This is a genomic window from Paenibacillus sp. FSL W8-1187 (genome assembly GCF_037965485.1).
Taxonomy (GTDB): Bacteria; Bacillota; Bacilli; order Paenibacillales; family Paenibacillaceae; genus Paenibacillus_O; species Paenibacillus_O pasadenensis.
The window spans coordinates 840,172-897,842 of the sequence record NZ_CP150181.1 but is presented as its reverse complement, the minus strand read 5'-3'; the positions used below and the strand labels follow the sequence as shown (position 1 = coordinate 897,842).

Genomic DNA, 57,671 nt, shown 5'->3' with positions numbered 1-57,671 from the left:
GCGGCTCGGGTGGTAGGCGGGGCGCGGAGCGGCAGGCGGAGCGGCAGGCGGAGCGGCAGGCGCAGGGGCAGGCGGAGCGGCAGGCGCAGGGGCAGGCGGAGCGGCAGGCGGAGCGGCAGGCGGAGCGGCAGGCGCAGGGGCAGGCGGAGCGGCAGGCGCAGGGGCAGGCGGAGCGGCAGGCGGAGCGGCAGGCGGAGCGGCAGGCGGAGCGGCAGGCGCAGGGTCTCCCGACGGCCGCCGAAGCGGCTGCTTGGCCGAGCCTATCCCCGGCCCCAGGACGCTCCAAGCGCCCGACTTTTTCGTGAAGGCGCTTCCGCTCATCCGGCTCGCCGTGCATTTCATCCCCCGACGGCCGCTTTTCATCGTGAAAACGCTCCCGAACCCGTTTGCATCCCTTATGCTGGACGAAACAACGGGTTTCTTAGGGAGGTCACAACATGAATGCGGTTTCAATCGTCATCGGGTCGATCTGTTTCCTTCTGATCGCCTACCGCCTATATGGAACGTTCATCGCCTACAAAGTGCTCAAGCTGGACGACTCCAAGCCGACGCCGGCGCATGAGCTGGAGGACGGCAAGGACTATGTCCCGACCAACAAATGGGTCGCCTTCGGCCACCACTTCGCGGCCATCGCGGCAGCCGGTCCGCTCGTCGGTCCGATCCTCGCGGCGCAGTTCGGCTATTTGCCCGGCCTGCTCTGGCTGCTGATCGGCGCCGTCGTCGGCGGCGCGGTGCATGACGCGGTCGTGCTGTTCGCCTCGATGCGGCGCGGCGGCAAGTCGCTGTCCGAGGTCGCCAAGGAGGAGCTCGGTCCAGTCGCCGGCTTCTGCACGGGCCTGGCCATGCTGTTCATCATCACGATCACGATGGCCGGCCTGTCGATGGTCGTGCTGCATGCGCTCGAGAACAACCCTTGGGGCACGTTCGCGGTCGCCATCACGATCCCGATCGCCATGGGCGTCGGCCTGTTCTACAAAAAGACCGGCAACCTCAAGCTCGCCTCGACCGTCGGCTTCATCCTGCTCCTAATCGGCGTGTTCGCCGGTCCGTACATCCAGGACACGATGCTCGGCGACTGGCTGACGATCGACGCCAAGACGCTGGCGATCATCCTGCCGATCTACGCCTTCTTCGCCGCCGCCCTGCCGGTATGGCTGCTGCTCGCCCCGCGCGACTACCTCAGCAGCTTCATGAAAATCGGCGTGTTCATCGCGCTCATCATCGGCGTCTTCGTCATCAACCCGGAGATCCAGTTCCCGGCGTTCACGCAGTTCATCGGCGGCGGCGGCCCGATCATCGCCGGACCGGTATGGCCGTTCATCTCGATCACGATCGCCTGCGGCGCGATCTCCGGCTTCCACGCGTTCATCGGCTCCGGCACGACGCCGAAGATGATCAACCGCTGGAGCGACATCAAGCCGGTCGCCTTCGGCGCGATGCTCGTCGAGTGCCTCGTCGCCATCATGGCGCTCATCGCAGCCACGGCCCTGATGCCGGGCGACTACTTCGCCATCAACTCCAAGCCGGAAGTGTTCGAGGCGCTCGGCATGAGCACCGTGCATCTGTCCGAGCTGAACCGCGAGATCGGCCTCGAGCTCGAAGGCCGCACCGGCGGCGCGGTCACGCTGGCCGTCGGCATGACGTACATTTTCACCAAGATTCCGTGGTTCGAAAACATGGCGCCGTACTTCTTCCAATTCGTCATCATGTTCGAAGCCGTGTTCATCCTGACCGCGATCGACGCCGGCACGCGCGTCTCCCGCTACCTGATCCAGGACTTCTTCGGCGAGATCTACAAGCCGCTGAAGCGCGTCGACTGGGTGCCGGGCACGATCTTCGCCAGCGTGCTCGCCTGCTTCATGTGGGGCTACCTGCTATATTCCGGCGACATCAGCTCCGTCTGGGCGCTGTTCGGCGTCTCCAACCAGCTGATGGCCTCGATCGGCCTCATCATCGGCGCGACGGTCATCCTGCGCGTCGCCGACAAGCGGCGCTACATGCTGACCTGCCTCATCCCGCTCGCCTACCTGTTCGTCACCGTCAACTATGCAGGCTACTGGATGGTGACCAACGTGTACCTGAACTCTGCGGCCGCCGGCTACAACGTGCTTAACGGCGTGCTGTCGATCATCATGCTCGTGCTCGGCATCATCATCATCGTCGCGGCCATCCGCAACTGGATCCAGACGTTCAACCATCCCCGGGCGAAGCTCAATTCGCTGAAGGCGTAGGATGGCACGGGTTGAAAAGCAGAGCAAAAAACTGGAATGCCTTCGGGCATTCCGGTTTTTTATCGTTGCCATTCCCCAAAGAAATACGCTCAGACCGCCTTTTGATGACGCTGCCGACCGCGCTCAGCCGCTGGCCGGAGCTGCCCTTTGGCCGAAGCCTCCCTCCCCTCGGCCTCCGGGCTAACGATACTGACAAGCCTTATTCCGTAAAATATTCGCCTCGCTGAATTTTAACGAACCTACATGACCTTATTGCCGCCGAATTCGCTCCAAACACGGCTTTTTCAACCAAATAGCGTCTCTCAGTTTCGTTAGCCTCAAAAAAGCACGCAAAAACGCCGAATAGCGCTCGTCCGTATCGTTAGAAATCCAAGGGGTCCAGTCGTCGGCTTCATTCCTGGTTGGCTCGCGACGTCCGTGCCGCCATATAGGCCGCCAGCGTCAGCAAAGCCGCAGCGAAGGAGAACAGCGCCGCATTCTCCGCTCCGGAGGAGTCCGTTCGAAACAGAACCAGGTAGCTGTCGCTTTCCGTCGAGCCCTTCAGCGCCATCATTTTGTACACCGAGTAGACGCTGTTCAGCAGCAGCAGCTGCAGAAGCGCGAACAGAGCGGCCTCCCCTTTGCGAGGATGGCTCAAAATCGCATAAGCCAGGATGAGCATGGAAAAGATGAACATCAGTCCGTAAAGAAATGCCATGGCTGGCACGCCGGCCCTGCGAAGAATTATCCTCCCTCCGATCACGCAGATGATGAAGCACAGCGAAGACGCCGAACTTAAAGCAGCTTATTCCAAACGGTAGTCAGCAAGGGGGTGGAGCGTGACCTAAATTGCCAGCGTCCTTATCCTACTCGCCCTGCACACCAGCCTGCTGCGGTTAATAATTTAGCTTAAGAGAAACATCTCTATACTTAAATTCGATATCTTCATCCAACCTACCTACTCCGATTATCCCTCCATTCCCGTAGGCAACGTCATAAATGAATTTATTTTTAGGAATATTTTTTATACTCCAATTAACACCGTCCGAAGAATTGATTATTACATTGTTTCCAACAAAGTAAAAATTATTATTAAAAAAATGCCCATTTTGGAAGGTATCTTTTACTCGTAAAACAGGATCCCACTTTATAGCATCTAATGAACTCCATATAACAGCTCCATTATCATCTAATCCACCTATAGCAATAAACTTTCCATTCCCATATGCAATTGAAGTTAGATACCCTCCTCCATCCATATAAGGAAATTGCGTGGTCTCCCATGAAACGCCGTCTTTGGAAGTAGATGCTTCATAAGGGCCAACGGCAACAAATTTCCCATCTGCAAAACATAAATCACTTCTTGGACTCCAATATAGGGAGGATTCATCGTAATCCCATGATATTCCGTCTTTGGATCTCATCACACCTCCATGTCCCAAAGAAACAAAAACACCATTTCCATATGCAACATTATGACGTTGATTTTTAAAGTCTTCCAATACTTTAACCCATTCGATTCCATCTAACGATCTATAAATCACATTATTACCAACTGCAATGAATTGATTTTCAACAAATCTAATATCATTTAATACTTCATTATAATTAAATTCGGAATCATTGACGATACTTCTCCAATCAACTCCATTGGTGGAAGTAACGATTATCCCATTTCCTACTCCCACGAACATGGAGTTTCCAAAAGCAATAGAGGTGACTATTCCATCAAGAGGTTTCTTATTCCATTCAGCTATTATTCCATCGTCAGATTCTAAGACGGTCAGATTATCTTTCGAAAAATAATTTACGATGATTGCTGTTATAGAAATAATAAACATGAGTGAAAGTACAAGTCCCGCTCTTCTCAACAACACTCCTCCAACTATAAAGAGTTATTTAATCCGTAAAATCCTATATCTATTTTATCGAGGGTCCTAAGAGAGTACATTAGAGTGGTTCCCAAAAAGAATGTCTTTACCCGACGCTTTGGCACAGATGGTCCAAAAGAGAAGAGGCCTGAGGCGGTCGGAGAAACAGAGCCCATGGGCCGAGTCGTCTCCCCTTTCCGCAACGACCAACAGCCGTCCCGGCAACCCGGGACGGCTGTTTCTCTATTGGCCTCGTCACTTGAAAGAGCTGCGCTTCGGACCGGAGCCGGCGGCTTGCACGTCCGCCTCTGCCGCCTCCGACACCCTCGACCCCGCCGACTCGCTGGCGCTGTCGACCGACTCGCCGCGCTGCGTGCTGCGGTACAGCTCGGCGTAAAAGCCGTCCTGCGCCAGCAGCTCCTCATGCGAGCCGTGCTCCAGCAGGCGGCCGTCCTTGAGCACGAGGATGCGGTCCGCCTCGCGGATCGTGCCGAGCCGGTGCGCGATGACGAAGCTCGTGCGGCCCTGCATGAGCCGCTGCAGCCCTTCCTGGATCTTGATCTCCGTCACCGTGTCGATGCTACTCGTCGCCTCGTCGAGCACGAGCATGGACGGATCGGCCAGAATCGCCCGCGCGATCGCGAGCAGCTGGCGCTGGCCGCTGCTGATGCCGCTGCCGTCCGCGCTCAACCGCTTGTCGTAGCCGCCCTTGAGGCGCACGATGAAGCTGTGGGCGTTGGCCAGCTTGGCGGCCTCCTCGACCTCCGCGTCGGTGGCGTCCAGCCGGCCGTAGCGGATGTTCTCGCGGATCGTGCCCTCGAACAGGAACGAGTCCTGCAGCACGAACGCCATCTGCGAGCGCAGGCTGTCCCGCCGGATCGACGCCAGGTCGCGGCCGTCGAGCGTGATCCGTCCCTCCGTCGGCTCATAGAACCGCGACAGCAGGTTGATGAGCGTCGTCTTGCCCGCGCCGGTCGGACCGACGAGCGCGATCATCTCGCCCGGCCGAGCCGTGAAGCTGACGCCGGAAAGGATCGGCTTGCCCTCGTCGTACGCGAAGCCGACGTGCTCGAACCGCACTTCCCCCAAGACGCGCTCGATCGGCTGCGCCGCGCCGTCTTCCTTTTCCTCCGTGTCCTCGTCCATGATCTCGAACACCCGCTCCGCCCCCGCGATCGCCGACAGCAGCGTGTTCCACTGGTTGGCCAGGTCGTTGAGCGGCCTCGTGAACTGGCGGGAATACTCGGCAAACACGATGATCGTGCCGACCGTGATGACGTCCCGCGTGGCGAGGATGCCGCCGATGCCGGCGACGATGGCGAAGCTGAGGTTGTTGAGGCTGTTCATCACCTTGGGGATGAAGCCGGAGATCGTCTGCGCCCAGAAGCCGGCGGCGCGGATGCCTTCGTTGCGCGCGCGGAACTCGCCCTGGACGCGCTCCTCCTGGGAGAACGCCTTGATGATGCGCTGGCCGGACAGCGTCTCCTCGATGTAGCCGTTGAGCTCGCCGAGGCTGCGCTGGCGTACCTTGAACAGCGGGCCGGTGCGGCGGGTGATCCAGCGGATGCCGATGAACATAAGCGGCACGACCGTGAACGTCAGCAGCGTCAGCAGCGGGCTCAGCCACAGCATGACCGAGACGGTGCCGACGAGCGTCAGCACGCTGGAGAAGATCTGGATCGCCGAGCTGTTTAGCGTGCCGCTGACGTTCTCGATGTCGTTGGTCAGGCGGCTCATGATCTCGCCCTGCTGGCGCCGCCCGTAGAACGGGATCGGCAGCCGGTGCAGATGCGTGAACAGGTCGGTCCGCAGCCGGTACACCGTCTCCTGCGCGATCGAGATCATCCAGACGTTGTGCGTCCAGGAGACGGCCGAGGTCAGCACGTACACCCCACCAAGCAGCAGCAGGAACCATCCCCATGGAAAATCGGGCGCGTTCGCCGCGCCTTCATCGAGATAAAGGTCGACCGCCTGGCCGACGAGGTACGGCCCGAGCAGCGCGAGGCCGGAGCTGAGCGCGACGAGCGCCAGCACGGCCGTCAGCTTGAGCTTGCGCTCCGCCAGGTAGCCCCATAGCCGCCGCAGCGTGCCGGACATGTTTTTCGCGCGGGCCTTGGGACGCGTGCCGCCGCGATGGCCGCCGCCTTGCGCCGCCTCCGGCATGGAGGCGGCAGAGTCTGTCTCCGGCTGGGGGACGCGGAACGGGTCCAGCCATCGTTCACGCATGGCGCGCCTCCTTTCCCGCTTGCGACTCCACGATGCGGCGGTACAGGCCGGAGCCGCGCAGCAGCTCCGCATGCGCGCCGGACGCGATCAGGCGCCCTTCGTCGAGCAGCAGGATGAGATCCGCCGAAGCGGTCGATGCGATCTTCTGGGTGATGAGGAATGTCGTGCAGCGCAGCGCCTCGAGCTCGCCGAGCAGCGCGGCCTCGGTCTTGACGTCGAGCGCGCTCGTGCTGTCGTCGAGGACGAGCAGCTGCGGCTCGCGCACGAGCGCGCGGGCGATCGACAGCCGCTGCTTCTGGCCGCCGGACAGGTTGACGCCGCGCTGGCCGAGCCGCGTCTCGTAGCCCTGCGGCAGGTTCAGGATCGTCTCGTGCAGCTGGGCGGCGCGGGCGGCCTCGGCGATCTGCGCGTCGGTCGCCTCCGGGCGGCCCCAGGCGATGTTTTCGCGCACCGTGCCGGAAAACAGCACCGCTTCCTGCGGCACGTACCCGATGCTCCCGCGCAGCGAGCGCACGTCGAGCCGGCGGACGTCGGTCCCGCCGACGCGCACCTCGCCCGCGTCCGCGTCGTACAGCCGCAGCAGCAGCTGGGCGAGCGCCGACTTGCCGGAGCCGGTCGCGCCGAGGATGGCGATCCGCGAGCCGGCCGGCGCGCGGAACGAGATGTCCTCCAGCGTCGCCCGGTCGCTGTCCGGATAGGTGAAGGAGACGTTTTTGAATTCGACATCCGCGCCGGCGAGTCGCTCGACGCCTGCGCGCTCGGCGCTGGAGGCGGCGTCTCCCGAGCGCAGCACCTCGCGGATGCGGCCCGCCGAGGCACCCGCGCGCGAGAACATCGCGGCGATCCACGCGAGCATGCTCATCGCGCCGATCGTGCGCAGCGCGTAGTTGACGACGGCGACGGTCTCACCCTCGGTCGCCGTGCCGGAGGCGATGTCGAGCCGGCCGAACCAGAGGATCGCGAGGATCGCCGCGTTGACGAGCAGCATGATGAACGGCAGCGTCGTCTCGGTCAGCCGCAGCGCGCCGACGGTGCCGCGCATGAGCTCGCCGCTCGCCTCGCGGAAGCGGCGGTTCTCCTGGTCCATGCGGACGAAGACGCGGATGAGGCGGATGCCGGTCAGATTTTCCTGAATGACGCCGTTGACCCGGTCAAGCCGCTGCTGCACCAGCTGGAACAAGCGGCCCGCGCGCCGGATCATCCACCAGACGAACAGCAGCAGCGGCGGCACGCTCGCCGCCAGCATGAGGCCGAGCTTGAGGTTGACGACCATCGCCATGATGACGCTTCCAGCAACGACGAGCGGGATGCGCGTCATGAAGCGCAGCGCCATGAAGATCGTCTCCTGCACCTGGCTCACGTCGCCGGTCAGGCGGGTGATGAGCGAGGAGGAGGCGAAGCGGCTGAACGTCTCGAAGGCGAAGCCTTGCACCTTGGCATAGAGCCGCTCGCGCAGGTCGTAGCCGAAGCCTTGGGCGGCGTAGGCCGCATAGTAGGAACCGATGATGCCTGCCGCGAACGCCAGCAGCGCGCCTCCGGCCAGCACGCCGCCCCACATCCAGACGACGCCGGTGTCGCCGGCGCGGATGCCCGCGTCGATGATGCGCGAGATGATGAACGGCTGCGAGAGCTCGACGGCCAGCTCCAGCAGCATCATGAAGAGGGCGACGCCGGCCGACAGCCGGTACTTGCCCAGCGATGACAGAACCTTGTCCATGAGTCGAGTGGTGCACCTCCCAGATGATGGTCTCTATGCTACCAGTATACCCCAACTCTATCTTAGAAATAAAAGATTGGCGGCGGGCTTGGCGGCAGGCTTGGCCTTAGGGATGGCGCTTGGCTTGATCGGTTCTTCGCCTATTGGCAAGAAGGAGCGAGCGGTTACCGGCGCGGCGCGCTGCCTTGCCCGTCCAGTCCGGATGCGAGGACGGGCTGCGCGGTTCGGCGGACAGGTTTTGGAGGCATGGAAAAAATCCAAGGCAGATTTGTGCCTTGGATTGGGCCGTTCGGCGGGATTCCGGCGGATCCAGGGCAGGTTTGTGCCTTGGATCGGGCTGTTCGGCGGGATTCCCGGGGATCCAAGGCAGATTTGTGCCTTGGATCGGGCTGTTCGGCGGAATTCCGGCGGATCCAGGGCAGGTTTGTGCCTTGGATCGGGCTGTTCGGCGGGATTCCCAGGGATCCAGGGCAGGTTTGTGCCTTGGATCGGGCCGTTCGGCGGGATTCCCAGGGATCCAGGGCAGGTTTGTGCCTTGGATTGGGCTGTTCGGCGGGATTCCGGCGGATCCAGGGCAGATTTGTGCCTTGGATCGGGCGTTCGGCGGGACGTAGGAGGGCACGGTGCTCCTAGACGAAGGGCATATTCTTTCGCCCGAAGACTAATTCGCCCCCCTACCCAAAATTTCCGCGAAAAACGCCGCCTTGGCCTCGCGGTACTCGTCCATGCTCTCGCCGTCGAACCGGAGCTTGAGCGCGTCGTACCGCTCGCGCAGCTGCGGATCGGCTGCCAGCGCGTCCCGGAGCCGCGCGAAAAAATCCATGTCCGACCCGATCGCCGTCAGCTGCACGCCGAGCGGCGGATCGGCGTCGTCGCGCTTGAACGAGCGGAAGCTCTCCGTCCGGCCGCTGCCCTCGTTTTCGTCGTAAAGCCGCTCCAGCGCGGCCTCCGCCTCCGCCATCCGCTCCAGCGGCACGCGCACCTGCAGGTCGAGGTCGCCCTTGGTCCGGCTGCCCGGCACCGCCGTGCTGCCGATATGCTGGACGTCCGCGTCCGGCAGCAGCTCGCGGATGCGGGCGGCTTCCCGGCGGAAGGCCGCCTCCGCCCGCTCGAACAGAGCCGGATCGCGGCTCAGCGACATCCGCTCCATGTCAGTCCCTCCGTTCCGATGCCGCCTTGGCCGCCGGAGCCGGCTGTCCCGCCGCTTCGGCCGCCAGCGCGCGGAAGTCAAGCTTGGAGATCGGCTCGCCGGCGACGATGCGGGCGCGGATCTCGGCGATCCAGTCGGCCATGCGGCCGACCTTTTCCGACTCGTCGAGCTTCTTGGCCAGCACGGTGTAGAGGACGAGGTCCCGCATGCGCATGAACAGCCCGATCCGGTCCAGCCAGTCCAGGTCCAGCTCATGCTCGGAGGCGTAGCCTTCGTAAAAAGGCTGGAAAAACGCAGCCGCGTACGCCTCCCGCTCGACCTCCGGCAGCTGCTGCACCGCCGCTCCGCCGAGCGCGTAGTAGAGCGGGATCGCCAGATCGTGCACGAACCAGTTGTACTCCGCGTCGTCGAAGTCGAACACCGTCAGCTTGCCTTCATGCGCGTGGAAGTTGCCTTGGTGGATATCGCCGTGGATGAGGCCGTAGCTGTCGTCCGCAAGCGGCAGCCGCCGCAGCTCCTCCAGCACCTCTTCGAACCGGTCCAGCAGCTCCGGCTCGCCGGCCAGATACTGGCCGCGGCTCACGGTCAGCTCCTCCTCATGCCAATGATGGCGCGGATGATGAGCTTCATACGAGGCGCTGGCCCGATGCAGGCGACCGGTGACGGCGCCCCACTCGCGCACGAGCGCCGGATCCCAGCCGTCCGGCCCGGCCGCGGCGCGGGCGCCGGGCGCCTTGCGGAAGCGGCTGGCGTAGAACCGGCTGCCGTCCGCAGCCTCCAGCGGCACGACCCACTCGCCGGAGAGCGCGGGCTCGCAGGCGGCGACGTCCGCTTCCAGCCCTGAGGCGGCCAGATGGCGCAGCCAGCGGAGCTCTTCCTCCACCTGCTCCGCGCTGCGGTGGCTGCTGTGGGTGAGGCGCAGAATCGCCGGATCGCCCTCGCGATCCTCCAGCTCGAAGAGGTAGTTTTCGAAGTCGCCCAGCTTGCGAGGCTCTCCCTGCAGGCCGAACGCCTCGGCGGCGCGGGCGAGGATGTCGGGGGTGAAAAGGATGGATACGCTCGCTTCCATGAACAGGTCTCCTGTCGTTTTGGGATGGGAAAAGCGGCTGCCGGGGGCGGCGAGGCCGCATCGAACCGGACCGTAGCGCGGCTTTCCTTCCATCGTAAACGAACTCCCCTTCCAGCGGAAGAGGAGCTTCAGGGCAAGAACGGTTATAGCGGAAAGAGCGGAGCGAGAGCAGCCGAGCGACAGGCTGAGCGAGAGTGGACAGAGCGGGCGAGCGGCGGGAGAAAGGTCCAGATCCGCATACGGAGAAACAAGAGCCGGCGGAGCATCCCTTTCAAAGGAGGAGGGCCTTGGGACGGCAGGCGCCCGGCCGGCAGACCCGCTCCAGGCCGGATCAAGCCGGCGGCTGCGCCCCGTCCGCTACTCGCGCCCCTCGGTCCTCCGCGGCAGGACGTCCGCCGGCGGCGGCTCCTGGCCGACCTCCAGCAGCTCGCCGGCAAAGCTGCCGTCGTAGCGGAACACGTCGCCGAGCAGCGGATTGCGCACGCGCACCTCGATGCGGAAGCGGCAGGCGCGGTCGTCGTACCACTCATGCACATCGGCCGCGCCGGTCAGCAGCTCCGGGAAGCGGAAGCCGAGCCAGCCCTCGTAAAAGCGCTGCGCGCCCGAACGGATGCGGATGCCGCCCCACTCCGACGGCTCCGCCTCGATGTCCACCGCCAGATGCTGGCGGTTGCCGAGATAATCGACGATGCAGCCGCGCTCGCGGCTGTAGATCATCGTCGCGTCGAAGCGGCGCTCCTGCCGGCCGAAGCGGAATGAGCGGATCCAGGTGACCGTCTCGCGGCCGAAGCGGTCGCGGTAAGCGTAGTTGCGGATCGTGAACGGCACGTCGCAGCCGCTTTGCGGAAACATGATATGGCGCGTCGTTCCGATGCAGAGCGGAAGCGCGGCCAGCCGATTATGCCACACCTCGTGCATGACTCCCGTGCCGAGCGCGGCGAGGCCGGAGCGGCTGTGCAGCGAGAAGCGCTCGCGGATGCGAGGATGCAGCTCCGCGAAGCGGGCTCCGAGCGCCTGCTCATAGATGGAGCGTGGGGCTTCGTCCAGGCCAAGCGGCATGCGGTCCGCCGCGGAGGCGGCGGGCGGCGCGGGCGGCAGCTGCAGAGCGGAAGCGCCGGCAGGGCTTGAACGGCGGAGAACGCTCGCGGATGCGGAAGAAGCGAAGCCGCGAGGCGTGATCGAGGCTGCGGAAGAAGCGAAGCCGCAGGGCGTGATCGAGGCGCTGGAATCAGCGGGAGGACGGATCATCGAAAAGGCTCCTTTCGAAGTCGAGTGGGATGTCAGCGGCACCGTGCGATCCGTCCGCGCCCGAACGCGAGCGGAGCGGCGAATCGGCATCCGCTCGGCGCCGAGCCGCTTCCGATGCGGACGGCGGCTGGCGGCGGCAGCGGCCGGCGCGCGGGACGAAGGGCTGCGCCAGCAGCGCGGCCGCGCTCAGGCCGAGCATCGGCAGCGTCAGCGTGAGCGCGCTGAACGGCTCGGCCAGCTGCTCCGGGCGGGATATCAGCGCGCCGGCGGCAAGCGCGGCGAGCAGCACGCCCTGCCAGCGCAGCAGCCGGGCGGAGCGGCCGAGCAGCAGCGCCGCTCCAAGCGCCGCTTCGCCGAGCCCAAGCGCGGCCAGCGACATCCGGGCCGCCTCCGGCGAAAAGCCGAGGCCATGCAGCAGACGCAGCTCCTCCGACGACGGCAGCAGCAGCTTGGGCACGAGGCCTTCGTACAGCCACAGCCCGGAGAGCAGCGCCAGCGATACGGCGTACACGAGCGCGAGGCGCAGCGTCAGCTCGGGCGCCCAGCCTTTTTCGAGCCAGAGGCGGAGCCGGTCGAAGCTCCAGGCGGTCGCCCAGCCCATGAGCGGGCGGAAGACGAAGCGGTCCAGCAGCCGGCCGGACGCGCCGAAGCGGGTCGAGTACGTGTAGCGCGTCAGGAAGCGCAGCTCGCCGGGCCGCTCGCCCGGCTCGTACCGCCAGAAGCCGGCGCCGCTGCGGATGAGCGACAGCCTTTGCGGTGATTGGAACTGCAGCGCGGATACCCGTACGCCATCCGGACCGGTGCGCTCGCGCGTCGCGCCGCTGCCCCGGATCGCCAGCCCGAAGCCGATGCGCGTCGTGTAGAGGAAGCGCTGCGCTTCGCCTTCCTCGCGCGGGAGATAACGGATCGAGCTGAAGCGCAGGTCCCAGCGCTCATGCTGCTCCGGCTGCTGCGTATGCCGCCAGAGCTCCTCCATCGTGCAGCGCATGGCCAGCTCGACGTATACGGGCTTGCCAACGGGTCTGCGAGCATCGGCGGACGGCTCCGGCCGACCGGACTGCTTGCGAGACTCCGCCGACGGTTCCACCTGCTCCGGCTGGCGGCCGGCTTCCGCTGGCGGCTCCGGCCGACCGGACTGCCTGCGAGCCTCCGCCGACGACTCCACCTGCTCCGGCTGGCGGCGGGCTTCCGCCGCAGCCTCTATCTTCCGCTCACGCATCTTTTCCGCCTCCCGTCTCCGATGCCGCCGCAGCATCCTCTCTCACCGCCAGCCGCTCCTGCCCGAGCCGAAACGTCCGCGCCTGCTCCATGCCTTGCAGCAGCCGGCCGCTCAGCTCGCGTCCTTGCTCCACGGAGCAAGCTGCTCCGTGCACGCCGATCGGCGCGCCGACTCCAGTCAGCCGGCCGAGCCGATGCCGCACGGCGGCGATGCCGGCGTAAGCGGCGTCGCGCAGCGGCCGCGGCACGAGGCGAAGGGCGCTCAGCAGCGGCCACCCCCCGTCCAGCAGCCGGAACAGCTCGAGCGAGGCGGACGAGCGCGCGTAGGCGCGCCCGTCCTTCAGCAGCACGAAGCTGTCCGTCCGCGCTCCGTCGAGCCCGTGGCCGCGCAGCAGATACTGCCCCTCCTCCGACTGGAGAGCGGCGAAGCGAAGTCCGCCCGCGCGCTCTCTTTTGGCCGCGAAACGAGCCAGCCCGCCGCATAGCGCGCACTCCCCGTCCACCAGCGCCACCGCCTCGATCGGCCTCATGCGGCTCCCTCCCTTCGCGGGACGGCTGTCCGTGGTCGTCCCTGATCTGCCATCATCGTACCGCTGCGGCTGCTTTCGCGGCAGGCCCCAGTTTCATAGGCCCTCTGCCGCTGCGCCTCCACTCCGCGTCCCGGCGGATGCGGCTCCCGCTTCAAGGCTGCGGCATGACGGACTCCGGGACAGCCCGCCAGAGACCCTCCACGCCAAAAAAACCGCTGCCGCTTCCTTCTTCCACACGAACTCCGTCTCGCTTCTGGCTTCTGCAGAGAGCGTTTGGCGGGACACGGACTCCTTTCCTTTACTGTCCATGCCCGCTCCCCCCTCCGTCCCGTCTACATGCCCGTATGCTCGATTTTTCCGAGTCGTTCCGCCAGTTCGCCTGCATGCCGAGCTGATCGCGCAATTTGTCCGCTACCTTATCCACTCTTCATTCGTGGGTCGTATTGGAATTCCGGCCTCATGAACGTTCCTCATCGCTGGCGCAGGCCATGGTCCCCCAAATCATGCAAACGAGGGGAGCGGAACGAGCCGATGCCTTTCGTAGAAGCGACAGAGAGGTCCTCTTGGAAGTCGGATGGCCTTCGCCTGGGACGTCGGAAAATCCGGGCATCCGGCTTCCAGTGGAACCGGAGAAAGGCTCGGCTTGCGCAGCGGGCTAACCTTTCGGATCATTGAACATGGTGCTGAGGACGCTGCGCTGCCGACGAACCGCGCTCCTTAAAGGCAAAAATGACGTTAGCACGCGCTCATGCCGACAAACCGCGCTCCCTAAAGGCAAAAATGACGTTAGGATGCGCTGATGCCGACGAACCTCGCTCCCTAAAGGCAAAAATGACGTTAGCACGCGCGGTTCTCGTCAAAAATACCCGCTTCAAGGCTGCGGCATGACGGACTCCGGGACAGCCCGCCAGAGTCCCTCCACGCCAAAAAAAGCTTGCCAGGCGCAAGCCTTTCGATTCATGCGCTCCTCGCGCCTCTGATCCTCCGCCGAAACGAATCTCCTACCGCTGCTCGCCGCCGTCCGGCTCGCGGTCGTCGCCCCGGCGCAGCCGGCGCACGGCCTCGCGGCTCGAGCTCGCGCCGAGCTTCTTGAGGATGCGGTTCACCTGGTTCTTGAGCGTGCTCTCGCTCTTGAACAGCTTCCGCCCGATCTCGGCCTGCGTGCGGCCATCCTCGATCAGCTCGAACACCTCGCGCTCGGCCGGCGTCAGCGGCTGCAGCCGTTCCTCCCGCTTCAGGCGGCGAAATTCCTTGAGCAGCGCCTGCATCGGCGCCGGACGGCGCACCGCGTCGCGGATCGCGGCCGGCAGGTCCGCGTAGCGGCTTTTTTCCACATAGCTCGCCGCCCCCGCTCCGAACGAGCGCGTCATCATCGCTTCGTCCCCGACCGAGGTCAGCATGACGATCGGCACCTCGCGCAGCTCCAGCAGGTCGGCCGCGACCGCGATGCCGTCCCGCATGCCGTCACCGAGCTGGATGTCCATCAGCACCGCGTCGAAGTCGAGCGAGCGGGCCGCCTCAAGCGCCTGCTCCGGCCCCGCCGCCCAGCCCGCCACTACCAGGTCAGGCTCCGCCTCCAGGTACAGCGTCATGGAGCGCACCCACTCCGGGTCGTCCTCGACGATCAGCAGCCGGATCGACGCCGCATTATGCCGCTTCCCGTCCGGCTCCCGCACGGCGCGGCCGTACTCGCCCCGGCACTCGCCCCGGTCCGCGCCTCCGTTCCCGGATTCCCGCTCCCGCGCTTCCTCCGCCGCTTCTCCGCCTGTGCTCGGGGGCCTCGCCTCCGAATCTCTCATCGCCGCTCCTCCTCTCCGCCCTGCCTGCCGAGCTGCGGCAGCCGCAGCTCCGCCCTCGTGCCGCCGCCCTCCCGGCGCTCCAGCCGCACGCTGCCGCCCGCCATCCGCATCGCCTGATGCGCGTAGGACAGCCCGATGCCGTAGTTCATGCGCCCGCTCTTCGTGCTGTAGAACGGCTCGAACGCCTGCGCCAGCCGCTCCGCCGCGATGCCCTCGCCCGTATCGTCCACCCGGATGAGCAGGCGCCGGCGCTGCCGCTGCGCGTTCACGACCGCCTCGCCGCCAGCCGGCGTCGCTTCGATCGCATTCGCGAGCAGATTAACGAGCGATTCCTCCAGGTGAAAAGGATCCGCCAACGCCACCTCCGGCACGCCCCCGGACCGGACGCTCACTTGAACGCCCCGGGACGCGGCGAGCGGAGCGCTCCGCTCCGCCGCGCGCGCCAGCAGCTCGGGCAGCCGCACCGGCTCCGCCTGCCAGCGGATCGCTTTCAGCTGCGTCTGCAGCCGCTCCACCGTCTCCAGCATGCGGCCGGCGGAGCGCTGGATCTGCTGCAGCTGCTCGGCTCCGCGGACCGCCGGCTTCGATGGCGGAGGCGCCGACGCCGGGGGAGGCTCCGCTGCAGGAGCCGCGACTGCAGGTGCAGGGTCTGTGCCGACGGCTGCAGGAGCAGCCGGCTCCTTGGCGGCATCCCCGCGCTCCAGCTCCCGCCGCAGCAGCTCGGAGGCGAGGCTGATCTTGCCCAGCTCGTTTTTGAGCGAGTGGTTGAGCATCGACGCTCCGAGGCCGGCGGCGCGCATCGCGCTCTCCAGCGGATCTCGCTCCAGCCGCAGCCGGATGCCGAGCACGCCGTACAGGAACAGCCCCGCCGCCGCGGCGCCCATCGAGAAGACGATGAACAGCGATACATACCGGAAAAAATCGAAGTCCGGCGAGATCGCCCGCCCGACATTGATCAGCCCGAGCACCGCGAGCAGCGTCGGCACCATGATGACGGCCATGATCGCCCGCGAGCGCCGCTTCAGCGGATGCGCCTCGCGGCGCACGGCCAGGATCATCGCGGCGCATGCGGCAAGATAGTACGGAGCGGTCCAGACGAGCAGCAGCCCGTAATGGGGACCGCCTCCCCGCAGCAGCGCCTCGCCCAGCGACACTAGCGGCGGCAGCAGCAGGATCAGGGCGACGAGCGGGCTGGCGCCGCCATTCGCGACGCGCCATCCGCTTCCGCCGCTCGTCCCGCCCGTCGCGACGCGCCATCCGCTTCCGCCGCTCGTCCGGCCCGTCGCGACGCTCCGTCCGCTTCCGCCGCTCGCCCCGCCCGTCCCGGCGAGCAGTCCGCTCCAGACGAGCGCGAACACGAGCACCGCCCACGGCGTCAGGCAGGCGTTGAGCAGCTCCAGCGCTCTTGCTCCTGCGGGCTGGCCCGCCCGCTCCAGCCAGGAAGCGGCGCCGCCCAGCGAGGCCAGCGCCAGAAACGCCGCCGCCCAGCGGCTCTCCGCCTCGCGCGGCCGCGCCAGCAGCGCCGCCGCTCCGGCGGCCAGCAAGGCGAAGAAATAGATGAGCATCGCGGCGCCTCCTCTCCCCGGCGAAGTCTGTCCCGGCTCGCAGCCTTCTTCCCGCTGCGGAATGCCATAGATTTACTTTACCGAGCCGGCGGCGGATAGACAAGCGAGCATCATCGTTTGTACGATAAATCGCACAAAACGATCCCTGCGTTCGCCAGACGATCAAAATCGGGATGATCCATCATACAGATCAAGCAAAAACAGACCGCCAGCACCTCGAAGGTGGGCGGTCTGCTTTTGCTGCCGGCTTTATGAGATCAAAGCGAACGCTGTCCTCCACGCGCCAGCATCCCCGCCCGGCTCAGCTCCGCTCCAGCGGATGCGCCATGACGCTCATGAGCGCGAGCTCCGGCTGCGTCGAGTCGAGCCGGCTGTACTGCACGACGACCGGCACCGAGCTCGCCACGGTGACGGCGTAGGGCACGCCCGCGGGAATGCGCTCGCCGCCGCTGGCGAGGCCGGCGGTGCGGATATGGCGGGTGCGGCGGCCCGGCACCGTCTCGACGATGCCTGCGAGCGGCTCGCGGTCCTCGAAGTAGACGGTCAGCTCCAGCTCGGCCGGCTCGTCGCCGGCATTGAGCACGCAGATGCTCTCGTGGCTCTCCAGCGACCCGCTGCTGAGCGGCGGGATGTAGCCGTCCGGGATGATCCAGCTGCGGCTGCCTAAAGCTTGGGACATGATGGCTCCTCCTGTCGGTTGTCGGTTGTCGGATGTCGGATGTCGGATGTCGGATGTCAGCGTCGGCGACGACGCGCCTGCCGCTTTCTTTTCGACGCGGGCTGGAACGGATCCTCCACGGTCCACGGCCGGCCGGCAGCGGACTGCACGCCCGCGTCAAATGGAGCCCGGGCCCTCCGCGCTCTCGCGCAGGTACATGGCCAGCGGCTGCAGCCGGAGCCGGCGGATCTCCGCCGCCACGAGGCCGGCGAGGCGGACGGCACCGCGCTCCTGGAAATGCGTGTTGTCGCGCGTGCCGGATGGGTGGTTCAGCGACTCGCCGGGCAGCAGCCACATGAAGTCGTCCTTGGTGCCTTCGGGACCGGCCGCCTCGAACAGCTCCCGACTGAGCTCCGCCAGGTCGATCAGCGGCACGCCTTCCTCGGCGGCCAGCTCGCGCATCGCGGCCGGATAGTCGCCATGCGTATCCCGCAGCCGTCCCTCGGCATCGAAATCGCGCCGCTGCATCGACGTGACGAGAACCGCATGCGCCTGCCGCTCGCGAGCGCCGCTCACATAACGGCGCAGCGTGTCCTTGTAGCTGCCGAACGGCTCGGTGAACCGCTCGGCGTCGTTCTTCTGGTCGTTGTGCCCGAACTGCACGAACAGCCAGTCCCCCGGCTTCAGCCGCTCCAGAATCGCCTCCAGCCGCCCCTCGCGAATGAAGCTGAGCGAGCTGCGCCCTGAGACGGCGTGGTTGTCGACCGCGACGTCATGCTTGAACCGCGCCGGCAGCGCCTGTCCCCAGCCGAAATACGGATAGCCGGACGCCGGCTGGTCGCAGACGGTGGAATCTCCGGCGAGAAAAAGCCCGACCGCCTGAGGAGCCGGCGTCACGGTCAGCTCGCACAGCCGCGGCGCCTTGCCGGACAGCCGCAGCCGCAGCCGGCCGCCCCGCACGGCCGCAGCGAACAGCTCCTCGGCGTAGACGCCCGCCGGACGCTCCAGCAGCGGCAGCACGAGGCTGCCCTCGCCGAGCCTCACGCTCGTCGACGTCGCATGCCGCTCGTCGCCGCAGCGCACTCGGACGTGATAGATGCCGTCCGGCACTGCCACGGCGAATACGGCCTGCGCCGGAATCAGGATGCCTTCGCCGCCGGGCCGCAGCCGCTCGTGCACAGTCGAGCCCGGCTCGAAGCCCCAGCCGCGCTCGTCGCTGTAAGCATCGTCTGCCCGCACCTGCGCCGCGCCCGGCGGCGGCTCGCCCGGCCCGAAGGCGAAGCGCAGCTCCGCCGCGCCCCGGCCCGTTGCCGGCGGCTCGGCGGCGCTTGCTTCGGGCGCTTCGCCCGCTTGCCGCCTGGCGCCCTCGACAGGCGCAGCTCCGTCCTGGCGCGCCCCGGCGTCTCCATCCGGCAGATCCGCGTTCATCCTTGCCGCTTCCTTTTCCATGCCGCTCATCCCTTCGTTCCGGCTTCTCCATCCGGCAGCTCCGCGTTCGTCCTTGCCGCTTCCTCTTCCATGCCGCTCATCCCTTCAGCCCGCTCGTCGCCATGCCCTGCACGATATGCTTCTGGAACGCGAAGAACAGGGCGATGACCGGCACGAGGCTGACGATCGACATCGCGAACATCGCGCCCCAGTTGGACGTCGACTCGCTGTCGAGGAACATCTTGAGCGCCATCGAGACGGTGTACTTGTCCGGAGAGTTGAGGTAGAGCACCGGACCGAGCAGGTCCTCCCACCGCCAGTAGAAGGAGAAGATCGCCGCCGTCGCCAGCGAGGAGCGCAGCAGCGGCAGGATAATCCGGGCGTACAGCCGCAGCTTGCCGCAGCCGTCGATCGTCGCCGCCTCGTCAAGCTCGCGCGGAATCGTGCGGATGAACTGCACCATCAGGAAGATGAAGAACGGGATGCCGAAAAACTGCGGCACGACGATCGGCGCGATCGAGTTGAGCCAGCCGAGCTTGGTGAAGATGACGTACTGCGGCACGAGCACGACGTCATGCGGCAGCATGAGCGTCACCATCATGAGCGCAAACCACAGGTTGCGCCCGCGGAAGCTCAGCCGCGCGAAGCCGAAGGCGATGAGCGAGCTCGACAGCACCGCTCCGATCGTCGACAGCACGACGATGACGAGCGAGTTCCAGATGTACGTCATGAACGGGTAGCCCGCGGTTCCCTTCCAGCCGTCGGCGTAGTTGCTCCACACCCACTTGTCCGGCAGCAGCGACTCGGCCGTGACGAAGATGAGCCGGCTCTCCTTGAAGCTGCTCATGAGCATCCACAGCACCGGATAGAGCATGAGCACGGCCAGCGCGATGGCGAACAGATGATAGACGGGCCATTTGATCGTTTTCCAGGCCATCGGTCAGCGCCCCCCTTCCGACTCGTAGAACACCCAGTACTTGGAGACGAAAAACAGCACGGCGGTCATGATGCCGACGATGATCAGCATGACCCACGCCATCGCCGAGGCGTAGCCCATGTTGTTGAACATGAACGCCTGGCGGAACAGGTACAGCGAGTAGAGCATCGTGCCGTCCATCGGGCCGCCCTCGCCCTTGGAGATGATGTAGGCGGGCACGAACGTCATGAAGGCGCTGATCGTCTGCATGATCAGGTTGAACAGGATGATCGGGCTAAGCAGCGGCAGCGTGATCCGGAAGAAGCGCCGGGCCGGGCCCGCGCCGTCGACGCCTGCGGCTTCGTACATTTCCGGCGAGATGTTCTTGAGGCCCGCCAGGAAGATGAGCATGGACGAGCCGAACTGCCAGACGGAGAGCGTGACGAGCATGCCGAGCGCCGCGTTCGGATCGCCGAACCAGCTGACCGGGCCGAGCCCGATCGCGATCAGCGCGCTGTTGACGATACCCTCGCTGCCGAAGATGTTGCGCCACATGATCGATACGGCCACGCTGCCGCCGATGATCGACGGGAGGTAGAACAGCGTGCGGTACGTCCCGATCAGGCGCGAGCCGTTGTTGAGCAGCATCGCGATGAACAGCGCGAACATGAGCCGCAGCGGCACGCCGACGAAGACGTACAGGAACGTCACGCGCAGGGAGTTCATGTACTTGGGATCGCCAGTGAACATCTTGACGAAGTTGTCGAGCCCGATCCAGCGCGGAGCGCTGAACAGGTTGTAGCTCGTGAAGCTGAGGTAGAGCGAGATGAACATCGGGATCAGCGTGAAGGCCAGGAAGCCGATGACGAACGGGCTGATGAAGGCATAGCCGGTCAGATCGTTGCGGAGCGCGGTGTTTCGCTTGAGCATGGTCTCTCTCCTTTCTCATCCGGCGGCGGAAGCCCGGCGGGCCGGCAGCGGGCGCGGGGCGCGCAGGCGCCCAGCGTCCCCGCAGAGGAGAAAAGCCGCCCGGACGGCGGCTTCTCCCCTCAAGCCCTTGCTCCCCCGTCCCGCAGCGCGCCGCTCCGGTTCGGGGAAAGCCCCGCTGCTCGCAGCGCCGCGGCCGGACGTTTCTCTATTTGTTGGCGGCGAGCACTTCGCTGGCCGTCTTGCGGAACGAGGCCGCGGCCTGCTCCGGCGTGATGCGGCCGAAGTTCAGCTCCTCGATGAGGTCGGCAAGCGCGGCGATCACTTCCGGCGAGCCGGTCGGCGGCGGCGGGCTCATCGGCGAGGCTTTCGGCTCCATCTCGGAGACGAAATCGAACACCTGCTTGACCGGCTCGTCGAGCTCGCCGGCGATCGCTTCCTTGATCGCGGAGCTGATCGGCACGCCGCGCTCGCCCTTGATGATCTTGTTCGCCTCGACGTCGTTCACCCAGAAGTCGATGAACTTCGCCGCCTCCTCCTTGGCCTTGGAGTTGTTCGTGATCGCCCAGTACATGCTCGGCTGCATGTAGATGCCCTTCTCCATGTCCGGCCCCATCATCGGAGCCAGGGCGAGCGGGCGGGCGGCGGCCTTCTGCAGGCCGACGAACTGGTTGGACCACTGGAAGACGCCGATGCCGGTGCCCTTCACGAGGTCGGACTCCTCGAGGACGCCCTTGATCTGGTTCAGGTAATCCGGCGAGCGCAGCGCTTTTTCCTTGACGAGATCCGCCTGGATGCGGAAGAAGTCCGTGAACAGCTTGTCGTCGTCGTAGCCGAGCGCGTTGCCCTCCTCGTTGTAGAGCGTCTCGCCCTTCGTGCGCAGGTAGTAGTTGAAGAAGATGTCCGGCGCGAACCCGGAGTCAAAGTACAGCCCCTTGGAGCCGGTCTGCCGGGCCATCTCCTCGTACTTCTCCCACGTCCAGTCGGCCGGGATGCTGTCGATGCCGCCCTTTTTCAGCAGCTCCGGATCGTAGTGGAAGCCAAGCACGTTGACGCCGATCGGGATGCCGTACTGCTTGCCGCCCAGCAGGCCCGTGCCGAGCACGCTCTCGCTGACGTCGCCGACCTGGATCTGGTTGTTCAGGTACGGCTCGAGCTCGGCGAGCTGGCCGTTCTTGGCGTATTGGCTGATGTAGGAAATGTCCATCTGCACGATGTCCGGCAGCTGCTTCGCCGCCGCTTGCGGAGCGAGCTTTTTCCAGTAGTCGTCGAAGGACGCGTACTCCACGTCGATCTTGACGTTCGGATGCTTGCTCGTATACAGGTCGATGACCTGCTGGGTATAGGCGTGGCGGGAATCCGAGCCCCACCAGGCGATGCGCAGCGATACGGGATCGTCTGCGGAGCCGCCGGCCGGCGCGTCGTTGCCGGAGCTGCAGGCGGATAGGGCTGTAGAGGCGAGCGTAACGGCGGCCAGCAGGCCGAGCATTCTTCTTTTCATCGCATGATCTCCCCTTGGTTGGCAAGTCGGAAGCCGAAGGCGCTGCCGGCTCGGTCGCTTGCCCGCCGGCTGTCAGCGCTTTCTTTCTTCCCTTGGCTCTATTGTCTCAAGTCCGGCTTGCTCCCGGAATCCAAAAAGCAGAGCCATCCCGTTAAAAATCAGAGGGGCATTTTTTGAACTCGCTCGGCGTCCGTCCCGTCCATTTTTTGAACACCTGGCTGAAATAAGGCGCGTTGTCGCCGAAGCCGAACCGCTCCGCCAGCTCGGCGACGCGCGCGTCTCCGCCGCTGCGGATATGCCGGCACGCCTCGCGGATGCGATGCCGGTTCAGGTAGGCGGAGAAGCTCTCCCCGGTCGCCTTCTTGAACATCTTGCCGACATAGTCGGCGTTCATGAACAGCTGGCCGGCCGCGACCGCCCCGAGCGTCAGGCCGGAATCGGCGTAGTCCTGCTCGATAATCGCGATCAGCCGCTCGACGGCCGACGACTGGCGGCTCAGCGTCAGGCGGTGGTAATGGTCGGCGAGCCGCATCGCGCTGTCCGTGACGAACTCGCCGAGCCCGGCGAGCGTGTCGATGCCGGACAGCTCCGCCGCCCGCAGCGTGAACGCCTCGGCCTCCGCCTCGGGGCAGACGCGGATCATCGCCGCATACAGCTGCAGCACGCAGGAGCGGGCCGCCGGCAGCGCCGCCCGCCGCTCCGCCAGCTCGCCGAGAAAGCGCTCGATCTCCAGGCGCGCCTCGTCCGCCAGGCCGGAGCGCAGCAGCAGGCAGAGCCGCTCCTCGTCCGGCTCCGGCAGCGCCTCGGCGCCTTGCGCCGCCGGCAGGTCGCTGCGGACGATGAGGCTGTCGTCGCCGACGTAGAACCGGTGCGCGAGGCACTCCCGCGCCTCGCGATACAGCCGGCGCGCCTCGACCATCCGGCCCGCGCTGCTGAGCGCGGCCGTCGCCTCCAGCTTGTAGAAGCGCCGGAACGTTTCCTGCACGCGGCCGATGCGCGCCTCCAGCTCCGGCGCGAGCCGCTGCGGCGAGCCGGCTTTGGCCTCCTTAACCCGCATCGTCCCGACCGCCTCGACCGCCCCGTCCGTCCCGCGCGCAGCCTCGTCGTCCGGCTCGCCGCCGTCGTCCAGCACGACCAGCAGCGTGCCGTCGATCGTCGTGCTGAGCAGGATGCCGGGGATGAGCTCCGCCGCGATGTTGGACAGCGCGAACAGCTGCGCGTAATCCGGCTCGCCCGCCGGGCTGAGCAGCATGAGCCGCACGGGCCGGCCGTCCAGCTCCATGCCGAACAGGCTCTGGTACAGCGCCAGATCGCGGCTGCCGTAGGTGCGGTTCGTGATGAACTCCTTGAGGAACTGCTCCTTCACATGCGGCAGCATGCGGCGGTAGCGCTGCTCCATCTCCGAGAGGAAGCCGTCCCGCTCGTCCTCCTCCTCCAGCTCCCGCGCCAGCTCCGTCAGCGCCTCGCCGATCTGCTGCTCGCTGCATGGCTTGAGCAGGTAGTGGCGGACGCCGTGCTGCATCGCGCGGCGGGCGTAGTCGAAGTCCTTGTACCCGGTCAGCATCGCGAAACGGATGCGCGGATGCCGCTCCGCCGTCCGCTCCACGAGGCCGAGCCCGTCGAGGCCCGGCATCCGGATGTCGGTCAGCACAAGGTCGGGACGCTCCCGCTCGATCGCCTCCAGCGCCTCGAGCCCGTTGCGCGCCGTTCCGGCGAGCCGCAGGCCGAGCCCGCTCCAGTCCAGCACTTTGGCGATGCCCTCCACGATCAGCCTTTCGTCATCGACCAGCAGCACGCTTCGCATGGCTTGTCTCCTCCCTTTCCTCCGTATAAGGCATGTCCAGCCTGACCGTCGTTCCCTTGCCCTCGGCGCTTTCGATCTCGAGGCTCGCGTCGCCTCCATACGTCAGCCGCAGCCGTTCGGCGATGTTCGCCAGGCCGATGCCTTGACCGCGCGTGCGCACCTCGCCCCGGCGCAGCCGCTCCACGAACTCCGGCGGCATGCCCGGCCCCGTATCGGATACGGCCAGCCGCAGCCGGCCTCCGGACGTGGACGCGCTCACCGTGATGACGCATGGCTCGATCATCGGCTCCAGCGCGTAGTGGACGGCGTTCTCCACGAGCGGCTGCAGCGTCAGCTTGGGCAGCAGCGCCGGCAGCGCCTCCTCCTCCGCCTCCAGCCGGAAGTCCAGCCGCTCCTCGTAGCGGATCGCCTGGATCGTGACGTAGCTGCGCACGAGCTCCAGCTCCTGCTCCAGCGGGAGCAGGTCCTCGGTGCCGCTGATCGAGCTGCGCATCAGATGGCCGAGCGCCTCGACCATCTCGGAGATGCTTCTCTGCCCGTTCATCTTGGCCTGCCAGTTGATCGACTCGAGCGTGTTGTACAGGAAATGCGGATTGATCTGCGCCTGCAGCGCCTTCAGCTCCGCCTCGCGGATCGTCAGCTGCTTGGCGTAGTTCTCGTCGATCAGCTCGCGGATGCGCTGCAGCATCATCGTGAACGTCCGATGCAGGATGCCCGCCTCGTGATGGGACAGCTCCGGCACCGCGCCGAGCGACTGCTCCTCGAGCCGGTCGAGCTGGCCCTTCTCGATCTGCCGCATCTTGCGCAGCAGCAGCAGCATCGGCCGGTTGATGCTGCTTGAAAGCATCGCGCCGAGCAGCAGCGCGGCGAGGAAGATGGCGACGAAGCTGGCCAGCACGATCCGCTTGACCGCGGTCAGCTGGCGGAACATCTCGTCGAATGGCGTGACGTACAAATACGTCCAGCCCATGTTCTTGGACGCCATGAGCGCCGTGAAATACTCGCCTCCGGCATAGGACTCCACGCCGTACGGCTTGCCCTGCGCGGCGGTGCGGGCCGCCTCCGCGGCCGTCAGCGGCATGTCGTCCGCGAGCGGATAGATGATGTCCTTGCCGTCCGTCAGGATGAGGCGCGCCTGGCCCGGGCCCGTATCCATCTGATCCTCGATGATGCGGTCGATGCGCGTCCGGATGATCAGCGTGCCCAGGTTGTCGAACGTCAGGTTCTGCGTCGTGAACGAGCGGATCTTGCGCACCGAGAGCAGCGCCGCCCGCTTGTCCGCGGTCACCTTCCACGCATGCGCCCCGTCCGTCCGCTCGGCGAGCGCGACCAGATCGAGCTGCATGCCGGCGGTGATGCCTTCGCGGTTGCCCGCGGAGATCGGGATGCCGCGCGTGTCGATGAGCAGGATCGAATAGACATCCTTCTCCGATCCGGCATAGCTGATCAGCTGGTCGGCGACCCGCTTGCGCAGCACGTTCTGCTCGTACGACGTCGGCGAGCCGCTCAGCTTGCCGAGCGCCTGCTGGATGACCGGGTCGGCCAGCACGCGGAAGCTGAGTCCCTCCACCTCCCGCAGCCGGTTCTCGATGGCGATCGACGACGTGCCGAGCACCTGCGACGATTTCTCGTAGATCTGGCGGTCGTAGATTCGGAACACATAGCCGAGCACGAGCTGGTAGAACACGAAGCAGCCGATCATCAGCACCGACAGCAGCAGCAGCATCTTGTGATGGATCGACAGATTGTTGTAAGCGCTTCTAATTCGGTTCAGGCGCGGCATGCCGGACCTCCTTCGGATGCGGATGGCGGTCTCGGCCCTAGGCCGAGTTTTTATTAGAAAGTATAGCACGCAAGCCGCCGCCGAGGGCGCGCAGCCGGCATGTTTCCGGATTTTTGCCGGCTTTCGCCGGAAAAGTGAAGCCTCTGCCGAACGCGAAAAGCCCTGCCGCCGGATCGGATCCGGGGAGCAGGGCCTGGGGCGCGGCCGTTCGGGCGCGGACTCGCGCGGCGCGCCGTCAGATGCCGCGGTTTTTGAACAAGGTGGCGATGGAGCCGCCGTAGATGTTGGAGCGGATCGCCTCGGTGAACAGGCCCGCCGTCGGGATGACGGTGAGCTTGTCCGACGGGCTGGCCTGCTGCAGGATCGAGTCGGTGACGACGATCTCGCGGATATGCGGATGGTTGAGCTTCTCCAGCGCGTCGCCGGAGAACAGGCCGTGCGTAGCGGCGATGACGACGTCGCGGCCGCCTTTCTCCACGAGCTTCTCGACGACGTTGAACAGCGTGCGGCCGGTGTCGATGATGTCCTCGATGATGACCGGCGTCTTGTCCTTGACGTCGCCGATGACATGCATCTTCTCCTCGCCGGTATGCGGATCGTGGTTCGTCACGACCATCGCGAACGGCGCATGCAGATAGTTGGCCAGCTTCTCGGCGGTGGAGGCCCGGCCGGCGTCCGGCGAGACGATGACCGGGTTCTCGATGTTCTTGGCGCGGATGTGCTCGGTCAGCTCGTCCAGCGCGGTCAGATGGTCGACCGGGAAGGTGAAGAAGCCCTGGATCGCCGCCGTGTGGAGGTCCAGCGTGATGATCCGCGACGCTCCGGCCGTATGCAGCAGGTCGGCGACCAGCTTGGCCGAGATCGCCTCGCGCGGATGGCGCTTGCGCTCCTGGCGGGCGTAGCCGTAGTACGGCATGATGATGTTGATCGTCTTGGCCGAGGCGCGCTTGGCCGCGTCGATCATGATCAGCAGCTCCATGAAGTTCTCGTTGACCGGATCGGACAGCGACTGCACGATGAAGATATGGCAGGTCCGGATCGGCTCGCCGTAGGAGACGTACAGCTCGCCGTTGTCGAACTGGCTCAGCGTCACCTCGCCGAGCGGCAGCCCGAGCTGCTCGCTGATGCTTTTGGCCAGCGGAACATTGGAGGATCCGCTGAAAATTTTCACTTTATCCGTCATTAGGTATTCTTTCCCTCCCGCGCATTGGATGAGCCTTTGCCCTCATTATAGCCCATCTTCGGGCAAAACTGCAGTCCGCTCGCGGGAAAACGTCCTACGGCTACTTATTTGTTCTCTGAAAAATCGCTATACTGGACGAAACAGACGCTGCTTCCCGCATCAAAGAAAGGAAGGTCGGCTTCATGAACCCAATCCCGGACGAGCCGGGACGCATCGTCCGAGGCTCGGACGACTACCGGCGCGCCGGCCGTTCGCTGTTCGTGGCCGGCGCGGCCACGTTCGGCATGCTGTACAGCGTGCAGCCGCTGCTGCCCGAGTTCGCCCGCGAGTTCGGGCAGACGCCGGCCGGAGCCAGCCTCACGCTGTCGGTCAGCACGGTGCTGCTCGCCGCCGCGCTGCCGATCGCCGGACTGCTGTCCGACCGCATCGGCCGCAAGCGCGTCATGGAAGCATCGCTGCTGCTGGCGAGCCTGATCTGCCTCGCTGCGGCGCTGGCGCCGGGGTTCGCCTCGCTGCTGGCGCTGCGCGCGCTGCTGGGCATCCTGCTGGCCGGACTGCCGGCCGTAGCGATGACCTACCTCGCGGAGGAGATGGATCCCGCCAGCCTCGGCGCCGCGATGGGGCTGTACATCAGCGGCAACTCCATCGGCGGCCTTGCCGGCCGCGGCGCGGTCAGCACGATCAGCGACCTCGCCGGCTGGCGCTGGGGCGTCGGAGCGGTCGCGCTGTGCGGCCTGCTCGCCGCCTGGCAGCTCATGCGCCGACTGCCGGAGCCGCGCCGGAGCGCGGCGAATCGGACGACGCCGCAGGAGATGCTGGCGCATTCGCGCCGCCATCTGCGGCGGCCCGTCCTGCTCGCGCTGTTCGGCATCGGCGCGGTGCTGATGGGCGGCTTCGTCACGCTGTACAGCTATCTCGCCTTCCGGCTGCTGGCCCCGCCGTTCGAGCTGCCGCAAGCGTGGGTCGGCTGGATCTTCATCCTGTTCCTGACCGGCTCGGTCAGCTCCCCGCTCATGGGCAGGCTGCGCGACCGACGCGCCGCGCTCGGCCTGGCGCTCGGCCTGCTGGCCGCCGGGCTGGCGCTGACGCTGCCGGAGCAGCTCGGCCTCACGCTGCTCGGCACGGCGCTGTTCACGGCGGGATTTTTCGGCGGACATGCCGTCGCCAGCGCCTGGGTCGGAGCGGCCGCGCCCGCAGGACGCGCGCAGGCGTCCTCGCTGTACCTGCTGTTCTACTATGCCGGCTCGAGCCTGGGCGGGACGGCCGGCGGCCTCGCCTGGAGCGCGGCCGGCTGGCCGGGCGTCGTCCGCCTGATCGGCGGCATGCTGGCCGCCGGACTGCTGCTGTGGCTGGCCCTTTGCCTGCTGCCGTCGGCTCGCCTCTCGGCCCGTCCCTATGATCTCGACAAAGGAGAACGATGAACGCATGCGAATCGGACAAACAAGCGAAATCTGGCGCTATCCCGTCAAGTCGATGGGAGGCGAGCGGCTGCAAGGCGTCTCCGTCGAGCGGTACGGCCTGGAAGGCGACCGCTTCTGCAGCCTGTACGACGAAGCCAAGGAAGGCTGGAGCAGCTACCATACCGCCCGCAAGTTCCCCGCCCTGCTGATGTACCGCGCCGCCTACGGGGAAGAAGGCGTGCGCGTCGATTCCCCGCTCGGCCCCTCCTACCGCTGGGAGCCCGCCCTCGGGGACGAGCTGGAGCAGGTGACGGGCACGCGCATGTCGATGAGCGCGGAAGGAGCTCCCGGCCGCGAAGGCAACGGCTTGATGGCGGTCGACGCCGCCAGCGTGCTGATCGTCACCGACGCTTCCCTGCGGCGGCTGAAGGCCGCTTGGGGCAAGGAGGCCGAAGCCCTTCGCTTTCGACCGAACCTGCTGCTGCGGACGGACGAACCCGAGCTCGACGACGAGTCGCTGCTCGGCGCGCGGCTGCGCATCGGCGGCGCGCTGCTGCAGGTCGATTCGTTCTGCCAGCGCTGCTCGATGGTCAATTACGATCCGGACAGCCTGGAGCGCGATCCGTCGCTGCTGCGCGTCGTGAACGACCGCTTCGGGCTGAGCTTCGGGCTGTACGCCTCGGTTCTCGAGCCGGGCCGGATCGCCGAGGGCGATGCCGCTCTGCGCGAGGGCTGAGCGCTAGGCGGGGCGCGCGGGCTGAGCGCTAGGCGGGGCGCCTGTGGGCCGGGCGAGGGCCGAATCGCCGAGGGCGATGCCGCGCTGCTCGAGGGCTGAGCGCTAGGCGAGGCGCCTGCGGGCCGGGCGGAGCTCGGTCTTGCGAGCGGCTAATCCAGTCGAAGCGCGGAGGACCGCTTGCGACGAATCAGAGCGTTAGCAGCCCCAAAAAGGGCGGCTCCCAACTCTAACGACGCGTCACGCGCTTAGCCCTGCAAAAGGCCGGAAAAACATGCAGAATCATGCGAGCGGCCTATTGGAAGCGTCTGACGCGTCGTTACGTTTTTGGAAGCGCGAAAAAAAGGGCTCTAAGCGTCTGAGGCGTCGTTGGCAACGGATGGGAACGACTCAATTCCAGCGGAACCGTCGGAAACCACCTTTCGCAAAAGCCGCGAGCCGAACCAATCGGCAGCACGCGGCGGTCCGACCGGAGGCATGCTGCCGCAGGCTGGCCCTGGGTAAGGAAGTAGTCGTTCATGCTCCCCCGGCAGGCGCCCCGAACCTTTCGCAGCTTCTATCATATTCTGCTAGGGAAGCCAATCCGAAAGGAAGATTCCCTCCGATGAAACCTGTGCAAGCCAGCCAGACCTATCCCCGCCTCACCGTTTACTCCGAAGAGCGCTACGGCGGCGTCAGCCGCATCTACCGGGGCAACCTCGGCATCCGCGATACGGACCGTATCCTCGACGGCTTTGAGAGCCTTCGCTTCTTCTCCACCAGCCCGAACGCCACGCTCGTCGTCTTCTCGGAGACGCGCTTCCGCGGCAACTTCCGCGTCTACCGCGGCTCGGTCCGCAACCTGCCCGATCTGGACGATCTGATCGGCGGCGAGGATGTCGAGTCGCTGATCTCGACGAACCAATCGCTGACCGACGCGCAGATCCGCGAGATCCGCCGCACGGGCTCGCTGCCCGCCGGCTACCGTCTGCTCTAGCGGTTCTCCGCCAGCGCTCAGACGCCTCCCGCTGCCGCCGACTGCTTCTGCATCGCGTTCATGCCGAGAATGACCGCCGCCCACTCCAGCGGCGGCACTTGGCATTCGCCGCACTCGAGGCGGAAAGCTCCGGCCGACATCCAGCCGCTCACCCGCTCGAAGCGGCCCACGATCCGCCCGTCCTCGTCGGCGATCTCGTACTCTTTGGACATCGCGGGCGACGTCAGCTGGTAGACGCCTCGACCGTAGCTGTCATATTCGAAGCGCTTGGAGAAAAAGGCCATCCGCCAGCGCAGCTGTCCGATCTCCTCGCCGCCGGCCTGCAGCACCCTCCACTTGCTCGAAAAGGCCAGGAACCTGCCTTCGTACAAGCTTTCGCCCGCTGCGCCGAAAATCTCCAGCGAGGAGCCGAACGCGCTCCTCAGGTCGACCTTGCCGATCGGCCGGCCGGACGCGTCCATGATCTCGGTTTCGCCGGAGCTGAAGAAGTTGTCCCGGAAATAAAGCTCCATCTCACTCATCCTCTCCAAATCTAGTCATCTGGATAAATTCCCTTGCTTCACTAGATTATACCATCTCCATCGCGATCGCCCCACCCTCGCTGCCGGCATCCCGGCAAAAAACGCGCAGGGATTCGGAAGCGCTTCCGCGAATAAGATGGCAGTGAGTCATCGCAGATCCTTCCCCGCCTACCTAGACGAAAAAGGAGCTGACTGAAGCATGAGCTGGAACCTGGTCGAAGCGCTCGAGAACAGCGCGGCAAGCTTCCCGGAACGGGAAGCGTACGTCTACCGAGGAGCAAGCGCCACCTATGCGGAGCTGATCGAGCAGGTGCGCCGCTGCGCCGCCGGCCTGGCCGCCGAAGGCATCGCCAAAGGCGACAAGGTCGTGCTGCTGCTCGGCAACGCCCCGGAGTTCATCGCCTCCCTCTACGGCGCGCTCGCCCTCGGAGCGATCGTCGTGCCCGTCAATCCGACCTATACGGCGGATGAGCTCGCGTACATCCTCGCCGACAGCGGAGCCCGCGCCGCGATCGCCGCCGCGCCGCTGCGGCCGCTGCTCGCCGCCCTGCAAGCCCGGCTGCCCCGCCCGATCCAGCCTTTCTACGTCGGCGAAGAAGAAGGCGAGGATTCCTTTGCCCGTCTGCTGCAGCTCGGCGCCGGACATCTTGAATCCGCTTACATCGACGAAGAGGACACCGCCGTCATCCTCTACACCTCGGGCACGACCGGCAAGCCGAAGGGCGCGATGCTGTCCCATCGCAATCTGGCGACAAACGCCGAATCGGTCTATACGATGTTCGAGCTGACCGAAAACGAGCGCGCCGTGGCCGTGCTGCCGATGTTCCACATCTACTCCCTGACCGTCTGCCTGAACGCTCCGCTCGCGGTCGGCGCCTGCATCGTCATCCTCCCGCGCTTCCATCCGGTGGAGACGATCGCGGCGATCCGCGAGCAGCGGGCGACGATGTTCTCCGGCGTGCCGACGATGTACGCCTACCTGCTGCAGGTGCCGGACGCGACGGCCGCCGACTTCGCCACGCTCCGGCTCTGCTCCTCCGGCGGCGCCTCGCTGCCCGTGGAGATGCTGCGCAAGGTCGAGGAGCGGTTCGGCGTCGTCATCTACGAGGGCTACGGCCTGTCGGAAGCGGCGCCGGTGACGGCGTTCAATCCGCTCGGCGGCAAGCGCAAGCCGGGCTCGGTCGGCGTCGACATCCCGCGCGTCACGAACCGCATCGTCGATCACCAGGGCAACGAGGTGCCGCGCGGCGAGATCGGCGAGCTGATCGTGCAGGGGCCGAACGTCATGCAAGGCTACTACAAGCTGCCGGACGCCACGGCCGAGGCGCTGCGGGGCGGCTGGCTCCATACCGGCGACATCGCCCGCATGGACGAGGAAGGCTACATCTATATCGTCGACCGCATGAAGGACATGATCAACGTCGGCGGCTTCAACGTCTATCCGCGCGAGGTCGAGGAGGTGCTCTACCGCCATCCCGGCGTCTTCGAGGCGGCCGTCGTCGGCGTGCCTGACGAGACGCTCGGAGAGGCGGTCAAGGCGTACGTCGTCCGCAGCGACGAGGCGCTGACGGCCGAGGAACTGGCCGCCTTCTGCAGCGGCAGCCTCGTCAAGTACAAGCGGCCGACGGCGATCGAGTTCCTCGCCGAGCTGCCCAAGAACAGCTCCGGCAAGACGCTGCGGCGGGCGCTCAAGGAGAAGGCCCAGCAGCCTCCTTCGGCGCAGGCGTAGGCCGCAACGGATCGGATCGGCAGTCAAGCCGATGCTGCTGTCGATGCCTATGCGGCGGTTCGGACGCCGGCGGGAGCGGTCGATGCGGAAGATACGAAGAGCCGGTAGAAGGGCAGACGGACAGCCGCCTGCTGCCGGCTCTTATTCTTTATTTAGAATATTCCTTGACAGGAATATTCAAATGAAGCTATAGTGGATTCATGGCTAACGCATCCATGGAACTTGCACCGACTACTTTTCGAGGAGGAATGGGATCATGACCACGAGCATGCGGATCCGGGTCGAGGGCAATCAGTTCATAATGGAGAGGACCTTCGGCGCTCCGAAGGATCTCGTATTCCGCGCTTTTACCGAAGCCGAGCATCTGAAGAAATGGTGGGGACCGCGCGGCTGGACGCTGACAAGATGCGACATCGACTTCCGCCCCGGCGGCGTCTGGCATTACTGCATGAAGTGCGAGGATCCGGCGCAGGGCGACTTCTACGGCATGGAATCCTGGGGCAAGACGATCTATAAGGAAACGAATCCGCAAGACTTCTATTCCTGTACGGACTACTTCTCGGACGAGGAAGGCACGATCAACGAGGAGCTGCCTCCGTGCTTCACGGAGCTGGAGTTCGTGGAGCGGGACGGCTCTACGACCGTCATCAACCGCAGCCGCTACGAGACGGCGGCGCAGCTGCAGTCGGTCATTGACATGGGCATGGAGCATGGCGTCCGCGAAACATGGGACCGGCTCGAGGAGCATCTGGCCGCCGTTCAATCCGCCTGAACCGGACGGGCCGAGGCGAACCGGCTGCCGCCGCCCGCCGGCGGCGATGCGGCTTCGTCCCGGTCCGGACCCCACATCGGATTCGGGCCGGCATGCCGGGGGAATCCGCTCTTCTTCGGGAAGAGAATGTTATCCGTTGACGCGCGGAGGCGGCATTGGTACGGTGGACTTGTACTCCCCGAACCTATCCCCCATGCAAAGGCGGAGATCCCCCATGCCCCAGCCCGCAGTCTCGATCCTGCTTCTCCTGCTCGCGCTCCTGCTCGTCCTGGCGGCCGTCCTGCTCGTGCGGGCAGCGCGGTTCCGGCCCGATGCGGCCGACCTCGCGCCCCATGCCGGCGGCGGCGAGCCGATCCCTGTCGACGCGGATGCCGCCGCCGGCAGGCTGTCCCAGCTGATCCGCAAGCGCACCGTCTCGAGCCGCGAGCCGTCATCGGCCGACCGCGCCGAGTTCCGCTCGCTGCTGGATCTGCTGCCGGATCTCTATCCCGCCGCCCATCGGGCGCTGGAGCGGGAGATCGTGAACGGCCGCACGCTGCTCTACCGGTGGCAAGGGGCTGAGCCGGAGGCGCCGACCGTGCTCATGTCCCATTTTGACGTCGTGCCTGCGGAAGAAGAGGGCTGGCTCCATCCGCCGTTCTCCGGCGAGATCGCGGACGGACGCGTCTGGGGGCGGGGAGCAATTGATACGAAAGGCACGCTCGTCTGCATTCTCGAGGCGGTCGAGCAGCTCGTCGCCAGCGGCTTCAAGCCGAAGCGCGACATCTACCTCTCGTTCTGCGACGACGAAGAGATCGCGGGCGACGGCGCGCCGACCCATGTGCGCCTGCTGCAGGAGCGCGGCATCCGGCCCGGCCTCGTCGTCGACGAGGGCGGCGCCGTGGTGGAGAACATCTTCCCCGGGGTGCGCGGACCGATCGCCGTCGTCGGCGTCGCCGAGAAGGGCGTCAGCGACTTCGAGCTGGTCGTGCGCGGCGCGGGCGGACATGCCTCCGCCCCGCCCCGCCTCGGTCCGGCGTTCCGGCTGGCGCGGGCGATCCAGCGGCTGGAGCGGCGGCCGCCGAAGCCGTTTTTCCCGCCGCCGACGCTGGACATGCTCGATACGCTCGGACGGCGCTCCTCGTTCGGCTACCGGATCCTGTTCGCCAATCTATGGCTGCTGCGTCCGCTGCTGGCGCGCTTGTTCCACCGGCTCTCGCCGGAAACGAGGGCGCTCAGCTCGACGACGATCGCCGTGACGACGCTGCAGGGCAGTCCGGCCGCCAACGTCCTGCCCGCCGAGGCGAAGGCTGGCGCCAATGTGCGCGTCGCCGTCGGAGAAACGGCCGCAGGCGTCGCCGCGCGCATGCGGCGGGCGATCGCCGACGATGCCGTCGAGCTCCGCATCGTGCGGGCGGGCGATCCTTCGCCCGTCTCGACGACGCGGGAGGAGCCGTACCGGATCGTGGCCGCGGCGATCCGCGGCACGTATCCCGAGGCGGCCGTGACGCCGTACGTCATGCTCGGAGGCAGCGACTCGCGGCATTTCGCCGCGGTGTGGCCGTATGTATACCGTTTCACCCCGTACGAGCTGAGCCGCGAGGAGCGCGAGACGATCCACGCCGCGAACGAGTCGCTGCCCATCCGCAAGCTCGGCAAAGGCATCGAGTTCTATATCCGCCTCATCCGCAGCGTGTAGCGGACAGCAAAGAAGCGAAGCCCGACCTTCCGGGCTTCGCTTCTTTTTCGTCATCGGCCGAGGCATGGAGGCGCGCCTGACGACGGGTTCGGCGCGAGCGCTAGGGCGTGTTTGCATACTCCGAAGGGAGCCGATAGGGCCGAATTTTTGGTCCTTGCGAGGAACGTAGGCGAAGGCGTACCGGGGGTACGTCGAGTCTGCGTGACAAAGCAGGGGGCAAAAAGGCGGTGATAGATGCCCCTGAACGGGTTTGCAAACACGCCCTAGAACAGCAGGCTGAACAGCACGAGCAGCACAACCGCATACGACGCGATCGAAGCGGCGATGAACGCGAAGCGCCGCTCCTGGCGCACCTCGAACAGCTCCGCCGTGCCCGTCACCGTCGTCGCCAGCGTCACGAGCAGCGTGACGACGAGCAGCAGCAGCGACAGCCGGATGCTCGCCAGCGCCGCGATGCCGGCCGCGGCGAAGCCTGCGCCCGACAAGAGCTGCATCGCGCCGAGCGGCACGGCAGCCTGGAGGAGGCTGCGCTTGCGGCTGCCGAAGCGGCTCCCGAACAGGTACAGGCTGCCCAGCAGCGCCGCCAGCGACAGCGCTCCCCCGAGCAGCATCCTCAGCGCGAGGCCGAAGTCAAAGCCCGGCTCGTAGGCGAACAGGCCGCCGAAGCCGAACAGGCTGTAGAACAGCCCCTGCAGCGCCTTTTGCATGAACAGCGTCCAGACCAGGAAGCCGAGCACGGATGCGCCGAGGCCGATCCAGCCGTAAGCCGAGTCCCGCTCCGGCTCCTCCCGCAGCCCCTGCAGCGGATCGCGCAGCAGCGCGGCCAGACGGCGGCCGTCCACCTGCTTGAGGCGCGCCGCAGCCGCGCCGCCCATGCCCTTGGCCGAAGCGCCTTGGGCCGCCAAGGAGGCAGCCGCTTCATGCTCGGCCGCGAACGGCGGCGCGGATCGGCCGTAAGACGGCGGACGCTCCTCTTCCTCACGGAGATCGGCTGGAATCGGACGGTTTTGCGGATCAGTAGACATGACTTGAAATCCTCCCTTTTTATGGTCGATTAAGGGGAATATCGGCAATTCCGCCTCTGTCCGACACCTCGATCTGCTTGCGGGCGATAGCGCCTTTCCGATTCGTCGCGGCTCCGAGGCCCTCCGGACCGGTTTTCCTGTGTTCCCGCTTCTTTCCCGTGCTATAATGCGGGATGAAAACATGGAAGAAAGGCGGATTGACATGAAAGCATGGCTCATCGCGGCTGCGGCCGCGCTCGCCTTCGCGGCGCTCGCGCTCTGGGCGCCGATGGACGGCACGGCACCGATCGACGATTCCATCCGCGGCTCCTGGTCGCTGACGGCGGAGGAGCAGCCCGCCGCCGCCATGGAGGCGCTCAACAAGCTCGGCTCGACAGCCGTCTTCGCCGGAGCGACGCTGCTGGCCGCGGCGCTGTCGTGGGCATTCGGACGGCGGCGCCAGGCCGTCGTCGTCATTGGCACGGTGCTGGCCGCCCTGCTGCTGAACAGCGGGCTCAAGGAGTGGCTTCAGCGCCCCCGCCCGGAGCACGCCGGCTGGATCGAAGCGAGCGGCTACAGCTTCCCGAGCGGCAACGCGATGGTCGGCATGGCGCTGTACGGCCTGCTCGCCGTCATCGCCTGGCGCGGAGCGCGCAGCGGCTGGCTGAGGCTGGCAGCCGCCGCGGCCGCCGTCCTCGTCATCGGCGCCGTCGGCTACTGCCGCCTTTATTTCGGCGTCCACTACGCGACGGACATCGCCGCCGGCTACGCGGCCGGACTGTTCTGCGCGGCGGCCGGCGCCGCTCTGCTCGGGCCGGGCGGCTCCCGCAGCTCCGCGCTGCGCCGCCGCGGATCGCATCCGACGTTCCCGGGCTAGGACGGCGGCCGCCGCCCCTCGCCGCTTGAAGCCGCGCCAAAAGCCGCATGCGCTTGAACCGCATGCGGCTTTTTGGCGCGGCTGGCCAAGCCTTGCCCGGCAGCGCCTCCCCGCCGCCCGCCCTCGGCTGCTGTTCGAATCCGCGTTCCCGCTATATAATCTGTGTAAACGGTTGCAGATGCAGCCGCAACATTCGCCGCCATGGAGGAACGCTCATGCCAACGCCCAAGCTCGACCCCAAGTCTCCAGCCGAGCCCAAGTCCGCTTCCCGGCTCGTCCTGCCCCTGCTCATCGCCCTGATGGGGCTGATCTACATCTTCGCCGTTCCGTTCGAGCCGGAAGCGCTCAAGCTGACGTTCAAGCTCGTCCCGATGGCGCTCATCTTCGCCTACGCCTGGACCCGTCTGCCAAAGCCAGCCGACCGCCGGCCATGGCAGACGCTGGGGCTGATCGGCCTCGTCTTCTGCGCGGTCGGCGACGGCACGCTGCGCTGGTTCGTGATCGGGCTGAGCGCCTTTCTGATCGGCCATCTGTTCTATCTGTCGTCGTTCCTCCTGCGCATGCGCTTCTCGCCGCTGCGGATCGCCGCGCTCCTGCCGCTGGCCGCCTACGGCATCTTCATGGGCATGCGCCTCGTCGAGGCGCTGCGCGGCAGCGGCCAGACCGGCCTGATCGTTCCCGTCATCGCGTACGTCGCCGTCATCTCGCTGATGGCCTGGTCGGCCATCCAGACCGGAGACCGCCAGGCGATCGCGGGCAGCCTGCTGTTCGTCGCCTCCGATTCCATCCTCTCCTGGAACCTCTTCGTCGCGGACGTGCCGTTCTCCCATGCGCTCATCATGCTGACCTACTACGGCGCCCAGTTCCTGATCGCCGGCAGCCTGAGCTCCCGCGGCTCAGACGCCGCGCCGGCCCTTCGACGCTAGGCGGGCGGCTTGGCGGAGCTCCCTCGAAGGCGGCTCGGCCGCCTGGCCTCCATGCCGATCCCGGCCGGCCGCATGCGCCCTCGGGCCGCCGACGCCAGTCCGTCCCCTCCCGTCATTCGGCCCCTTTCACGCCCAGGGGGCCTTTTTTTGCCATTCCGGCCGCCCGAGCCCCTCCTCCTCCCTCTCCCGCCGTTTCTCTCTCCGATCCTTCTATCGCCTCTTCCTTCCCTCGCATTCCCTATCTATTGGAGGTTTGAAGAAGGTATAATGGAACGATGCCTAGATTCCATCCGGGAGGTGAGGACGCTTGAGAATTCAAAGCAAGATCAGCTCGCTTGTCGTCGTCCTGACCTTGACATATTTCATCGGATTGGCTTGGATTCAAGCCGATCCCGTACTGACGGCCGTCTCTACGGCCGTCGCCGCCGCCGGCATCGCCGCCTCCGCCTGGCATAGCCGGAGCCTCGGCCGGCGGATGCGCGCCGGCTTGGCCGAGACCGCCGGCATCGCCGAGCGCATCGAGCGCGGCGAGCCGGTCGCGTCCGCCGCCGCGGATGCGCCAGCGGACGAGCTCGGGGCCATCGCCGGCTCGTTCCGTCAGATCGCCCGCAGCCTGCATGTCAAGACCGAGCAGGAGCGGACGCTGCGCCTGCAAGCCGAGGAGGAGGCCTGGCTCAACGCCCGCGTCTCGGAGATGGCCATCCTGCTGCAAGGCTCGATCGAGGTGGGCGCGGCTTCCCGCATCTTCCTCGCCAAGCTCGCCTCGTCGGTCGACGCGAGCTGCGGCGCTCTCTACGCGCTGCGTCCCGACGGGGCCTACCATGCGGCCGCCGGCTACGCGCATGACGAGGCCGAGCTGCCGTCCGAGCCGGTGCGGCTCGGACAAGGACTCGTCGGCCAATGCGCGGAAAACCGCGCGATGATCGAGCTCGCCGAGGTGCCGCCGGGTTATATCCGCGTCCGCTCGGGACTCGGCGCCGCCGAGCCGGCCGCCCTGCTGCTCGTGCCGATCCTCTACGAGGACAAAGCCGTCGCCGTGCTGGAGCTGGCTTCTTTCCGCGGCTTCAGCGGCAAGGAGCGCCAGCTGATCGGCCGCGTCGGCGCGGACATGGGCATCCTTATCAACACGCTCGCGGACGTCGCCCGCATCGACGAGCTGCTGCGCGAGACGCAGCTCCAGAAGGAGGAGCTCGAGTCCCAGACCGAGGAGCTGCAGGTCCAGGCCGAGGAGCTGCAGCTGCAGACGGAGGAGCTGCAGGCCCAGACCGAGGAGCTCAAAGCCCAAACGGACCAGCTGCATCGTCAGTCGCTCGATCTGGAGGCGTCCAACGAGCAGCTGCGGCTGCAGGCCGAGGAGCTGCGCGGGCAGACGGAGCAGCTGGAGGCGTCCAACCGCTCGCTGCTTGCCCAGACGGAGCTGTCCGAACGCCAGAAGCTGGAGATTCAGGCCCAGGCGGAGGAGATCCTGCTCGCCGCGCAGCATAAGTCCGAGTTCCTCGCCAACGTCTCGCATGAGCTGCGCACGCCGCTCAACAGCCTGCTCATCCTCTCCCAGATCCTCGCGGAGAACAGGCCGGGCAACCTTGTCGGCAAGCAGCTGGAGTACATCCATACGATTTATTCCTCCGGCAAGGACCTGCTGCAGCTGATCGACGAGATCCTCGACCTGGCCAAGCTCGAGACCGGGAAGATGACGCCGGTCATCGAGCCGACCGAGCTGCAGGACATCGCCGGCCGGCTGTACCGCATGTTCGAGCAGCAGGCGCAGAGCAAGGAGCTCGCGTTCGACATCCGCATCGCGCCGGACGCCCCGGATTCCATCGATACCGACGGCCACCGGGCGCAGCAGATTTTGCGCAACCTGCTGTCCAACGCCCTTAAGTTCACGGACGAGGGCTCCGTCGCCTTGAGCATCCGCAAAGGCGCGGCCGCAGCCGACGAGGTCGTCTTCGAGGTCGAGGATACCGGCATCGGCGTGCCGACCGCGAAGCTCGAGTCGATCTTCGAAGCGTTCCAGCAGGCGGACGGCACGACCAGCCGCAAGTACGGCGGCACGGGACTCGGCCTGACGATCAGCCGCGAGCTGGCCGAGCTGCTCAGCGGGCGCATCGAGGCGGAGTCGACGCCGGGACAGGGCAGCCGGTTCCGGCTCGTCCTGCCTGCTCGCCAGAGCGAGGCCCGTGCCCAAGCCGCCGCGGCGGCGCAGGCCACGATCTCGATCGCCGAGAAGGCGAAGGCTCCGGCCGCCGCCAAGTTCATGGAATCGTTCGTGCCGGACATCTCGATCTCCAACCCGAAGCTGCTGCAATTTTCGGAAATGGAGGACGATCGGGACCGCATCGAGCCGGGCGACGCCGTGCTGCTCATCATCGAGGACGACGCGGCCTATGCCGCGATCCTGCTGAAGCTCGCCCGAAACCGCGGCTTCAAGGCGCTCGTCGCCTTCCAGGGCGACCAAGGGCTCGCGCTCGCCCATGCGTACAAGCCCGACGCGATCGTGCTCGACACCGACCTGCCCGTGCTCGACGGCCGGTCGATCATCAGCCGGCTCAAGAGCCGTCCGGAGCTGCGCCATATCCCGGTCCACGTCATCTCGACGGAGGATCGGGACCAGCAGACGCTCAGCCTCGGCGCGCTGTCCTTCTGGAAGAAGCCGAGCGGCGAGGACGAGCTGGCGACGGCGTTCCTCGAGATCGACTCCTACATCCGCCGCAAGGAGAAAAGCCTGCTCATCGTCGAGGACAACGCCGACCTGCGGCATAGCCTCGTCGCCTATATCGGCCACCCCGACGTCCGCATCACCGCCGTCGGCAGCGGACGGGAGGCGCTGGAGCAGCTGATGATGCAGCATTTCGACTGCATGGTGCTCGATCTCGGCCTGTCGGACATCTCCGGCTTCGATCTGCTGGAGCAGGTCAAGACGAACCGCAAGCTGCAGACGCTGCCGACGATCATCTATACCGGCAAGGAGCTGAGCCGCCAGGACGAGCAGAAGCTCAAGCAATACGCGGAGAGCATCGTCATCAAAAACGTCCGCTCGATGGAGCGGCTCTACGACGAGACGGCGCTGTACCTGCATCGCCGCACCGCGGACCTGCCGCCGGACAAGCGGCAGCTGATCGAGAAGCTGCATGATCCCGCGGCCGCGTTCGAGGGCAAGCGCATCCTCATCGTCGACGACGACATGCGCAACATCTTCGCCCTCTCGAGCGTGCTCGAGGGCTACAACATGGACATCAGCTTCGCCCAGAACGGACGCGAGGCCGTGCGGCTGCTGCGCGAGACGCCGGATGTCGAGCTCGTCTTCATGGACATCATGATGCCGGAGATGGACGGCTACGAGACGATGCGCGCGATCCGCTCCGATCCGGCGTTCCGGACCCTCGCCATCATCGCGCTCACCGCGCGGGCGATGGAGGAGGACCGGATCCGCTGCCTCGACGCCGGCGCCTCCGACTACATGCCCAAGCCGATCAATACGACGCAGCTCGTCACGATGCTCAAGACTTGGCTGATCAACTAGAAAGAAAGGCGGTGCCCCATTGCACAGGCAATCGGATATTCCCGTCAACATCCTGCTGGTCGACGACCGGCCGGACGAATACACCTCGATCGCGGCGCTTCTGCAGGACCGCCCTTACAAGCTGCTCGGCGCGACCTCCGGCATGCTCGCGCTCAAGGCGCTGCTGGAAAACGACATCGCCCTCATCCTGATGGACGTCCTCATGCCGGACATGAACGGCTTCGAGACCGCGCGCCGGATCAAGATGCGCAAGAAGTCGCAGGACATCCCGATCGTGTTCCTCACCTCGCTCACCTCGGAGCTGGAGGATTATATGAAGGCGTACTCCGCCGGCGCGATCGACTACATCACGAAGCCGCTTCATCCCGACATCCTGCTCAGCAAGATCGACGCCTTCGCCAGCTTTTATCTCGCGCGCAAGGAGCTGCAGCTCAAGAGCGACCAGCTGCTGCTGCGGACGCAGGAGCTGGAGGCGCGCAATCGCGAGATGACCGCGCTCAAGGAGCAGGCGGAGGCGGCGCTGCGGGTCAAATCGGGCTTCCTGGACATGATCAGCCATGAGATCCGCACGCCGCTCGGCGGCATCCTCTCGATGTCCGAGCTGATGCTCGAGGGCAATCTGCCGGAGGAGGAGCGGCATCATGCCGAGGTGATCCATAAAAGCGGCCAGGGCCTCATGACGATCGTGAACCAGATCCTCGACTATTCCCGGATGGAAAACGGCAAGATGGAGCTGCACCGCCAGCCGTTCGAGCTGGAGGTCGTGCTCGGCGATACGCTCGACCTGTTCCGTCCGATGGCCGAGGAGCGGGGGCTCAGCCTGGAATCGTACGTCGCCCCTTCCTTGCCGCGCACGCTGATCGGGGACGCCGGCCGTCTGAAGCAGGTGCTCTCCAACCTGATCGCCAACGCGATCCGCCACACCGAGGCGGGCGGCGTGAAGGTGTACGTCAACGAGCGCGGAGCGTCGGACGCATCGTTGCAGCTGGAGTTCGTCGTGGAGGACACGGGCATCGGCATCCCGCCGGACAAGATGGACCTGCTGTTCCAGCCGTTCATCCAGCTCGACGCCCCTTCGGCAAAGCGCGGCGGCACCGGCCTCGGCCTGTCCATCAGCAAGACGCTGGTCGAGCTGATGGGCGGCACGATCAGCGCCTCGTCGCAGGTCGGAGACGGCACGATGTTCATCTTCACGATCCTGGCCGCGCTTTCGCTGGACGGCGACAGCGCCGAGGAGAAGGCGGAATGAAACAAATGGAGCGCAGGATGTTATCCTGCGCTCCATTTGCATGAAAAAACATCGACTTCCCATCACGCGCCGGCATGCCGTCCGTCAGCGGTACTTGTCATGCGGCGGCTCGAACAGCGGGTCGTCCGCAGGGCGTGCCAGCGCGAACGGACCGTTGTTCGCATAGCCGTGCAGCGTCGCGTTATGATGGGCGATGATCTGCTCGGCCGGCAGGACAGGCGAGTCGCTCGTCGAATGGCCGTCGCGCACGAGCGTGACGTCGAACCCGTGCAGCGTGGCGGCGCGCACCGCCGTATCGATGCAGTACTGCGTCATGCAGCCGGCGATGACGCAGTGCGTCACGTCATGCTCGCGCAGATGCTCGAGCAGTCCGGTCTCGTGGAACGAGCTGACCGCCGTTTTGTCGAACAGGACGGCGTCCGGCGGAATCCGCAGCGCGGGATGGACGTCGAAGCCCTCTCCCTCTCCGCCGCCGATGGACTTGTCCCGCACGAAGACGATGCGGGCTCCCGCCCGCTCCGCCTGCTCGACCGCTTTGCCGATCGCGGCGAACAGCCGCTCCGGCTCGAAGATCGGAACCTCTCCTCCGTTTCCTTCTACCAGGTCCTTCTGCACGTCGATCACCAGCAGCGCTTGAGCCATTGTTCTTCCTCCTCGAAGTGGGGGTTATAGATCCCGGATATACCAGGCGTCGCAGGCGTAATGCTCCGATCCCGCAAGCGGCTCCCGCAGCGGCGCGAAGCCGTTCTTCTCGTAAAAGCGCTCCGCCGCCTTCATGCTCGTCAGCGTCTCCAGATAGCACTGCCGATAACGGCCCCGGGCGAAGCCGAGCGCCTCGGCGAGCAGCAGCCGGGCGGCGCCCGTACCGCGCGCGGACGGCCGCAGGTACATCTTTTGCAGCTCGCACACGTCGGCCGAGCCGGCGAATTCGGCGATGCCGCAGCCTCCCGCGACCTCGCCTTCGTCGTCCAGGGCGACCCAGTAGCCGCGCCCCGGCTCGCGGTAATACGCGTGCAGGTCATGCAGGCTGGCGTCCTCCCAGGCGAGGCCGGAGCGGTTGCCGCCGAACTCAATTAGGCTGGCGCGGATAATGCCGGCCATGCGTTCGTTGTCGCGCGGCTCCAGCAAGCGGATGTCCATGTTTCGAAAAAGCTCCTCTCTATGCTTCAGCTGCAGCATCGCGACTGCAGAGTCGCGACCTTTCTCGCCTGCTCCATCCTCATCGCTCTCCGCTCGCGGATGAAAAAGCACCTGGCCCCTGCACGAGGCCAGGTCCGAAGCCTGCGCGCGGTCAGCGCGCGGTCACGTCGCGGACGAACCGCTCCAGCGGACCGGCATCCTCGATCTGCCGGTTGCAGGCGGCGCTGTCCAGGCAGATGTAGTTGCCGATCGCCTTGTAGTAGTCCGGCGACGCCTTGACTGGCCGATGCTTGGCGATGGCGGTGAACAGGCCGACCTCGCTATGATGCCGGCAGGCGAAGCAGACGTTTTTGCCCCGGACGGAGCCCGTCACGCTGCCCTCGACGCCGACGCGGCTTCCGTCGATGTCGCAGACGAGGAACATGCGCCCGCTGCCGGCTTCCGTCCAGCCGAGATACGTCGTCCGCTCGAGCTCAAGCGCGCCCGGATCCGGGCCCTTGAGCTTCTTGGCCTTGGGGAACAGCCGGCGCAGCTCGCCCTCCGCGAGCGCCGGAAACGGAAGCCGGTACGCTTGCAGCGCTTGCAGCCCGAGGCGGAAATCATCCGCCGCATGCCAATCGGCGATCGGCTCCAGCAGGGCGCGCTGCCCGGCGTCCGCGTCCGGGAAAGCCTCGTACAGCGCCAGCTGCACGCCCTCGCGCACCGAGCGGAGCACCTTCGGGTCTGCCGCCGAGGCGCAGGCCTGCTGCAGCAGCCGCGCCTGATGCTGAATGATGTTGAAGTGATGGTTTCGGATAAATGGGGGGGTCATGATTAACGCTCCTTATGGTTAAGATGGTTGAATCTTCATAAGGTGCAAAGCCCCATTTTCGGAAACGATCGGCGGGCGATATCGTCTTCAGCCGGATATGCCCCATGCAAAGGATCGCCCCTCAATCAGGCTTTGCATGAGTCCGGCGTCTCCCGGCAACGTGATTTGCCATCCGTACCAATCCCCCTTTCCTCCAGTATAGGAGCCCGTTCGGACGGCGGCAACCTCGGCAGGGAGAAAGATCGGCTATCGAGGCGATGCGGGCGAGAGGCGGATTCCCCGATATCCGGGTCCGCCTGCCGGAGGAGCAGTTCCCTCCGCCGTCCAACTCGCGCAGCCGCGACGAGCTTCAGCAGGGGCTGGAGGAGCTGGCCGGGCGCATTCCTGCCGCTGGCGGAAGCGACGGCGACATCGGCGCCGCTCCCGGCGGGCGCATCGAGCACGGCTGGTTCGGCTGGCTGGACGCGCGCGAGTGGCTGGAGCTGGCGGGCATGCATTTCCGCCACCACCTGCGGCAGCAGAGGGAGCTGGAGCAGTTCCTTTCGAAGGAAGGCAGCCTCTGAGAGGCTCCGGCGCAGTCCGGTTGAAGGGACCGTGAGCGTCGAGCGATGCTCCCCCCTGCCCTGCAACAAAAACGCCGCCCAAGCTCGATGCCCCGGAAACGGGAATCGGGCTTGGGCGGCTGGTTTGCTTTCCGTCGGCTCAGGAAACCTGCTCGAACTGGCTGTTGTACAGCTCGGCGTAGAAGCCGCCGCGCGCCAGCAGCTCGTCATGCGTGCCGGTCTCGAGGATGTCGCCGTCCTTCATGACGAGGATGCGGTCGGCGTTTTTGATCGTGGACAGCCGGTGGGCGATGACGAACGACGTCTTGCCGGCGGAGAGCCGGTCCATCGCCCGCTGGATGAGCAGCTCGGTGCGCGTGTCGACGGAGCTCGTCGCCTCGTCGAGGATGAGCAGCGGCGCGTCGTCGATCATCGCCCGCGCGATCGTGAGCAGCTGCTTCTGTCCGGCCGACAGGCTGGCGCGGTCGCCCAGCACAGTGTCGTAGCCGTCCGGCAGCGTGCGGATGAAGTGGTCCAGGCCGACGGCGCGGCAAGCCTCCTCGATCTGCGCGTCGGTGACGTCCGGACGGGCGAAGGCGATGTTGTCGCGGATCGTGCCCTCGAACAGCCAGGTGTCCTGCAGCACCATGCTGAACAGGTCATGCACGTCCTCCCGCGTCATCCGGTCGATCGGCACGCCGTCGATGAGGATCTCGCCTCCGCTCAGCTCATAGAACCGCATGAGCAGGTTGACGAGCGTCGTCTTGCCGGCCCCGGTCGGGCCGACGATGGCGATCTTCTGCCCGGCCTCCGCCTTCATCGAGAAGTCCTTGATGACGTCCTTGTCGGCCGTGTAGCCGAAGCGCGCATGGCGGAACTCGACCTCGCCCTTGACCTGCGCCAGCTTCGTCGTCTTGGCGCTCTCGTCCGCCAGCTCCTCCTCCTCGAGGAACTCGAACACGCGCTCGCTCGCGGCGGCCGTCGCCTGCAGGTTCGTCGCCGCCTGGGCGATCTGGCCGAGCGGCTGCGTGAACAGCCGGATGTAGATCATGAAGGCGACGATCGTGCCGATGCTGATCGTATTCGAGGTGACGAGCATCGCGCCGACGACGCAGATCGCGACGTAGCCGAGGTTGCCGACGAAGCCCATGATCGGCATCATGAGGCCGGACATGAACTGCGATTTCCAGGCGCTGCCGTACAGCTTGCCGTTCAGATCGTGGAAGGCGGCCTTGGCCTCTTCCTCGGCGTTGTACGCCTTGACGACCGCGTGGCCGGAGTACGTCTCCTCGATATGGCCGTTCAGCCGCCCGAGCACCTCCTGCTGGGCGACGAACCAGCGCTGCGAATGCTTCATGATGACGCTCATGAGCGCGAAGCCGACGATCGTCGAGACGACGGCCGTGATGGCGAGGATCCAGTTCGTATAGACCATCATGACGAGCGCGCCGACGAACAGGGCGACGGACGAGACGAGCATGCCGAGGCTGTTGTTGAGCGTCTGCCCGATCATGTCGATGTCGTTCGTGACGCGGCTCAGTACGTTGCCGTAGCTCGTCGAGTCGAAGTAGCGCAGCGGCATGCGGTTGATCTTGGCGGAGATCTCGGTCCGCATCTTGTTCGTGATGCGCTGGGTGACCGTCGCCATGATGAAGCCCTGCGCGTAGTTGAAGATCAGGCCGGCGCCGTACAGCGCCGCGAGCAGCAGCACGATCCGGTTGATCGCGTCGATGTCGATCGTCCCGCGGATGCCCTCCTGGATCTTGTCGGTAATGTTGCGCAGCAGGTCCGGCCCGATGACGTTCAGCGCGGATCCGGCCAGCGCCAGCACGAGCGCCAGCGCGATGGCCGGCATGTACTTGCGGCAGTAGGCGGCCAGCTTGCGGAGCGTGGCGCGGAAGTCCTTCGCCTTGTCGCCGGGCATCATGCCTCCGCCCATCGGTCCGCCCCCCATGGGGCCGCCTCCGGGATGGCCCCGTCGAGGCGTTTTGCGGCTGTCTTCCGTCGTGTCAGGCTGATTCGATCGTGCCATGGGCGAGTTCCTCCTTGGATAGCTGGGAAAGGGCGATCTCCTGGTACGTCGGGCAGTCCTGCAGCAGCTCCTCATGCGTGCCGCTGCCGACGATGCGCCCGTCCTCGAGCACGAGGATGCGGTCGGCGTCCTTGATCGTGCCGATGCGCTGGGCGACGATGAGCGTCGTCGCGCCGCCGGTCTCCCGGCGCAGCGCGGCGCGCAGCTCGCGGTCGGTGCGGTAGTCGAGCGCCGAGAACGAGTCGTCGAACAGGTAGATGTCCGGCCGCCGGTAGACGGCGCGCGCGATCGACAGCCGCTGCTTCTGGCCGCCGGAGACGTTGTCCCCGCCCTGGGCGATGCGGCCCTCGTACTGCCCTTCCATGGACTCGACAAAATCGGTTCCTTGCGCGATCGCGACCGCCCGCCGGACGCCCTCCTCGGCTTCGCGCCCCGGCTCGGCGCTGCCGTAGGCGACGTTGGCGGCGACGGTGCCGCTGAACAGCACCGCCCGCTGGGAGACGTAGCCGAGCTTGGCGCGCAGCGCGTGCTGGCTGTAGCGGCGCACGTCGATGCCGTCGACGAGCACCTCGCCTGCGGCGACGTCATAGAAGCGCGGAACCAGGTTCAGCACGCTCGTCTTGCCGCTGCCGGTCGAGCCGATGATCGCCACCGTCTCGCCCTTGCGCGCCTTGAAGCTGATGTCCCGCAGCACCGGCTCCTCGGCGCCCGGATACTTGAAGCTGACGTTCCGGAACTCGATGCCGCCCTCGCCGCTGCCCTTCGTCTCGACGCCGTCCTTGATCGCGGCTTCCGTATTCAGCACCTCCAGAATCCGCTTGGCCGAGATGGCCGCGCGCGGCGCCATGATGAAGATCATGCTGACCATCATGAACGCCATCACGACCTGCATCGCATACGAGGTGAACACGACCATATTGGAAAAGATCCCGATGCGATCCGTGCCCGGCGCATCCTGGATCAGGTAAGCGCCGATCGCGTAGATCGAGACGCTGAGGCCGGACATGATGATCGTCATGCCGGGACCGATGATCGCCATCAGCCGGCTGGCGAACAGGTTCGTGCCGGTCAGCTCGCGGTTCGCCCGGTCGAACTTGGCCTCCTGGTACGCCGCCGCGTTGTAAGCGCGGATGACGCGCAGGCCGGTCAGGTTCTCGCGGGTGATGCGGTTCAGGTTGTCGGTCAGCCCCTGGATGATGCGGAACTTGGGGATCGCGAACACGATGATGACGCTCAGCATGACGATGAGCGCGACGACGGCGGCGCCGGTCGCCGCCGTCCACTCCCAGCTCTTTCCGGAAATTTTGGCGATCGCCCAGACCGCGAGGATCGGCGCCTTGAGCATCACCTGCAGCCCCATCGCCACGATCATCTGAACCTGCGTCACGTCATTGGTCGAACGGGTGATGAGGCTGGCCGTCGAGAAGCCGTTGATCTCCTGATGGGAGAACGACAGCGTCCGATCGAACACCATGCCGCGCAGCCGCATCGCCAGCCCCGCCGCCACCTTGGCGGCGAACCAGCCGACGATGACCGATGTCAGCACGCTGCCGACGGCGCACAGCAGCATGTAGGTGCCCGGCTCCATCAGATCGGCCGCGCGCGTGCCCTCCGTCTGGATGAGCGTCGTGATCTCGGCCATGTAATCCGGCAGCCGCAAGTCAAGCCACACCTGGACGATGATGAAGATCAGGCTGTACAGGACGAACCCCCACTCGCCCTTCGTCAGATACTTGAACAGCTTCAGCATCGAATTCCTTCCCTCCTATATTTCTTCTAGTATAAGATACATGTGCAAAAGAAACGCAGCGCCCGGATGGGGCTGCGGAACTGCCGCATTCATGGCGCCTGCCGGCGCTTGGGAGGCGCGCTTCCGAGGCAACGACGGGGCGCCTGCTGGCGCTTGGGAGGCGCGTTCGACGCTTCGGCGGGGCGCTCTGCCGGCGCTTGGGAAATGCGTTCGACGCTTCGGCTGGGGCGCCTGCCGGCGCTTCCTGAGGCAACGACGGGGCGCTCTGCTGGCGCTCCCCGAGAGCCGCCGCGCCGAATGGCGCTCACGGCATCAGCAGCTTGACGAGCCGCACGAACTCGCGTGCGTCCCGCTCGCTCAGCCGGCTAAGCATCTGCTCGGTCTGGGCGATATGCTCGGCCCTGCGGTCGATCAGAAACTTTTTGCCGGCATCGGTGTAGTAGACGAGCACGCGGCGCCGGTCCTCGGAATCGGTGCAGCGCAGGATCATCCCCTTTTTCTCCAGCGTCTTGAGCGCCGAGGCGATCCGGCCCGTGCTGACGGACAGGGATTCGCTCAGCTCTCCGGCGGATGCGCCGTTTTTGCGCAGGAGCAAGTAGAGCAGGATGCCCATCTCCCCTCGCGAGAACTGTCCCGACTCCTCGAAGGCGGGCTTGCTCGCGCGAGCTACATGCTCGAACATTTCTTCGGCCAGCTGCTTGTAATCCACGACGGTTCACCTGCTTAAATAGCTTATACTGTAAGATAATAAGCGGGCAGAGGTACGCTGTCAATCGGTCGCGGGGCGGAGGGGCGGCCGAACAGCGTACTTCCGCGGCTGAAACCCGAAGATCGTCTCTGCACACCGCCGGCTAGCGACTGGAACCTGCACCCGCTTCGCGGTACGGAGACTCGTTCCGATCTCCCTGGAGCCCAGATTCCTTTGATTCCCTGTTCCGAAAAGGAAGGAATCCGGCCTCCAAGGGAACCGCTGCCGCTTCTCCACGAGCCCCCGTCCGCTTCGCTCTCCAGGTTCAATCCTACTCCAAACCACTCCCCCTGCGGAACGGATCGGTCCTGTCGTAAAAGCCCCTGCGATCGCCACGGCAGTTCCCCCAGCCCGGGGGCGATTTATCCGCTCGGTCGCGGAGAAAGCGGGCTTGCCCAGACGGTTCTCCGCTCCCTTTCGTCGCAGCCGTGAAAGATTCCGCGCTCGTCGCTGTTCCAATGCCCGGTCTGCGAGCTGCAACCCGAAATAATCGGGTTACAGACGTTCCAATGCCCGGTCTACGGGCTGTAACCCGAAATGATCGGGTTGCAGCTGTTCCAATGCCCGGTCTACGGGCTGTAACCCGAAATTATCGGGTTGCAGACATTCCCAAGCCCGGTTCCCGAGCTGTAACCCGAAATAATCGGGTTGCAGACATTCCCAAGCCCGGTTCCCGAGCTGTAACCCGAAATTATCGGGTTACAGACGTTCCCAAGCCTGGTCTGTGAGCTGTAACCCGAAATAATCGGGTTGCAGACATTCCCAAGCCCGGTTCCCGAGCTGCAACCCGAAATAATCGGGTTGCAGACATTCCCAAGCCCGGTTCCCGAGCTGTAACCCGAAATAATCGGGTTGCAGACGTTCCCAAGCCCGGTTCCCGAACTGTAACCCGAAATAATCGGGTTGCAGACGTTCCCAAGCCCGGTCTAATGGCCGATTCCAACGGCTCCTCGATCTAGAATCAAATGGAACCGAGCACGAGCAGCCGCTCCAGTCCCCCTCGCCCTGGCAGCCTCGGGTTCGTCATGCAAAAAAAGCGCCGCGGGAAAAGCCCGGGCGCTCCTGGACAAGCCTGTTCGGCCGCTACTGGAAGACGCGGACGTAGTCGACGAACATGTCGATCTGGTTGCCGTAGCGGTCCAGCTCGACCGGCCAGCCGCCGCCGAGGGCGAGGTTCAGCATGAAGTACATCGGCGTCTTGGCCTGCTCGAACGTAGCATGCCGCCACACCTCGACGTTGTCGATGTAGTAGATCGTGTCGGTCGGCGTAATCTTCGTCCCATAGACATGCCAGACGGACGCGTTGTCGCCGAAGGCGAACGAATTGCTCGTGCACACTGTCTCGTGGATTTCCGGCGATCCGCTCCACCAATGCTGCGAGCGGCAGGAGCCGGCCGGGTTGTGGCCGTAGGCCTCGATCGTGTCGATCTCCGCCGTCGACGGCACGTTCTGCGAGATGCTGTTTTGCGACATGAGCCAGAACGCAGGCCATGCGCCTTTGCCCGCCGGCATCAGGATGCGGGCCTCGAAGTAGCCGTACTGCGCGGCGATGCCGGTGCCGTCCGTGCGGACGGACGACAGCAAGCCGCCGAAGTGCGTCCGGTTCCAGCCCATCGGATCGACATAGCCGGCCGGCGTTTTGGTCGAGCGGATGCGCAGGTACTGGCTGCCCAGGATCGAGAACGGATTATGCGGACCGTTCGGATCGGCGAAGATCGCCTCCCCGAACTCCGAGCCGCCGGGGCTGTCCGGCTTGGCGGCGGCGTATGTCGCGCCGGCTCCGGTGCGGGAGGCCGAGAGCGGGCCGGTGAAGTCGTCCGCGAACAGCACGCTCATGCCGGACGCCTGAGGCGGCGCGGAAGGCAGCCCCTGCTTCCAGACGACTCCCCCTTCATTGTACAGCTGCACATAACAGTTGTCGGAACGGGTGAAGTTCGGATTGCCCTCGGGGCTGTCCCAGGCGCTCAGGATGACCGTGACGGGACCGTGCGGGAACGAGTTCGCGGGAAAGACGATCTCGCCGTAGCCGCTGGCATCGGGCGTCGTGCGGGCGAACCAGCTGTCGTACCCGTTGGCCCCCGGGTTGGCCGTGTCCGGCTGATGCCAGGAGCGCGCCCATACGTTCTGCATGCCCGGCGCATAGAACTTGATCGTCACCGTACCGTTGATGGAGGCTCCGTACGAAGGCGAGACGACGCTGACCTGGTAATTCGGGTAAGCTCCAGGAGTCGGCGTGGCGGTCGGCGTCGGCGTTGGCGTGGCGGTCGGCGTCGGCGTCGGCGTGACGGTCGGAGTTGGCGTCGGTGTCGGCGTCGAGCCGCCTCCCGTGCCGGCGTAGACAATTTCCGTCGCGCCGGACTTGGCGCCGGAGGCGTGGGTGAATACGACGCGGAATTTAGAGGAGACGACCGCGCTGAAGCTGACCGTGTTCAGCTGGCCGCCTGCCGGCTGGGCCGGAGACTTGGTCTGGCCGGGCACGCTCGCCCAGGCCGTGCCGCTCCAATATTGCACGTCATAGCTGGCCGGCGCCTGCACCCCGGCGCCGTCCGAGTACAGGTACAGCTTCGCCTGGCTGACGGTCGCCGCGCCGCCGAAGGCGGTCTCCACCCAGTCCGAAGCGTTGGGCGATCCGTAGGCGGTCCAGCGGTTGCGCGGGTTGTCGGCGTAGGAGATGATGCCGTCCTTCACCTGCGAGACCGCATCCATGCCGTAAGTGTAGGAAGCCGAGGCCGTGCCGCCGGCGATCGGCGCCGGCGTCGCCGTCGGACTGGCGGTCGGCGTCGCGGTCGGCGTTGGCGTGACGGTCGGCGTCGCGGTCGGCGTTGGCGTGACGGTCGGCGTCGCGGTCGGCGTCGACGATAAGCCGTAGGCGATCTCGCTCGCGGCGCTCTTCGCCCCGGAGGCGTGGGTGAATACGACGCGGAACTTGGACGCCGATACCGCCGTGAACGTCGCCGTGTTCAGCTGGTTCGCCGCCGGCTGGGCGGGAGACTTGGCTTGGCCGGGCGCGCTTGCCCAGGCCGAGCCGGTCCAGTACTGGACGTCGTAGCTCGCCGGAGCCTTGATGCCCGATCCGTCTCCGTACAGATGCAGGTCCACCTTGGATCGGCTCTGCGCGCTGCCGAAGTCGGTCTGCACCCAGTCCGAGGCGTTCGGCGACTCGTAGGCCGACCAGCGGTTGCGAGGCGAATCCGTGTAGGAGACGATGCCGTCCTTGACTTGCGCGACGCTGTCCATCGAGAACGTATACGACGCCGACACGGCCGCTCCGCTGTCTGTCGCCGACGCGGGAGCCGGCGGCGCGCCGGCTCCCGCCAGCAGCGCGACGAGCAGTCCATAACTCCACACCTTTCGCTTCTTGCTTTTCATCAAGCTGAATCATCCTCTCTCTGAACCGAAGTTGGCCTGGCTCACCCATTCTAGACCGGAAGCGTTTCCATTCCATCTGCAGCTGTCAACCTTCCGCTCTGCCCTCCTTGACTTGTTCGTTCCGATGCGTAGGAGCGGCGGGCTATCCGGGCTATAATGAAAAAAAAAGACGCCCCCAAGCGGGAGGAGCCTGACGGCATGAGAACGTTCCTGAGCCGATTGACCATCTACCCGAAGCTGGTGCTGAGCTTCCTGCTGCTGCTCGTCCCGCTCGTCGCCATCAGCCTGCTCATGAACGCGCAGAGCGAAAGGCTCGTGCGCGACGAGATCATCCGCTCGACGCAGGCCAAGGCCGCTTCCTACATGCGCGTGCTGGAGTACGATTTCGGTCCGCTCATCACGCTCCAGCAGCAGTATGCCTTCGACGACGAGATTCGGGCGCTCGCCTACTCCTCGATCATCATGTCGGACCAGCAGTACACAGAGTCGATCCAGAACGTGCAGAAAAAGCTGACGACGCTCAAGTTCATGAGCTCGTACGTCTCCGACGCGTTTGTGCTGTTTCCCGGACTCGACCGCAAAGTATCGGCGGACAGCTACGGATCGGTCGATCCGGAGCAGGCGGCGGCGCTCAACCAGGTCATCAATCCCTATGAGGCGCCCTTCCTCGTCGATCGCGGCCGCCTCTGGCTGAGCAGCCCGTATCCAAGCTCGCCCCCGGTCGGCAAGGGCTTCACGATCGGCATGGAGCTGTCCGGAGCGTCGATCCGGCGCCTGCTGTCGGGCTTCGAGCTGACCGGAGAAGGAGCCGCCATGCTGACGAACGCGCAGATGAGCTGGCAAGAGAGCTACGGCCCGCTGCCGGACGACGCCACGGGATTCCGCGAGGAGCTTGCCTCCCGCATGGAGGCCGGCAGCAAAAGCGGCCTGTTCCTGCTGCGCGGCGGCGATGGGCGCAAGTATGCCTTCTACGAGACCTCCTCCCGGCTCGGGCTGACGCTCGTGCTGTTCCTCGACGAGCGGAGCTTCCTCGGACCGATCCAGCGCTTCGGCAACTGGACGCTGCTGCTGGCCGCCGCCTCGACGCTGCTCGCCCTGCTGTTCGCGTACGGCTTGTACCGGATCATCCACAGCCCGCTGCGGGAGCTGGTCCGCGCCTTCAAGAGCCTGGAGAAGGGCGATCTCTCGTTCAAGCTCCGCTACCGGTCCCGCGACGAGTTCAACTACTTGTACCTGCAGTACAACCGGACCGTCTCCCGCCTGCAGGAGCTGATCGACGAGGCGTACGTGCAGCAGTATCAGGTCAAGGCAGCCGAGCTGAAGCAGCTGCAGTCGCAGATCAATCCGCATTTCCTGTACAACTGCCTGTTCAATCTGTACCGCCTCGCCAAGCTGAAAGAGCATGACAAGGTAGCCGCCTTCACCAAGCATCTGGGCGACTACTTCCGCTATGTGACCAAAAACGCCGACAAGGTGCCGCTGCGGCAGGAAATGATGTTCGTGAACGCCTACGCCGCCATCCAGACGATCCGCTTCGAGGAGCATATCCGCGTCGAGCTGGACCCGATCCCGCCGGGATGGGAGGAGCTCGCCGTGCCGAAGCTGCTGCTGCAGCCGCTCGTGGAGAACGCCTATCACCACGGCCTGGAGGACCGCTCCGGGCAAGGACTTGTCCGGTTGTCGTTCCGCGAGGAGGACGGCCGGCTGCTCGTCCATGTGGACGACAACGGCGAAGCGCTCGACGAGGAGCGGCTGGACGCGATCCGCAAGCTGCTGGGCGATCCGGGCTTCCCGTCGGACAGCGAAGGACTGCGCAACGTCCAGCTGCGGCTGCGGCTGCACTTCGGCGAAGGCGCGCGCCTGACAGCCGACCGCAGCCCGCTCGGCGGCCTGTCGCTGACTCTCGTCCTGCCTGCCGAACAACAAAGGAGGAGCATCCAAGATGAAGCTGCTGATCGTGGACAATGAGCCGAATATCGTCCGGGGAATCCGGCATCTGATGGAGACCGAGGCGCCTTGGCCGCTGGAGGCGCTCACGGCGACATCCGCCGCCGAGGCGCTGGAGCAGCTGGAGCGGCATCCGATCGACGTCGCGCTGCTCGACATCCGCATGCCCGGCATGAGCGGCCTCGAGCTGCAGGCGGTCATGCGCGAGAGATGGCCGGCCTGCAAGGTCGTCTTTCTCTCGGGGTATGACGACTTCTCCTACATCCAGAAGGCTATGCGCGGCGGCAGCGTCGATTACGTGCTGAAAATGGACGGCGACGAGGCGATCCTGGAGGCGGTCGGCAAGGCGATCGGAGAGCTCGCCGAGTCCGAACGGATGAGCCGGCTGCTGGAGCAGGCCCGAGCGGCGATGGAGCAGTCGCTGTCGGCGCTGCGGCGCGACTACGCGCGGCAGCTGCTGGCCGGCACGGCCCCCGTCCGGCAGGAGCGCTTCGACGAGCTGCGGCTCGGGCTCGACGCGTCGCGCCCCGTCCTGCCGCTGCTCGCCCGCATCGACGAATGGGGCGCGGTCCGCTCCGACGCCGACAAGGCGCTGCTATGCTATGCGCTCGACAATATCATGCAGGAGCTGCTGGCCGGCAGCCGCATCGTCTGCTTCCTGGAGGAGGACGGCCTGGTCGGCCTGGCGCAGCCGGAGCCGGACGCCGCGCCAGACGGCTGGGCGAAGCGTCTGCACGATCAGCTCGAGCAGGTGCAGGAAGCGAGCCGCACGTACCTCAAGCTGCCGGTCTCGCTCGTCGCCGCCGAAAAGGCCGTGCCCTGGCAAGGCTTGCCGGCGAAGCAGGCCGAGCTGCGGCGCATCCTTTTTTACGGCTACGGCCAGCGCAAGGAAATGCTGCTCACCGACCGCGTGCTGCTCAACCATGCCCCGGCAGGAGCCGGGCAGCCGAGCGAAGCGCTCGTCGAGGCGCAGAACCGGCTCAAGCAGGTGCTGGACGCCGATCCGGCGCTGGACATGAAGCTGCTGGACGACTTCGACCGGCTCGCCGCCCTCTCGCGCCAGCTCGGCGGGCGGCATCCGTTCCTTTACGAGATGTACAACGGCATCACCTACATGCTGCTGTCGACCGCCAACCGCTCCGCGCGCGGCGACGAGTCCGAGCCGGCGTCATGGACGGCGCGCCTGTCCTCGCTGGACGCCCATCCGACCTGGGAGCATGCCCTCGATGCGCTGCGCTCCGCGCTCGAGAGCCTGCTGGAGAGCCGTCGGCGCGAAAGCGAGGCCGGCACCCATCAGGTCATCGGCCGGCTGACCGGATTCATCGAAAGCCATCTCGACGAGGACCTGTCGCTGAACCGGCTGGCCGATCTCGTCTACCTCAACCCGACCTACCTGTCCCGGCTGTTCAAGCAGCAGGCCGGCGTCGGGCTGTCCGAGCATATCGCGAGCCTGCGGCTCGCCCGCTCCTGCGATCTGCTGAAATATTCGCGCATGAAAATACAGGATGTCGCAGCGAAAGTCGGGTTCGACTCGGCGACATCCTTCGGACGGTTTTTCAAACGGGAAATGAATGCGACTCCCCAGGAATACCGGGATCGGGAAGGCGGCGGCTGATCAGAGCGGCCGGCTCGTCGCGACGGCGATGCTCCGCAGCTCGCCGCCCGCTCCGCTCCACGCTGGATCTCCGGGACGGGCGGGGCGGCAGGCGCAGTAAAAGTGGTACAGCGTCCCCTTCCAGCGGACGACGAACGACTTGTGCGCATGCGTCTGGTCGATCTCGCCCGGCGCTCCATGCGGCAGCGAAGGCTCGGGCAGGATGCGCCACGACTCCAGGTCGCGGGAGAGCGCGAGCAGCCCTTGCGCATGCTCGCCGTCGAAGCCGAACCCGAAATTGACCCACCAGCCGCTCGGCTTGTCGAAGCGGATGCACGGATCGCTGACATATCGGCTGTAGAACGTTCCTTCGCTGACGGCAAGCAGAGGATTGGCCGGATGCCGCTGCCAGACGCGCAGGTCGTCCGACCAGGCGAGCCCGGTCTGCTCGATCCACGGCCAGTCGGGCTTCTCCTTGGCGTTGTAGAACATCCAGTAGCGCCCCTCATGCTCCAGCAGGCAGCATTTGTACAGTCCGCCGCGCTCCCACTCCCCGCCATCGCCGAACGTCATCACCGGCTCGGGAAGACGATGCCACTCCAGCAGCTCCTCGTCCTCGCACCAGGCCAGCCCCATCGCCGCTCCCCCCTCCTCATAGCCGAAGTCCGGGTAGGCGTGATAGATCATCCAGTAGCGTCCGTCGACCTTCTTGAGCCGGGGCGTCTCGTCCAGATCGCTGCTCTCCAGCAGCATCCACGAGCCCGCCGCTCCGACATGGTCCCAGCGGGAGTCGTCCGTCCCCCGTCCGAGAATGACGCCGAGCCGCGTCCAGGCCAGCAGATCGTCGCTCGCGGCGAGCGCCGTCTGGTAGCCGCGCCCGTCGAAGCCGATATGCATCATGTAGAATCGATCCCGATGGCGGAAGACGAACGGGCAGTCGACCGCCTCGGAGTCATAGCGCCCGGGCTCGCCCGACGGCAGCAGGACCGGCTCGGGACGGCGATGCGGAGCGTGCAGGCGGGCCAGGTCCGGCAATGGATGGACGTCCGGCATTAGATCGACGTCCGACTCAGGGTGAACGTCTGACTTTGGGTGAGCGTCTGACATAAGGCAGTCTCCTCTCTATTCCTTGACGCTGCCGACGACGATGCCTTTGATGAAAAAGCGCTGCAGGAACGGATAGACGCAGATGATCGGCAGCGCCGCCAGGAAAATCTGCGCGCCCTTGAGCGTGCGGTCGGATACGGCGGCAAGCGTCGCGGCGTCCGACATCGTGACGAGCGTCAGGTCGCGGTTGATGACGACTGTCTGCAGATAGCTCTGCAGCGGATACTCGCTCGGGGAGTTCATCAGGATGAGGCCGTCGAACCAGGAATTCCAGTGGCCGACCATCGAGAACAGGATAAGCGTGGCGATCGCCGGCATCGACAGCGGCACATAGATGCTCCACAGGATGCGCCAGTGGCCCGCGCCGTCGACAAAGGCCGCCTCCTCCAGCTCCCGCGGCAGGCCGCGGTAGAAATTGAGCAGCAGCACGGCGTTGAACA

45 protein-coding genes (2 of these 45 only partly in view) are annotated in these 57,671 nt (G+C 65.8%); 15 read left to right on the top strand and 30 right to left on the bottom strand.

Annotation, left to right across the window (positions count from 1 at the left end; all coding sequences use genetic code 11):
• Together NYE40_RS03970 and cstA are read left to right on the top strand one after the other, a co-directional pair.
• On the top strand, positions 1 to 16 hold the 3' portion of the coding sequence (locus tag NYE40_RS03970; protein WP_028600093.1) for a LytTR family transcriptional regulator DNA-binding domain-containing protein. The gene continues 764 nt to the left of window position 1, outside the view; 16 of the gene's 780 nt are visible here — the last part of the coding sequence; its start codon lies beyond the left edge, outside the window; its stop codon occupies positions 14 to 16.
• Positions 17 to 437: 421 nt separating this feature from the next.
• On the top strand, positions 438 to 2,231 hold the full coding sequence (cstA, locus tag NYE40_RS03965) for a carbon starvation protein CstA (protein ID WP_339279304.1): 1,794 nt from the start codon (positions 438 to 440) through the stop codon (positions 2,229 to 2,231).
• A 391-nt stretch (positions 2,232 to 2,622) separates the two neighbouring features.
• Here the strand turns inward: cstA and NYE40_RS03960 are convergent, their stop codons facing one another.
• The 19 genes from NYE40_RS03960 to NYE40_RS03870 form a co-directional block, all read right to left on the bottom strand.
• A complete protein-coding gene (locus NYE40_RS03960; RefSeq protein WP_028600091.1) occupies positions 2,623 to 2,928 on the bottom strand; it encodes a hypothetical protein in 306 nt (101 codons plus the stop codon).
• A gap of 178 nt (positions 2,929 to 3,106) precedes the next feature.
• On the bottom strand, positions 3,107 to 4,081 hold the full coding sequence (locus tag NYE40_RS03955; RefSeq protein WP_127464480.1) for a hypothetical protein: 975 nt from the start codon (positions 4,079 to 4,081) through the stop codon (positions 3,107 to 3,109).
• 255 nt (positions 4,082 to 4,336) lie between these two features.
• On the bottom strand, positions 4,337 to 6,307 hold the full coding sequence (locus tag NYE40_RS03950) for an ABC transporter ATP-binding protein (RefSeq protein ID WP_101808529.1): 1,971 nt from the start codon (positions 6,305 to 6,307) through the stop codon (positions 4,337 to 4,339).
• Entirely contained in the window at positions 6,300 to 8,024 is a 1,725-nt protein-coding gene (locus tag NYE40_RS03945; protein WP_101808528.1) for an ABC transporter ATP-binding protein, read from the bottom strand. Before NYE40_RS03945 ends, NYE40_RS03950 begins: the two co-directional genes overlap by 8 nt.
• Positions 8,025 to 8,685: 661 nt before the next feature.
• Entirely contained in the window at positions 8,686 to 9,174 is a 489-nt protein-coding gene (locus NYE40_RS03940; RefSeq protein ID WP_101808527.1) for a GrpB family protein, read from the bottom strand.
• Position 9,175: 1 nt separating this feature from the next.
• A complete protein-coding gene (locus tag NYE40_RS03935) occupies positions 9,176 to 10,336 on the bottom strand; it encodes a phosphotransferase (protein WP_101808526.1) in 1,161 nt (386 codons plus the stop codon).
• A gap of 264 nt (positions 10,337 to 10,600) precedes the next feature.
• Positions 10,601 to 11,302: a DUF4166 domain-containing protein gene (locus NYE40_RS03930; protein ID WP_028600088.1), complete on the bottom strand. Its 702-nt coding sequence runs from the start codon at positions 11,300 to 11,302 to the stop codon at positions 10,601 to 10,603.
• 169 nt (positions 11,303 to 11,471) lie between these two features.
• Positions 11,472 to 12,710, bottom strand: coding sequence for a DoxX-like family protein (locus NYE40_RS03925; RefSeq protein WP_228551250.1), 1,239 nt, complete (start codon positions 12,708 to 12,710; stop codon positions 11,472 to 11,474).
• Positions 12,703 to 13,239 carry a DCC1-like thiol-disulfide oxidoreductase family protein gene (locus NYE40_RS03920; RefSeq protein WP_084137487.1) on the bottom strand — a complete coding sequence of 179 codons (537 nt, stop codon included), beginning with the start codon at positions 13,237 to 13,239 and terminating at the stop codon, positions 12,703 to 12,705. Before NYE40_RS03920 ends, NYE40_RS03925 begins: the two co-directional genes overlap by 8 nt.
• 1,001 nt (positions 13,240 to 14,240) lie before the next feature.
• A complete protein-coding gene (locus NYE40_RS03915) occupies positions 14,241 to 15,038 on the bottom strand; it encodes a response regulator transcription factor (RefSeq protein ID WP_153782782.1) in 798 nt (265 codons plus the stop codon).
• Positions 15,035 to 16,603, bottom strand: a complete 1,569-nt coding sequence (locus NYE40_RS03910) for an ATP-binding protein (RefSeq protein WP_153782781.1) — start codon at positions 16,601 to 16,603, stop codon at positions 15,035 to 15,037. The genes NYE40_RS03915 and NYE40_RS03910 overlap by 4 nt, the downstream gene beginning before the upstream one ends.
• A 301-nt stretch (positions 16,604 to 16,904) precedes the next feature.
• The gene (locus NYE40_RS03905; protein WP_028600087.1) at positions 16,905 to 17,282 is read right to left on the bottom strand and encodes a sensory rhodopsin transducer; all 378 of its coding nucleotides are present in this window, start codon (positions 17,280 to 17,282) and stop codon (positions 16,905 to 16,907) included.
• 156 nt (positions 17,283 to 17,438) lie between these two features.
• Positions 17,439 to 18,689: a rhamnogalacturonan acetylesterase gene (locus tag NYE40_RS03900; protein WP_153782780.1), complete on the bottom strand. Its 1,251-nt coding sequence runs from the start codon at positions 18,687 to 18,689 to the stop codon at positions 17,439 to 17,441.
• Positions 18,690 to 18,786: 97 nt separating this feature from the next.
• On the bottom strand, positions 18,787 to 19,626 hold the full coding sequence (locus NYE40_RS03895; protein ID WP_028600085.1) for a carbohydrate ABC transporter permease: 840 nt from the start codon (positions 19,624 to 19,626) through the stop codon (positions 18,787 to 18,789).
• 3 nt (positions 19,627 to 19,629) lie between these two features.
• The gene (locus NYE40_RS03890; protein WP_028600084.1) at positions 19,630 to 20,535 is read right to left on the bottom strand and encodes a sugar ABC transporter permease; all 906 of its coding nucleotides are present in this window, start codon (positions 20,533 to 20,535) and stop codon (positions 19,630 to 19,632) included.
• A gap of 205 nt (positions 20,536 to 20,740) precedes the next feature.
• Positions 20,741 to 22,033 (bottom strand): ABC transporter substrate-binding protein, encoded by a 1,293-nt coding sequence (locus tag NYE40_RS03885; RefSeq protein WP_028600083.1) that lies wholly within the window; start codon positions 22,031 to 22,033, stop codon positions 20,741 to 20,743.
• A 151-nt stretch (positions 22,034 to 22,184) separates the two neighbouring features.
• Positions 22,185 to 23,837: a response regulator gene (locus NYE40_RS03880; RefSeq protein ID WP_101808523.1), complete on the bottom strand. Its 1,653-nt coding sequence runs from the start codon at positions 23,835 to 23,837 to the stop codon at positions 22,185 to 22,187.
• On the bottom strand, positions 23,812 to 25,620 hold the full coding sequence (locus tag NYE40_RS03875) for a sensor histidine kinase (protein ID WP_228551249.1): 1,809 nt from the start codon (positions 25,618 to 25,620) through the stop codon (positions 23,812 to 23,814). The genes NYE40_RS03880 and NYE40_RS03875 overlap by 26 nt, the downstream gene beginning before the upstream one ends.
• Positions 25,621 to 25,855: 235 nt before the next feature.
• Entirely contained in the window at positions 25,856 to 26,803 is a 948-nt protein-coding gene (locus NYE40_RS03870) for a ribose-phosphate pyrophosphokinase (protein ID WP_028600080.1), read from the bottom strand.
• A gap of 182 nt (positions 26,804 to 26,985) precedes the next feature.
• On the opposite strand from NYE40_RS03870, the gene NYE40_RS03865 reads away from it, so the two are divergent.
• The 3 genes from NYE40_RS03865 (at position 26,986) to NYE40_RS03855 (ending at position 29,912) form a co-directional block, all read left to right on the top strand.
• Entirely contained in the window at positions 26,986 to 28,224 is a 1,239-nt protein-coding gene (locus NYE40_RS03865; RefSeq protein ID WP_153782779.1) for an MFS transporter, read from the top strand.
• A gap of 4 nt (positions 28,225 to 28,228) precedes the next feature.
• Entirely contained in the window at positions 28,229 to 28,939 is a 711-nt protein-coding gene (locus NYE40_RS03860) for an MOSC N-terminal beta barrel domain-containing protein (protein WP_194843259.1), read from the top strand.
• A gap of 601 nt (positions 28,940 to 29,540) precedes the next feature.
• Positions 29,541 to 29,912 (top strand): hypothetical protein, encoded by a 372-nt coding sequence (locus tag NYE40_RS03855; RefSeq protein WP_101808520.1) that lies wholly within the window; start codon positions 29,541 to 29,543, stop codon positions 29,910 to 29,912.
• 17 nt (positions 29,913 to 29,929) lie between these two features.
• Here the strand turns inward: NYE40_RS03855 and NYE40_RS03850 are convergent, their stop codons facing one another.
• Complete coding sequence (locus tag NYE40_RS03850) at positions 29,930 to 30,424, bottom strand: hypothetical protein (protein WP_101808519.1); 495 nt, start codon at positions 30,422 to 30,424, stop codon at positions 29,930 to 29,932.
• Positions 30,425 to 30,632: 208 nt separating this feature from the next.
• Between NYE40_RS03850 and NYE40_RS03845 the strand changes: the two genes are divergently transcribed.
• The 3 genes from NYE40_RS03845 (at position 30,633) to NYE40_RS03835 (ending at position 34,612) form a co-directional block, all read left to right on the top strand.
• Positions 30,633 to 32,162, top strand: coding sequence for a long-chain-fatty-acid--CoA ligase (locus tag NYE40_RS03845; protein WP_101808518.1), 1,530 nt, complete (start codon positions 30,633 to 30,635; stop codon positions 32,160 to 32,162).
• A 256-nt stretch (positions 32,163 to 32,418) separates the two neighbouring features.
• Complete coding sequence (locus tag NYE40_RS03840; RefSeq protein ID WP_101808517.1) at positions 32,419 to 32,934, top strand: SRPBCC domain-containing protein; 516 nt, start codon at positions 32,419 to 32,421, stop codon at positions 32,932 to 32,934.
• 214 nt (positions 32,935 to 33,148) lie between these two features.
• Positions 33,149 to 34,612 carry a M20/M25/M40 family metallo-hydrolase gene (locus NYE40_RS03835; protein WP_180968445.1) on the top strand — a complete coding sequence of 488 codons (1,464 nt, stop codon included), beginning with the start codon at positions 33,149 to 33,151 and terminating at the stop codon, positions 34,610 to 34,612.
• A gap of 263 nt (positions 34,613 to 34,875) precedes the next feature.
• On the opposite strand, the gene NYE40_RS03830 is transcribed toward NYE40_RS03835, so the two are convergent.
• The gene (locus NYE40_RS03830) at positions 34,876 to 35,637 is read right to left on the bottom strand and encodes a hypothetical protein (RefSeq protein ID WP_153782777.1); all 762 of its coding nucleotides are present in this window, start codon (positions 35,635 to 35,637) and stop codon (positions 34,876 to 34,878) included.
• Between the two features lie 202 nt (positions 35,638 to 35,839).
• Between NYE40_RS03830 and NYE40_RS03825 the strand changes: the two genes are divergently transcribed.
• From NYE40_RS03825 to NYE40_RS03810, 4 genes are all read left to right on the top strand, one after another.
• Positions 35,840 to 36,493, top strand: a complete 654-nt coding sequence (locus NYE40_RS03825) for a phosphatase PAP2 family protein (RefSeq protein WP_052333495.1) — start codon at positions 35,840 to 35,842, stop codon at positions 36,491 to 36,493.
• Between the two features lie 215 nt (positions 36,494 to 36,708).
• Positions 36,709 to 37,419: a lysoplasmalogenase gene (locus NYE40_RS03820; RefSeq protein WP_052333494.1), complete on the top strand. Its 711-nt coding sequence runs from the start codon at positions 36,709 to 36,711 to the stop codon at positions 37,417 to 37,419.
• 307 nt (positions 37,420 to 37,726) lie between these two features.
• Positions 37,727 to 40,942 carry a response regulator gene (locus NYE40_RS03815; RefSeq protein ID WP_084137481.1) on the top strand — a complete coding sequence of 1,072 codons (3,216 nt, stop codon included), beginning with the start codon at positions 37,727 to 37,729 and terminating at the stop codon, positions 40,940 to 40,942.
• A 19-nt stretch (positions 40,943 to 40,961) separates the two neighbouring features.
• Positions 40,962 to 42,191, top strand: a complete 1,230-nt coding sequence (locus NYE40_RS03810) for an ATP-binding protein (protein WP_052333493.1) — start codon at positions 40,962 to 40,964, stop codon at positions 42,189 to 42,191.
• Positions 42,192 to 42,275: 84 nt separating this feature from the next.
• On the opposite strand, the gene NYE40_RS03805 is transcribed toward NYE40_RS03810, so the two are convergent.
• The 3 genes from NYE40_RS03805 to NYE40_RS03795 form a co-directional block, all read right to left on the bottom strand.
• Positions 42,276 to 42,833 carry a cysteine hydrolase family protein gene (locus NYE40_RS03805; RefSeq protein ID WP_028600070.1) on the bottom strand — a complete coding sequence of 186 codons (558 nt, stop codon included), beginning with the start codon at positions 42,831 to 42,833 and terminating at the stop codon, positions 42,276 to 42,278.
• 24 nt (positions 42,834 to 42,857) lie between these two features.
• Positions 42,858 to 43,331, bottom strand: a complete 474-nt coding sequence (locus NYE40_RS03800) for a GNAT family N-acetyltransferase (RefSeq protein WP_028600069.1) — start codon at positions 43,329 to 43,331, stop codon at positions 42,858 to 42,860.
• Positions 43,332 to 43,482: 151 nt separating this feature from the next.
• Complete coding sequence (locus NYE40_RS03795; protein ID WP_153782776.1) at positions 43,483 to 44,142, bottom strand: FusB/FusC family EF-G-binding protein; 660 nt, start codon at positions 44,140 to 44,142, stop codon at positions 43,483 to 43,485.
• A 257-nt stretch (positions 44,143 to 44,399) separates the two neighbouring features.
• On the opposite strand from NYE40_RS03795, the gene NYE40_RS03790 reads away from it, so the two are divergent.
• Positions 44,400 to 44,705: a hypothetical protein gene (locus NYE40_RS03790; protein ID WP_052333492.1), complete on the top strand. Its 306-nt coding sequence runs from the start codon at positions 44,400 to 44,402 to the stop codon at positions 44,703 to 44,705.
• 139 nt (positions 44,706 to 44,844) lie between these two features.
• Here the strand turns inward: NYE40_RS03790 and NYE40_RS03785 are convergent, their stop codons facing one another.
• The 4 genes from NYE40_RS03785 to NYE40_RS03770 all read right to left on the bottom strand — a co-directional run bounded on the left by NYE40_RS03785 (position 44,845) and on the right by NYE40_RS03770 (position 52,583).
• Complete coding sequence (locus tag NYE40_RS03785; protein WP_228551798.1) at positions 44,845 to 46,638, bottom strand: ABC transporter ATP-binding protein; 1,794 nt, start codon at positions 46,636 to 46,638, stop codon at positions 44,845 to 44,847.
• A 55-nt stretch (positions 46,639 to 46,693) separates the two neighbouring features.
• Positions 46,694 to 48,466, bottom strand: a complete 1,773-nt coding sequence (locus NYE40_RS03780) for an ABC transporter ATP-binding protein (RefSeq protein ID WP_153782774.1) — start codon at positions 48,464 to 48,466, stop codon at positions 46,694 to 46,696.
• 304 nt (positions 48,467 to 48,770) lie between these two features.
• Positions 48,771 to 49,175 (bottom strand): MarR family transcriptional regulator, encoded by a 405-nt coding sequence (locus NYE40_RS03775; protein WP_028600065.1) that lies wholly within the window; start codon positions 49,173 to 49,175, stop codon positions 48,771 to 48,773.
• Positions 49,176 to 50,297: 1,122 nt separating this feature from the next.
• Positions 50,298 to 52,583: a discoidin domain-containing protein gene (locus NYE40_RS03770; RefSeq protein ID WP_028600064.1), complete on the bottom strand. Its 2,286-nt coding sequence runs from the start codon at positions 52,581 to 52,583 to the stop codon at positions 50,298 to 50,300.
• A 198-nt stretch (positions 52,584 to 52,781) separates the two neighbouring features.
• On the opposite strand from NYE40_RS03770, the gene NYE40_RS03765 reads away from it, so the two are divergent.
• Positions 52,782 to 54,551 (top strand): sensor histidine kinase, encoded by a 1,770-nt coding sequence (locus NYE40_RS03765; RefSeq protein ID WP_028600063.1) that lies wholly within the window; start codon positions 52,782 to 52,784, stop codon positions 54,549 to 54,551.
• Positions 54,526 to 56,145: a response regulator gene (locus NYE40_RS03760; protein WP_028600062.1), complete on the top strand. Its 1,620-nt coding sequence runs from the start codon at positions 54,526 to 54,528 to the stop codon at positions 56,143 to 56,145. Before NYE40_RS03765 ends, NYE40_RS03760 begins: the two co-directional genes overlap by 26 nt.
• Here the strand turns inward: NYE40_RS03760 and NYE40_RS03755 are convergent, their stop codons facing one another.
• Positions 56,146 to 57,177, bottom strand: coding sequence for a hypothetical protein (locus NYE40_RS03755; protein WP_101808508.1), 1,032 nt, complete (start codon positions 57,175 to 57,177; stop codon positions 56,146 to 56,148). It lies immediately after the preceding gene.
• Positions 57,178 to 57,246: 69 nt separating this feature from the next.
• A protein-coding gene (locus NYE40_RS03750) for a carbohydrate ABC transporter permease (RefSeq protein WP_028600060.1) crosses the window boundary here: on the bottom strand, positions 57,247 to 57,671 show its end. The gene runs 457 nt beyond the window's last position; the window shows 425 of its 882 coding nt (coding positions 458-882); the start codon falls outside the window, past its right edge; the stop codon is at positions 57,247 to 57,249.

Coding starts and splice junctions, on each gene's coding strand:
- NYE40_RS03900 (WP_153782780.1), bottom strand. CDS start 18,689: ATGAACGCGGATCTGCCGGATGGAGACGCCGGGGCGCGCCAGGACGGA.
- NYE40_RS03925 (WP_228551250.1), bottom strand. CDS start 12,710: ATGCGTGAGCGGAAGATAGAGGCTGCGGCGGAAGCCCGCCGCCAGCCG.
- NYE40_RS03885 (WP_028600083.1), bottom strand. CDS start 22,033: ATGAAAAGAAGAATGCTCGGCCTGCTGGCCGCCGTTACGCTCGCCTCT.
- NYE40_RS03825 (WP_052333495.1), top strand. CDS start 35,840: ATGAAAGCATGGCTCATCGCGGCTGCGGCCGCGCTCGCCTTCGCGGCG.
- NYE40_RS03860 (WP_194843259.1), top strand. CDS start 28,229: ATGCGAATCGGACAAACAAGCGAAATCTGGCGCTATCCCGTCAAGTCG.
- NYE40_RS03870 (WP_028600080.1), bottom strand. CDS start 26,803: ATGACGGATAAAGTGAAAATTTTCAGCGGATCCTCCAATGTTCCGCTG.
- NYE40_RS03795 (WP_153782776.1), bottom strand. CDS start 44,142: ATGACCCCCCCATTTATCCGAAACCATCACTTCAACATCATTCAGCAT.
- NYE40_RS03835 (WP_180968445.1), top strand. CDS start 33,149: ATGCCCCAGCCCGCAGTCTCGATCCTGCTTCTCCTGCTCGCGCTCCTG.
- NYE40_RS03880 (WP_101808523.1), bottom strand. CDS start 23,837: ATGCGAAGCGTGCTGCTGGTCGATGACGAAAGGCTGATCGTGGAGGGC.
- NYE40_RS03865 (WP_153782779.1), top strand. CDS start 26,986: ATGAACCCAATCCCGGACGAGCCGGGACGCATCGTCCGAGGCTCGGAC.
- NYE40_RS03905 (WP_028600087.1), bottom strand. CDS start 17,282: ATGTCCCAAGCTTTAGGCAGCCGCAGCTGGATCATCCCGGACGGCTAC.
- NYE40_RS03820 (WP_052333494.1), top strand. CDS start 36,709: ATGCCAACGCCCAAGCTCGACCCCAAGTCTCCAGCCGAGCCCAAGTCC.
- NYE40_RS03840 (WP_101808517.1), top strand. CDS start 32,419: ATGACCACGAGCATGCGGATCCGGGTCGAGGGCAATCAGTTCATAATG.
- NYE40_RS03755 (WP_101808508.1), bottom strand. CDS start 57,177: ATGCCGGACGTCCATCCATTGCCGGACCTGGCCCGCCTGCACGCTCCG.
- NYE40_RS03770 (WP_028600064.1), bottom strand. CDS start 52,583: ATGAAAAGCAAGAAGCGAAAGGTGTGGAGTTATGGACTGCTCGTCGCG.
- NYE40_RS03895 (WP_028600085.1), bottom strand. CDS start 19,626: ATGGCCTGGAAAACGATCAAATGGCCCGTCTATCATCTGTTCGCCATC.
- NYE40_RS03950 (WP_101808529.1), bottom strand. CDS start 6,307: ATGCGTGAACGATGGCTGGACCCGTTCCGCGTCCCCCAGCCGGAGACA.
- NYE40_RS03875 (WP_228551249.1), bottom strand. CDS start 25,620: ATGCCGCGCCTGAACCGAATTAGAAGCGCTTACAACAATCTGTCGATC.
- NYE40_RS03780 (WP_153782774.1), bottom strand. CDS start 48,466: ATGCTGAAGCTGTTCAAGTATCTGACGAAGGGCGAGTGGGGGTTCGTC.
- NYE40_RS03910 (WP_153782781.1), bottom strand. CDS start 16,603: ATGCTCATCTATTTCTTCGCCTTGCTGGCCGCCGGAGCGGCGGCGCTG.
- NYE40_RS03915 (WP_153782782.1), bottom strand. CDS start 15,038: ATGAGAGATTCGGAGGCGAGGCCCCCGAGCACAGGCGGAGAAGCGGCG.
- NYE40_RS03805 (WP_028600070.1), bottom strand. CDS start 42,833: ATGGCTCAAGCGCTGCTGGTGATCGACGTGCAGAAGGACCTGGTAGAA.
- NYE40_RS03960 (WP_028600091.1), bottom strand. CDS start 2,928: ATGGCATTTCTTTACGGACTGATGTTCATCTTTTCCATGCTCATCCTG.
- NYE40_RS03845 (WP_101808518.1), top strand. CDS start 30,633: ATGAGCTGGAACCTGGTCGAAGCGCTCGAGAACAGCGCGGCAAGCTTC.
- NYE40_RS03830 (WP_153782777.1), bottom strand. CDS start 35,637: ATGTCTACTGATCCGCAAAACCGTCCGATTCCAGCCGATCTCCGTGAG.
- NYE40_RS03920 (WP_084137487.1), bottom strand. CDS start 13,239: ATGAGGCCGATCGAGGCGGTGGCGCTGGTGGACGGGGAGTGCGCGCTA.
- NYE40_RS03945 (WP_101808528.1), bottom strand. CDS start 8,024: ATGGACAAGGTTCTGTCATCGCTGGGCAAGTACCGGCTGTCGGCCGGC.
- NYE40_RS03890 (WP_028600084.1), bottom strand. CDS start 20,535: ATGCTCAAGCGAAACACCGCGCTCCGCAACGATCTGACCGGCTATGCC.
- NYE40_RS03760 (WP_028600062.1), top strand. CDS start 54,526: ATGAAGCTGCTGATCGTGGACAATGAGCCGAATATCGTCCGGGGAATC.
- NYE40_RS03850 (WP_101808519.1), bottom strand. CDS start 30,424: ATGGAGCTTTATTTCCGGGACAACTTCTTCAGCTCCGGCGAAACCGAG.
- NYE40_RS03855 (WP_101808520.1), top strand. CDS start 29,541: ATGAAACCTGTGCAAGCCAGCCAGACCTATCCCCGCCTCACCGTTTAC.
- NYE40_RS03785 (WP_228551798.1), bottom strand. CDS start 46,638: ATGGGGGGCGGACCGATGGGCGGAGGCATGATGCCCGGCGACAAGGCG.
- NYE40_RS03800 (WP_028600069.1), bottom strand. CDS start 43,331: ATGGACATCCGCTTGCTGGAGCCGCGCGACAACGAACGCATGGCCGGC.
- NYE40_RS03935 (WP_101808526.1), bottom strand. CDS start 10,336: ATGGAAGGAAAGCCGCGCTACGGTCCGGTTCGATGCGGCCTCGCCGCC.
- NYE40_RS03940 (WP_101808527.1), bottom strand. CDS start 9,174: ATGGAGCGGATGTCGCTGAGCCGCGATCCGGCTCTGTTCGAGCGGGCG.
- cstA (WP_339279304.1), top strand. CDS start 438: ATGAATGCGGTTTCAATCGTCATCGGGTCGATCTGTTTCCTTCTGATC.
- NYE40_RS03765 (WP_028600063.1), top strand. CDS start 52,782: ATGAGAACGTTCCTGAGCCGATTGACCATCTACCCGAAGCTGGTGCTG.
- NYE40_RS03930 (WP_028600088.1), bottom strand. CDS start 11,302: ATGCCGCTTGGCCTGGACGAAGCCCCACGCTCCATCTATGAGCAGGCG.
- NYE40_RS03790 (WP_052333492.1), top strand. CDS start 44,400: ATGCGGGCGAGAGGCGGATTCCCCGATATCCGGGTCCGCCTGCCGGAG.